Origin of the sequence: Pseudarthrobacter cremeus (genome assembly GCF_051857465.1) — a bacterium.
Classification (GTDB): Bacteria; Actinomycetota; Actinomycetes; order Actinomycetales; family Micrococcaceae; genus Arthrobacter.
Genome location: NZ_JBPZHC010000004.1, coordinates 171,815 through 228,125, shown reverse-complemented (window position 1 = coordinate 228,125; position 56,311 = coordinate 171,815). Strand labels below are relative to the sequence as shown.

Annotated in this window: 52 protein-coding genes and 1 tRNA gene (2 of these 53 cut by a window edge); 37 read left to right on the top strand and 16 right to left on the bottom strand. The window is 65.3% G+C overall.

The genetic code is table 11. The features are described 5' to 3' along the window. Nucleotides 1–57: the end of a tRNA (adenosine(37)-N6)-threonylcarbamoyltransferase complex transferase subunit TsaD gene (gene tsaD / locus ACS5PJ_RS09580; RefSeq protein WP_439434673.1), read on the top strand. Its footprint begins 1,068 nt before the window's first position; 57 of the gene's 1,125 nt are visible here — the last part of the coding sequence; the start codon falls outside the window, past its left edge; it ends in the stop codon at nucleotides 55–57. Nucleotides 58–168: 111 nt separating this feature from the next. Here tsaD and ACS5PJ_RS09575 read toward each other — a convergent pair whose 3' ends face one another. Beyond that, on the bottom strand, nucleotides 169–1,320 hold the full coding sequence (locus ACS5PJ_RS09575) for a glutamate--cysteine ligase (protein WP_439434672.1): 1,152 nt from the start codon (nucleotides 1,318–1,320) through the stop codon (nucleotides 169–171). 368 nt (nucleotides 1,321–1,688) lie between these two features. On the opposite strand from ACS5PJ_RS09575, the gene ACS5PJ_RS09570 reads away from it, so the two are divergent. Then, nucleotides 1,689–3,134 (top strand): glycoside hydrolase family 3 N-terminal domain-containing protein, encoded by a 1,446-nt coding sequence (locus ACS5PJ_RS09570; protein ID WP_439434796.1) that lies wholly within the window; start codon nucleotides 1,689–1,691, stop codon nucleotides 3,132–3,134. 64 nt (nucleotides 3,135–3,198) lie between these two features. Next, nucleotides 3,199–4,017 carry a shikimate 5-dehydrogenase gene (locus ACS5PJ_RS09565; RefSeq protein ID WP_439434671.1) on the top strand — a complete coding sequence of 273 codons (819 nt, stop codon included), beginning with the start codon at nucleotides 3,199–3,201 and terminating at the stop codon, nucleotides 4,015–4,017. A gap of 18 nt (nucleotides 4,018–4,035) precedes the next feature. Here the strand turns inward: ACS5PJ_RS09565 and ACS5PJ_RS09560 are convergent, their stop codons facing one another. Continuing rightward, nucleotides 4,036–5,289, bottom strand: coding sequence for a THUMP-like domain-containing protein (locus ACS5PJ_RS09560; RefSeq protein WP_439434670.1), 1,254 nt, complete (start codon nucleotides 5,287–5,289; stop codon nucleotides 4,036–4,038). 55 nt (nucleotides 5,290–5,344) lie between these two features. On the opposite strand from ACS5PJ_RS09560, the gene ACS5PJ_RS09555 reads away from it, so the two are divergent. The 7 genes from ACS5PJ_RS09555 to ACS5PJ_RS09525 all read left to right on the top strand — a co-directional run bounded on the left by ACS5PJ_RS09555 (nucleotide 5,345) and on the right by ACS5PJ_RS09525 (nucleotide 12,994). Further along, nucleotides 5,345–5,728, top strand: coding sequence for a hypothetical protein (locus ACS5PJ_RS09555; RefSeq protein WP_439434669.1), 384 nt, complete (start codon nucleotides 5,345–5,347; stop codon nucleotides 5,726–5,728). Between the two features lie 219 nt (nucleotides 5,729–5,947). Then, nucleotides 5,948–6,244, top strand: coding sequence for a co-chaperone GroES (gene groES / locus ACS5PJ_RS09550; protein WP_108598130.1), 297 nt, complete (start codon nucleotides 5,948–5,950; stop codon nucleotides 6,242–6,244). A 77-nt stretch (nucleotides 6,245–6,321) separates the two neighbouring features. Continuing rightward, complete coding sequence (gene groL, locus ACS5PJ_RS09545; RefSeq protein ID WP_439434668.1) at nucleotides 6,322–7,932, top strand: chaperonin GroEL; 1,611 nt, start codon at nucleotides 6,322–6,324, stop codon at nucleotides 7,930–7,932. A gap of 185 nt (nucleotides 7,933–8,117) precedes the next feature. Further along, entirely contained in the window at nucleotides 8,118–9,641 is a 1,524-nt protein-coding gene (locus tag ACS5PJ_RS09540; protein WP_439434667.1) for an ATP-dependent DNA ligase, read from the top strand. Between the two features lie 139 nt (nucleotides 9,642–9,780). After that, entirely contained in the window at nucleotides 9,781–11,424 is a 1,644-nt protein-coding gene (locus ACS5PJ_RS09535; protein WP_439434666.1) for a helix-turn-helix transcriptional regulator, read from the top strand. 104 nt (nucleotides 11,425–11,528) lie between these two features. After that, nucleotides 11,529–11,843, top strand: a complete 315-nt coding sequence (locus ACS5PJ_RS09530) for a hypothetical protein (protein WP_439434665.1) — start codon at nucleotides 11,529–11,531, stop codon at nucleotides 11,841–11,843. 29 nt (nucleotides 11,844–11,872) lie between these two features. Next, nucleotides 11,873–12,994 (top strand): flavin-containing monooxygenase, encoded by a 1,122-nt coding sequence (locus ACS5PJ_RS09525; RefSeq protein WP_439434664.1) that lies wholly within the window; start codon nucleotides 11,873–11,875, stop codon nucleotides 12,992–12,994. Here ACS5PJ_RS09525 and ACS5PJ_RS09520 read toward each other — a convergent pair. After that, a complete protein-coding gene (locus ACS5PJ_RS09520; RefSeq protein ID WP_439434663.1) occupies nucleotides 12,963–13,931 on the bottom strand; it encodes a DUF389 domain-containing protein in 969 nt (322 codons plus the stop codon). The two genes, ACS5PJ_RS09525 and ACS5PJ_RS09520, sit on opposite strands and share 32 nt — an antisense overlap. Before the next feature lie 320 nt (nucleotides 13,932–14,251). Here ACS5PJ_RS09520 and guaB point away from each other — a divergent pair, with 320 nt between their 5' ends. Both guaB and ACS5PJ_RS09510 read left to right on the top strand, forming a co-directional pair. Then, a complete protein-coding gene (gene guaB / locus ACS5PJ_RS09515) occupies nucleotides 14,252–15,763 on the top strand; it encodes an IMP dehydrogenase (protein WP_439434662.1) in 1,512 nt (503 codons plus the stop codon). 77 nt (nucleotides 15,764–15,840) lie between these two features. Further along, the gene (locus tag ACS5PJ_RS09510) at nucleotides 15,841–17,667 is read left to right on the top strand and encodes an ABC transporter ATP-binding protein (RefSeq protein ID WP_439434661.1); all 1,827 of its coding nucleotides are present in this window, start codon (nucleotides 15,841–15,843) and stop codon (nucleotides 17,665–17,667) included. Here the strand turns inward: ACS5PJ_RS09510 and ACS5PJ_RS09505 are convergent. Then, on the bottom strand, nucleotides 17,653–18,273 hold the full coding sequence (locus tag ACS5PJ_RS09505) for a hypothetical protein (RefSeq protein WP_439434660.1): 621 nt from the start codon (nucleotides 18,271–18,273) through the stop codon (nucleotides 17,653–17,655). The genes ACS5PJ_RS09510 and ACS5PJ_RS09505 overlap by 15 nt on opposite strands. 56 nt (nucleotides 18,274–18,329) lie before the next feature. Here ACS5PJ_RS09505 and ACS5PJ_RS09500 point away from each other — a divergent pair, with 56 nt between their 5' ends. The 7 genes from ACS5PJ_RS09500 to ACS5PJ_RS09470 all read left to right on the top strand — a co-directional run bounded on the left by ACS5PJ_RS09500 (nucleotide 18,330) and on the right by ACS5PJ_RS09470 (nucleotide 29,238). Continuing rightward, entirely contained in the window at nucleotides 18,330–19,466 is a 1,137-nt protein-coding gene (locus tag ACS5PJ_RS09500) for a GuaB3 family IMP dehydrogenase-related protein (RefSeq protein WP_439434659.1), read from the top strand. Between the two features lie 87 nt (nucleotides 19,467–19,553). After that, nucleotides 19,554–21,293, top strand: a complete 1,740-nt coding sequence (locus tag ACS5PJ_RS09495) for a glycerol-3-phosphate dehydrogenase/oxidase (protein ID WP_439434658.1) — start codon at nucleotides 19,554–19,556, stop codon at nucleotides 21,291–21,293. A gap of 62 nt (nucleotides 21,294–21,355) precedes the next feature. Next, a complete protein-coding gene (locus ACS5PJ_RS09490; protein WP_439434657.1) occupies nucleotides 21,356–21,844 on the top strand; it encodes a PTS sugar transporter subunit IIA in 489 nt (162 codons plus the stop codon). Nucleotides 21,845–21,956: 112 nt separating this feature from the next. Next, nucleotides 21,957–22,808 (top strand): SURF1 family protein, encoded by an 852-nt coding sequence (locus ACS5PJ_RS09485; protein WP_439434656.1) that lies wholly within the window; start codon nucleotides 21,957–21,959, stop codon nucleotides 22,806–22,808. Further along, nucleotides 22,805–23,305: a DUF3817 domain-containing protein gene (locus tag ACS5PJ_RS09480; RefSeq protein ID WP_439434655.1), complete on the top strand. Its 501-nt coding sequence runs from the start codon at nucleotides 22,805–22,807 to the stop codon at nucleotides 23,303–23,305. Before ACS5PJ_RS09485 ends, ACS5PJ_RS09480 begins: the two co-directional genes overlap by 4 nt. 93 nt (nucleotides 23,306–23,398) lie before the next feature. Beyond that, entirely contained in the window at nucleotides 23,399–24,988 is a 1,590-nt protein-coding gene (gene guaA, locus ACS5PJ_RS09475; RefSeq protein WP_439434654.1) for a glutamine-hydrolyzing GMP synthase, read from the top strand. A gap of 128 nt (nucleotides 24,989–25,116) precedes the next feature. Beyond that, nucleotides 25,117–29,238 carry an AAA family ATPase gene (locus tag ACS5PJ_RS09470; protein WP_439434653.1) on the top strand — a complete coding sequence of 1,374 codons (4,122 nt, stop codon included), beginning with the start codon at nucleotides 25,117–25,119 and terminating at the stop codon, nucleotides 29,236–29,238. 108 nt (nucleotides 29,239–29,346) lie between these two features. On the opposite strand, the gene cpaB is transcribed toward ACS5PJ_RS09470, so the two are convergent. The 3 genes from cpaB to ACS5PJ_RS09455 form a co-directional block, all read right to left on the bottom strand. Continuing rightward, nucleotides 29,347–30,090, bottom strand: a complete 744-nt coding sequence (gene cpaB / locus ACS5PJ_RS09465; RefSeq protein WP_439434652.1) for a Flp pilus assembly protein CpaB — start codon at nucleotides 30,088–30,090, stop codon at nucleotides 29,347–29,349. A 112-nt stretch (nucleotides 30,091–30,202) separates the two neighbouring features. Further along, entirely contained in the window at nucleotides 30,203–30,466 is a 264-nt protein-coding gene (locus tag ACS5PJ_RS09460) for an FmdB family zinc ribbon protein (protein ID WP_439434651.1), read from the bottom strand. A 133-nt stretch (nucleotides 30,467–30,599) separates the two neighbouring features. Then, nucleotides 30,600–31,220, bottom strand: a complete 621-nt coding sequence (locus tag ACS5PJ_RS09455; protein ID WP_439434650.1) for a 5-formyltetrahydrofolate cyclo-ligase — start codon at nucleotides 31,218–31,220, stop codon at nucleotides 30,600–30,602. A 48-nt stretch (nucleotides 31,221–31,268) separates the two neighbouring features. Here ACS5PJ_RS09455 and galU point away from each other — a divergent pair, with 48 nt between their 5' ends. The 6 genes from galU to ACS5PJ_RS09425 all read left to right on the top strand — a co-directional run bounded on the left by galU (nucleotide 31,269) and on the right by ACS5PJ_RS09425 (nucleotide 36,422). Next, nucleotides 31,269–32,174 carry a UTP--glucose-1-phosphate uridylyltransferase GalU gene (galU, locus tag ACS5PJ_RS09450; RefSeq protein WP_439434649.1) on the top strand — a complete coding sequence of 302 codons (906 nt, stop codon included), beginning with the start codon at nucleotides 31,269–31,271 and terminating at the stop codon, nucleotides 32,172–32,174. Between the two features lie 5 nt (nucleotides 32,175–32,179). Continuing rightward, nucleotides 32,180–32,797: a GNAT family N-acetyltransferase gene (locus tag ACS5PJ_RS09445; protein ID WP_439434648.1), complete on the top strand. Its 618-nt coding sequence runs from the start codon at nucleotides 32,180–32,182 to the stop codon at nucleotides 32,795–32,797. 105 nt (nucleotides 32,798–32,902) lie between these two features. Continuing rightward, the gene (locus ACS5PJ_RS09440; protein ID WP_439434647.1) at nucleotides 32,903–33,829 is read left to right on the top strand and encodes a hypothetical protein; all 927 of its coding nucleotides are present in this window, start codon (nucleotides 32,903–32,905) and stop codon (nucleotides 33,827–33,829) included. Nucleotides 33,830–33,917: 88 nt separating this feature from the next. Next, nucleotides 33,918–33,990 (top strand) — tRNA-Ala (locus ACS5PJ_RS09435). A gap of 138 nt (nucleotides 33,991–34,128) precedes the next feature. Next, the gene (locus ACS5PJ_RS09430; RefSeq protein ID WP_439434646.1) at nucleotides 34,129–34,575 is read left to right on the top strand and encodes a hypothetical protein; all 447 of its coding nucleotides are present in this window, start codon (nucleotides 34,129–34,131) and stop codon (nucleotides 34,573–34,575) included. Nucleotides 34,576–34,856: 281 nt separating this feature from the next. Further along, nucleotides 34,857–36,422, top strand: a complete 1,566-nt coding sequence (locus ACS5PJ_RS09425) for an ABC-F family ATP-binding cassette domain-containing protein (RefSeq protein WP_439434645.1) — start codon at nucleotides 34,857–34,859, stop codon at nucleotides 36,420–36,422. A gap of 5 nt (nucleotides 36,423–36,427) precedes the next feature. On the opposite strand, the gene corA is transcribed toward ACS5PJ_RS09425, so the two are convergent. From corA to ACS5PJ_RS09410, 3 genes are read right to left on the bottom strand one after another with little or no spacing between them, the layout of a single operon-like run. Then, on the bottom strand, nucleotides 36,428–37,423 hold the full coding sequence (gene corA / locus ACS5PJ_RS09420; protein ID WP_439434644.1) for a magnesium/cobalt transporter CorA: 996 nt from the start codon (nucleotides 37,421–37,423) through the stop codon (nucleotides 36,428–36,430). Nucleotide 37,424: 1 nt separating this feature from the next. Further along, complete coding sequence (locus ACS5PJ_RS09415; RefSeq protein WP_439434643.1) at nucleotides 37,425–37,850, bottom strand: DUF1761 domain-containing protein; 426 nt, start codon at nucleotides 37,848–37,850, stop codon at nucleotides 37,425–37,427. 48 nt (nucleotides 37,851–37,898) lie between these two features. Beyond that, entirely contained in the window at nucleotides 37,899–38,396 is a 498-nt protein-coding gene (locus ACS5PJ_RS09410; RefSeq protein WP_439434642.1) for an Lrp/AsnC family transcriptional regulator, read from the bottom strand. Between the two features lie 169 nt (nucleotides 38,397–38,565). On the opposite strand from ACS5PJ_RS09410, the gene ACS5PJ_RS09405 reads away from it, so the two are divergent. Next, the gene (locus tag ACS5PJ_RS09405) at nucleotides 38,566–39,804 is read left to right on the top strand and encodes an MFS transporter (protein ID WP_439434641.1); all 1,239 of its coding nucleotides are present in this window, start codon (nucleotides 38,566–38,568) and stop codon (nucleotides 39,802–39,804) included. Nucleotides 39,805–39,806: 2 nt separating this feature from the next. On the opposite strand, the gene ACS5PJ_RS09400 is transcribed toward ACS5PJ_RS09405, so the two are convergent. Then, nucleotides 39,807–40,310: an Lrp/AsnC family transcriptional regulator gene (locus ACS5PJ_RS09400; RefSeq protein ID WP_439434640.1), complete on the bottom strand. Its 504-nt coding sequence runs from the start codon at nucleotides 40,308–40,310 to the stop codon at nucleotides 39,807–39,809. A gap of 117 nt (nucleotides 40,311–40,427) precedes the next feature. Continuing rightward, the gene (locus ACS5PJ_RS09395) at nucleotides 40,428–41,666 is read right to left on the bottom strand and encodes an MFS transporter (RefSeq protein WP_439434639.1); all 1,239 of its coding nucleotides are present in this window, start codon (nucleotides 41,664–41,666) and stop codon (nucleotides 40,428–40,430) included. Nucleotides 41,667–41,729: 63 nt separating this feature from the next. Here ACS5PJ_RS09395 and ACS5PJ_RS09390 point away from each other — a divergent pair, with 63 nt between their 5' ends. The 7 genes from ACS5PJ_RS09390 (at nucleotide 41,730) to ACS5PJ_RS09360 (ending at nucleotide 48,613) form a co-directional block, all read left to right on the top strand. After that, nucleotides 41,730–42,677, top strand: coding sequence for an N-acetylglucosamine kinase (locus tag ACS5PJ_RS09390; protein ID WP_439434638.1), 948 nt, complete (start codon nucleotides 41,730–41,732; stop codon nucleotides 42,675–42,677). 172 nt (nucleotides 42,678–42,849) lie between these two features. Beyond that, on the top strand, nucleotides 42,850–43,950 hold the full coding sequence (locus ACS5PJ_RS09385; protein WP_439434637.1) for an ABC transporter ATP-binding protein: 1,101 nt from the start codon (nucleotides 42,850–42,852) through the stop codon (nucleotides 43,948–43,950). Beyond that, nucleotides 43,950–44,660 (top strand): ABC transporter permease, encoded by a 711-nt coding sequence (locus ACS5PJ_RS09380; RefSeq protein ID WP_439434636.1) that lies wholly within the window; start codon nucleotides 43,950–43,952, stop codon nucleotides 44,658–44,660. The genes ACS5PJ_RS09385 and ACS5PJ_RS09380 overlap by 1 nt, the downstream gene beginning before the upstream one ends. Then, the gene (locus tag ACS5PJ_RS09375) at nucleotides 44,657–45,403 is read left to right on the top strand and encodes an ABC transporter permease (RefSeq protein WP_439434635.1); all 747 of its coding nucleotides are present in this window, start codon (nucleotides 44,657–44,659) and stop codon (nucleotides 45,401–45,403) included. The genes ACS5PJ_RS09380 and ACS5PJ_RS09375 overlap by 4 nt, the downstream gene beginning before the upstream one ends. Then, nucleotides 45,400–46,359 (top strand): ABC transporter substrate-binding protein, encoded by a 960-nt coding sequence (locus ACS5PJ_RS09370; RefSeq protein ID WP_439434634.1) that lies wholly within the window; start codon nucleotides 45,400–45,402, stop codon nucleotides 46,357–46,359. Before ACS5PJ_RS09375 ends, ACS5PJ_RS09370 begins: the two co-directional genes overlap by 4 nt. Nucleotides 46,360–46,487: 128 nt before the next feature. Further along, a complete protein-coding gene (locus ACS5PJ_RS09365; RefSeq protein WP_439434633.1) occupies nucleotides 46,488–47,708 on the top strand; it encodes a pyridoxal phosphate-dependent aminotransferase in 1,221 nt (406 codons plus the stop codon). 50 nt (nucleotides 47,709–47,758) lie between these two features. Continuing rightward, on the top strand, nucleotides 47,759–48,613 hold the full coding sequence (locus ACS5PJ_RS09360; protein ID WP_439434632.1) for a PPK2 family polyphosphate kinase: 855 nt from the start codon (nucleotides 47,759–47,761) through the stop codon (nucleotides 48,611–48,613). Between the two features lie 88 nt (nucleotides 48,614–48,701). On the opposite strand, the gene ACS5PJ_RS09355 is transcribed toward ACS5PJ_RS09360, so the two are convergent. Continuing rightward, the gene (locus tag ACS5PJ_RS09355; protein ID WP_354146115.1) at nucleotides 48,702–48,920 is read right to left on the bottom strand and encodes an exodeoxyribonuclease VII small subunit; all 219 of its coding nucleotides are present in this window, start codon (nucleotides 48,918–48,920) and stop codon (nucleotides 48,702–48,704) included. A 1-nt stretch (nucleotide 48,921) separates the two neighbouring features. Continuing rightward, nucleotides 48,922–50,226: an exodeoxyribonuclease VII large subunit gene (xseA, locus tag ACS5PJ_RS09350; protein WP_439434631.1), complete on the bottom strand. Its 1,305-nt coding sequence runs from the start codon at nucleotides 50,224–50,226 to the stop codon at nucleotides 48,922–48,924. Nucleotides 50,227–50,400: 174 nt separating this feature from the next. Here xseA and ACS5PJ_RS09345 point away from each other — a divergent pair, with 174 nt between their 5' ends. Continuing rightward, nucleotides 50,401–51,252, top strand: coding sequence for a hypothetical protein (locus tag ACS5PJ_RS09345; RefSeq protein ID WP_439434630.1), 852 nt, complete (start codon nucleotides 50,401–50,403; stop codon nucleotides 51,250–51,252). A 9-nt stretch (nucleotides 51,253–51,261) separates the two neighbouring features. Continuing rightward, nucleotides 51,262–52,341 (top strand): 4-hydroxy-3-methylbut-2-enyl diphosphate reductase, encoded by a 1,080-nt coding sequence (locus ACS5PJ_RS09340; protein ID WP_439434629.1) that lies wholly within the window; start codon nucleotides 51,262–51,264, stop codon nucleotides 52,339–52,341. Nucleotides 52,342–52,453: 112 nt separating this feature from the next. On the opposite strand, the gene ACS5PJ_RS09335 is transcribed toward ACS5PJ_RS09340, so the two are convergent. Continuing rightward, nucleotides 52,454–53,665, bottom strand: a complete 1,212-nt coding sequence (locus ACS5PJ_RS09335) for a DNA recombination protein RmuC (RefSeq protein WP_439434628.1) — start codon at nucleotides 53,663–53,665, stop codon at nucleotides 52,454–52,456. Between the two features lie 116 nt (nucleotides 53,666–53,781). Between ACS5PJ_RS09335 and ychF the strand changes: the two genes are divergently transcribed. Beyond that, on the top strand, nucleotides 53,782–54,867 hold the full coding sequence (gene ychF, locus ACS5PJ_RS09330) for a redox-regulated ATPase YchF (RefSeq protein ID WP_439434627.1): 1,086 nt from the start codon (nucleotides 53,782–53,784) through the stop codon (nucleotides 54,865–54,867). A 134-nt stretch (nucleotides 54,868–55,001) separates the two neighbouring features. After that, nucleotides 55,002–55,520 carry a hypothetical protein gene (locus ACS5PJ_RS09325; protein ID WP_439434626.1) on the top strand — a complete coding sequence of 173 codons (519 nt, stop codon included), beginning with the start codon at nucleotides 55,002–55,004 and terminating at the stop codon, nucleotides 55,518–55,520. Nucleotides 55,521–55,541: 21 nt separating this feature from the next. On the opposite strand, the gene ACS5PJ_RS09320 is transcribed toward ACS5PJ_RS09325, so the two are convergent. After that, nucleotides 55,542–56,311: the 3' portion of an LLM class flavin-dependent oxidoreductase gene (locus tag ACS5PJ_RS09320; RefSeq protein ID WP_439434625.1), read on the bottom strand. It continues 271 nt past the right edge of the window; the window shows 770 of its 1,041 coding nt (coding positions 272–1,041); the start codon falls outside the window, past its right edge; the stop codon is at nucleotides 55,542–55,544.

Genomic DNA, 56,311 nt, shown 5'->3' with positions numbered 1-56,311 from the left:
ATCCGCTTCGCCCCGGACTCCTCCATGCCGGTCACCGCGGTGTCACTTCCGGCCTGACGGCAATGCGCCCCCGCCAACCTTCGCGGGGCACTTTGGGGGCGCCGCCGTCGTCAATCCCGACGGCGGCCGGCGTGTCCGTGTCGAAGTGCCCCGTTTCGGCCGGGAAAGTTAGCCCGTCGGGCCGTTCCGCATCTGCTTGACCAGGTCCAGCACCACGGCCCGCAGGTCGCCGCCGTGCTCGGCGGCGACGCGGCGCTGGCGCTGGTATCCGGCACCGCGGCGGATGATCTTCTCGACGTCGGCGAGTTCGTCGGGGCAGCCGAGCTTGGCGGCTACCGGCTCAAGCCGGTTCAGGGTCTCCAGCAGGTTGTCGGTGACCAGCTGCTCCTTGCCCGCAGCGTCAAGGATGATGATCGCGTCCATGCCGTAGCGGGCGGCACGCCACTTGTTCTCCTGGACGTGCCAGGGCGGCATGGTGGGGATGGTGCCGCCGTTGTCCAGGGTGGTGGAGAACTCGTCCACGAGGCACTGGGTCAGGGCGGCGATCGCGCCGACCTCCTCCAGTGTTGCCAGGCCGTCGCAGATCCGCATCTCGATGGTGCCGAAGTGCGGCACGGGCCGGATGTCCCAGCGGATTTCGGAGAGTGAGTCGATCACCCCGGTGGTGAACATGTCCTGTGCGTAGGACTCGTACTCCTCCCAGGACCTGAACTGGAAAGGAAGGCCCGCCGTCGGCAGCTGCTGGAACATCAGGGCGCGCTGCGATGCGTAGCCGGTGTCCTCCCCGCCCCAGAACGGACTCGACGCCGAGAGCGCCTGGAAATGCGGGAAGTAGTTGACCAGCCCGTCCAGCACCGGCAGGGCTTTTTCGCGCCGGTCCAGTCCCACGTGCACATGGACGCCGTAGATGACCATTTGCCGGCCCCACCACTGCGTGCGGTCGATCAGTTTGGCGTAGCGCGCCTTGTCCGTCACCGGCTGGAGCTGTGGCGGGCTGAACGGGTGGCTGCCGGCGCAGAAGATTTCCACGCCCATGGGGTCGGTGATTTCGCGGACGGCGGCGAGTGACCGGTTGAGGTCTTCCTTCGCTTCGCCGGCGGTTTCGCAGATGCCCGTGACAAGTTCCACGGTGTTCAGGAGCAGTTCCTGCTTGATGTGCGGGTGTTCGTCATCCTCGTTCAGTTCGGGGTGCTTGGCGGCAACTCCACGGAGAACCTCTTTGGCCACGGATGCCAGTTCTCCGGTCTCACCGTCCACGAGGGCCAGTTCCCATTCCACACCAAGAGTTGATTGCTTCGATGAAGCGAAATCAATCTTCATGCGTTCCCCTAACTGTTCCCGTTGTGCCCGGCGCACGCCGCGTTCAAGTCTAGTGCAGGGGTAGCATGGATTTGATGGCCTTGTTCCTGCGGACGCGTGACTCTTTTCATCAAACCACCCTTATTCTGGCTGCCGCCGCCACCGTGGCCGTGATGGCTGGTTGCTCGGCTGTCCCCGCCGCCGATCCAGTGTCATCGGGATCCGTTCCAGCCTCTCCTGCAGCTTCCGCCTCAGCCTCAGCCACGGGATCACCGAGTCCGACGTCGGCGCCACCACCGGCTTCCCCCTCACCGGACCCGGGGCTGCGTCCCCTGGGCTGGGGTCCTGAACAGCGGGACCAGGACACCGCCGCCGCAGCAGTGACTGCGATGACGGTGGAGCAAAAGGCAGGCCAGGTGCTCATGCCGTTCTACAGCGGCACCGGCGTTGAAGCGCACGCCGCCACCATTGAACGGCTGCACCTCTCAGGCTCCATCATCATGGGCGACAACGTCCCGCTTGATGCGAACGGGCGGGTGGACCCGGTGGCCATGACGGCAATCAACACGCGGCTGGCCCAGGCCGCCCGCGCTGACGGCCGGCCGTGGCCAGGGCTCATCGGGGTGGATCAGGAGGGCGGGATCGTTGCCCGGCTCGGCGCCCCGCTGACTGAATGGCCGACGCCGATGAGCTACGGGGCCGCCAATAACGGGGCGCTCGCCAAGGAGGGTGCACACGGCATGGCCGCCGAGCTGGCACCGCTGGGGTTCAACGTGGACTTCGCCCCGGACACGGACGTGACCGTGGGCCCGGCGGATCCCACCATCGGAGCGAGGTCATTGTCCGGGAACCCGGATGCCGTGGGGGCCCTGGGCGTCCCGTTTTTCCAGGGCATGCTGGCGGCCGGCGTTCTCCCGGCGGTTAAGCACTTCCCGGGACACGGTTCGGTCGCCGTGGACTCGCACCAGGACCTGCCGGTGCAGCCCACCGGCCTGGACGAACTCAAAGCCCGCGACTGGAAGCCGTTCCAGGCCGCCATTGCGGCCGGTGCCCCGATGGTCATGACCGGGCACATCGCCGTACCGGCCCTGGAACCCGGCGTCCCGGCGTCGTTGTCCCGGCCCACCTATGCCGCACTCCGGGGGCTGGGTTTCAACGGCGTAGCCATCACCGATGCACTCAACATGGGAGCGGTGCAGAAGCACTACCCGGGTGGGTCCGCCGCACCGGCAGCGCTGTCCGCCGGGGCGGACCTGCTGCTGATGCCTACTGACGTGGGACTGGCCCACGCCGCCATTGTGCAGGCAGTTGCCGCCGGCAGCCTGCCGGTTGAGCGGCTCACCGAAGCGGCCCAGCGTGTTGCGACCATGATGACCTGGCGCGGGCGGCTTGCCGCACAAACTGCCGCGCAACCTGCCGCGGCGCCGGGCAGCGGTAATGCGCTCTCTGCCAGTGTCTCCGCTGCCGCGCTCACGGTAGTGTCCGGCGCGTGCAGCGGGCCCCTCGTCCCGGGCAGTGTCCAGCTTGCCGGAGGGTCTCCGCAGGACAGGGCGCGGTTCGAGGCGGCCGCCGCGAAAGCCGGGCTCGCCACCGGGAGCGGCCCGCTGGTGACCCTCATCGGCTACAACGGGCGTCCGGCGGGCGGAGACATCGCCGTGGCGCTGGACGCTCCCTGGCCCTTGGGAGCCTCCAGTTCCCCCACGAAAATCGCGCTCTACGGCCGGACCCAGGGGGCCTTCGACGCGCTGGCGAGCGTCCTGGCCGGAAAGGCCGCAGCACCGGGAAAGCTGCCCGCCGCCGTCGGACCCTTCCCCGCCGGGACCGGCTGCCCTTAGATTGCGCCGCGGCTTATCCCCGCGCCCAACCGGCGAAAGGGGCATCCGGCGGTTTAATGGACGGGTGCCCATACTCAATAAAGACATGACCCTGTGTATTTCGCTCTCGGCCCGGCCCAGCAACAACGGGACGCGTTTCCACAACCACCTCTACGACCAGCTCGGCCTGAACTGGATCTACAAGGCATTTGCTCCCACGGACCTGGGCCAGGCCATCGCCGGCGTCCGTGGACTCGGAATCCGGGGCTGCGCGGTGTCCATGCCCTACAAGGAAGATGTGATCGCTCTCGTCGACGAAATGGACCCATCAGCGCAGGCCATCGACTCCGTGAACACGATCGTGAACACCAATGGGCGCCTCAAGGCCTACAACACCGACTACACGGCCATCGAGCAACTCCTGGCACGGAACGCCGTTCCCACCGGTTACTCGGTACTGGTTCAGGGTGCCGGCGGCATGGCCAAAGCAACCGTCGCGGCCCTGCGGGACGCAGGATTCACGGACGTCACGGTGATTGCGCGGAACGAAGCTGCGGGGCGGGCAATCGCGGAGCAGTACGGCTTCCGGTGGCAGGCAGAGCTCGACGGCGGGACAGCCGATCTGATCATCAACGTCACCCCCATCGGCATGCAGGGCGGCCCGGAAAGCAACTCCCTGGCGTTCCCGGAGGATGTTATCGCGGCTGCCAAAGTGGTGTTCGACGTCGTGGCGCTCCCGGCTGAAACACCACTGATCACGGCGGCACGAATCGCCGGAAAACCGGTCATCACGGGCGCTGAGGTGGCCACCATCCAGGCGCTGGAACAGTTTGTGCTCTACACGGGCGTCCGTCCCACCGACGAACAGGTCCGGGCTGCCGAAGAGTTCATGCGCGCGCAGTAAGGCGCGTACAGCAATGGCCTAGACGGGTTCCACTGAGATGGCCACCCGGTCCTCCCCAATACGGGTCAGGACCAGGGTGGCTGTTGCGGTTCCGGTCTTTTTGCCGCCACTCTTGCCTGCGCTTTTGCCTCCGGTTTTGCCTCCGGCCAGGAGCTGTTTGCGCAGTTCCTCCGGCGTGACGGACGTGCCGCGCTTCTTGATGTCCAGTACGCCGATGCCGTTGTCCTTGACCCAGGTTTTGAGCGCCTTGACGTTGTAGGGCATCACTTCCAGGACCTTGTAGGCGCGGGCAAAGGGCGTGTCCACCAGCTCCGGGGCACAGATGTACGCGATGTGCTCGTCCAGCAGATGCCCGCCCAGCTGAAGTGCGACGTCGGCCACCAGGCCCGCGCGGATCACCGCACCGTCGGGCTCGTACAGGTATCCCTCTGGCGGACCCACCGGCGCTACGGGCCCGCCGTCGAAATCCTCCGCACTGGTGAGCTCGGCGGCGCCCTGCGGTCCCAGCAGCAGTGCAGCCCGGCGGATTCCCGGCCGGCGCACCGCGTTGAACCAGAGCGCCACCTCGGTGACGTCGCCGGCCACCGATACCCACTGCGCTTCGCAGTCCGCCGGCACCGATTCGTGCGGCATTCCGGGGCCCATCTTGACCCCGACGGCGCGTCCCGTGGCCGCCAACGATTCCACGAAGGAAAGCGGCGGCGAAAACGCCTCAGGATCCCAGATCCTCTTGGTACCCGACGTGGAGGTGGTCCGGCGGGCGGGATCCAGCCAGACGCCGTCGACCCCTTCAAGGGAAACAGCGGTGGCGTCCGAATGCACCACCGTGGCGTTGGGAAAAGGAATGAGATTCACCGTGGCGCAGGCAGCAGTGGTCTCGTCCATCTCCACCGCGGTGACCGTGATGTCCATCGAGGCCAGCGCCAGGGAGTCTGCGGCGAGGCCGCAGCCGAGGTCGGCCACGTGGCGGATGCCGGCCTGGGCGAAGCGTTCGGCGTGGCGGGCGGCGACGTTGAGCCGGGTGGCCTGTTCCAGGCCGGCCTGGGTGAAGAGCATGCTCCGGGCGAACTCGCCGAACTTGAGCTCGGCCTTGGTGCGCAGCCTGGACTGGGTGAGCACTGCCGAGACCAGTTCGGGGGAGTGGCCGGCCTTACGGAGCGCCGAATTGAGCTCAAAAGCCCTGTCTTCGCTATACGGGCCCAGGGACGCCAGCAACTCCCAGCCTTCGCTGGTGAGGAGTGGGGCGATCTGGTCCTGCGGTGCGTGAGCCATGGGTTCAAGCCTAGTGGAGATGGCCCCGGAGCCCGTTCCCGCTAGGGTTGAAGGCATGACAGACAGTGCAGGCAGCCAGCCGTCCGAGCCTCCCCGATCCGAGCATTCCGGCCTGGTGAAGTTTGCCCGCCCGGCCCTGATCGCCGGATCTGCTGTGGCCGTGGTCTGCATTGCGCTGCTGGTCATCATCTTCTTTCTGGACGCCTTCAACGCCACGGTTTACTCCGTCGGCGGCAAGAACATCCAGGATGAAACAGCCGAGGCGCAGGACATCCGTGGCCTCTACTCGGGGGCCCGCGTTGGCGGGATGATCCTTCTGGTGGTCTCGCTGCTGGCCGCCGTGGGCGGGGCCGTGGTGCTGTACCTGAAACGCGGCGCCATCACTGACGGGAACGACGGCGACGAGGACGTCGATTTCGACGACCTCGCAGGCAGTTGAGGCCGTACCCCGGCTGTCCACCCCGGGCGTAATTCTGGCACTCGCCTTGACCGAGTGCTAACTACTTACATAGAGTCGTCATTGGCACTCTCCCTAGGAGGGTGCCAACACATGAAGAGCTTTCAGCCAGGCTGCTGCCGGCACCGCGACGACGGTCAGCCAGCCACGGCGGAACAGTTTTCCAGTCCATAAATTTGCTGACGAAAAGGAGAGGTCCGAGTGTCGGTCTCTATTAAGCCTCTTGAGGATCGTATTGTTGTCCGCCCGCTCGAAGCCGAGCAGACCACGGCTTCCGGCCTGGTTATCCCGGACTCCGCACAGGAGAAGCCGCAGGAAGGCGAAGTTGTTGCAGTAGGCCCCGGCCGCTTCGACGACAACGGCAACCGCGTTCCCCTCGACGTTGCCATCGGCGACGTTGTTATCTACTCGAAGTACGGCGGAACCGAAGTCAAGCACAGCGGCACCGAGTACCTCGTGCTCTCCGCCCGCGACGTTCTGGCGATCGTCGTAAAGTAACTTTTTGGATCCCCGTGCCGCTGACCATGCATCCCGCTGGTCAGCTGCGCGGGGTTCTGTCTTGAAAGGACAAAACCATGGCAAAGCAGCTTGCGTTTAACGACGCTGCCCGCCGGTCACTTGAAGCCGGCATCGACAAGCTCGCCAACACTGTCAAGGTGACGCTCGGCCCCCGCGGCCGCAACGTTGTTCTCGACAAAAAGTGGGGAGCACCCACCATCACCAACGACGGCGTCACCATTGCCCGTGAAATTGAGCTTGATGACCCGTTCGAGAACCTTGGCGCGCAGCTGGCCAAGGAAGTAGCCACCAAGACCAACGATGTTGCCGGCGACGGCACCACCACCGCCACTGTGCTCGCCCAGGCCCTGGTCAAGGAAGGCCTGCGCAACGTTGCTGCCGGCGCCGCTCCGGGCCAGATCAAGCGCGGCATCGAGGTTTCCGTTGAAGCCGTGGCCGCCCGCCTGCTCGAGAACGCACGCCCGGTTGAAGGCACGCAGGTTGCCAACGTTGCTGCCATCTCGGCTCAGAGCGACGAAATCGGCGAGCTCCTCGCCGAGGCATTCGGCAAGGTCGGCAAGGATGGTGTGATCACCATCGAGGAGTCCTCCACCACGCAGACCGAACTGGTCCTGACCGAGGGCATGCAGTTCGACAAGGGCTACCTGTCCCCGTACTTCGTCACCGACGCAGAGCGCCAGGAAGCCGTCCTCGAGGACGCCCTCATCCTGATCAACCAGGGCAAGATCTCCTCCGTCCAGGAATTCCTGCCGTTGCTGGAAAAGGCGCTGCAGAGCTCCAAGCCGCTCTTCATCATTGCTGAAGACGTTGACGGCGAGGCCCTGTCCACGCTGATCGTCAACCGCATCCGCGGCACCCTGAACGTGGTTGCCGTCAAGGCTCCGGGCTTCGGCGACCGCCGCAAGGCCATGCTGCAGGACATCGCCACCCTCACCGGTGCGCAGGTTGTCTCCCCGGAACTGGGCCTGAGCCTGGACACCGTTGGCCTTGAGGTGCTGGGTACCGCCCGCCGCATCACGGTCACCAAGGACAACACCACCATCGTTGACGGCGCCGGTTCCGCAGAAGACGTCGCAGCCCGGGTTTCCCAGCTGCGCGCCGAACTGACCCGCACCGACTCCGACTGGGACAAGGAAAAGCTCCAGGAACGCCTGGCCAAGCTGGCCGGCGGCATCGGCGTGATCAAGGTCGGCGCAGCCACCGAGGTTGAGCTCAAGGAAAAGAAGCACCGCATCGAAGATGCAGTGTCCTCCACCCGCGCCGCCCTCGAAGAAGGCATCGTGGCCGGCGGCGGTTCCGCGCTGATCCACGCACTGAAGGCCCTCGACGAGGATCCCGCAGTGAAGGCCCTCGAAGGCGACGCCGCCGCAGCTGTGGGCATCGTCCGCCGCGCGCTGGTCCAGCCGCTTCGCTGGATCGCCCAGAACGCCGGCTTTGACGGCTACGTTGTCGCGGCCAAGGTTGCCGAACTCGAAACCAACAACGGCTTCAACGCCAAGTCGGGCGAGTACGAAGACCTGATCGGCGCCGGAGTCATCGACCCCGTCAAGGTCACCCGTGCGGCCCTCCGCAATGCAGCTTCCATCGCCGCGCTGGTTCTCACCACCGAGACCCTCGTGGTGGAAAAGCCCGCTGACGAAGACGAGCACGCAGGCCACAGCCACTAGCCTCCTAAAGCAACGCGGGGTCACTCCCGGCCCGATAATGAACGTTTATCGGGCTTGGAGTGACCCCGCGTTGGTGTTAACGACGGCGGCGGCCCACCCATAAGAAGCCGGTCCAGCATCTGCTGGGCCGGCTTTTTTGTGCTCTCCGCCCGAGGGTTGCAAGGCTGCCGTGGCAGACTGGTGCCATGCTGCTCGACGAGCTCGTGAGAACCTCGGATGCCGTCGCGTCCACCCGCTCCCGGCTCGCCAAGGTCGAGGCACTCGCCGACCTCCTGCGCAGGCTCGAGCCCTCGGACATCGCCACCGCCGTCGGCCTGCTCACCGCCAAGCCGCGGCAGGGCCGGGTAGGTGTCGGGTGGCGCGGCATGGCGGCAGCCATGGGGGAACCGGCGGCCGAGCCGAGCCTGACTGTCACTGAGCTCGACGCTGCACTGGACCGCCTGCTCCTCCCCACCGGGGCCGGATCGGCAGCCGAGCGCGCCGCAACACTTCGGCTGCTCACGGCGGCAGCCACCGAGGGCGAGCAGGCATTCATCGCCGGCGTGCTGCTCGGTGAACTGCGTACAGGCGCCCTTGAAGGAGTGCTGACCGATGCTGTAGCCCGCGCCGCCGACCGTCCCGTTGAGGCCGTTCGCCGCGCGGCGATGCTCTCGGGCGATCTCGGCGGGACCGCCCTGCTGGCGATCACCGGCACCCCGGCCCAGCTTGACGCGGTCGGCCTCGTGGTGGGCCGTCCCGTGCAGCCCATGCTCGCCTCAACCGCGGCCAGCGCCAGCGCCGCGCTGGAAGCCACGGGTGAGGCTTCCGTGGAATACAAGCTCGACGGGGCGCGCATCCAGGTGCACCGGATGGGCGATGAGGTGAGCATTTACACGCGCACCCTGGCCGATGTGACACACCGGCTGCCCGAAGTAGTGCAGGCGGTACGCGGCCTGCCGGTGCGGGATGTGATCCTCGACGGCGAGACCCTCGCCCTGGACGAGGACGGCGGTCCCCGCCCGTTCCAGGACACCATGTCGCGGTTCGGGGCGGATGCAGCGCATGCCACGGTGCTGCATCCGTGGTTCTTCGACGTCCTGCACATCGATGGGCGGGACCTGCTCGATGAACCGCTGTCGACGCGCATCGGTGTGCTCGAACGCATCGCCCCCGGGCTCCGGATCCCGGGGGAGATCACGGCGGATGCGGCGGTGGCCGAGGCAGTGGCTCGCGACGCGCTGGCTGCAGGCCATGAGGGCGTGGTGGTGAAAGCGGTCGGATCTGCGTACGCGGCCGGCCGGCGCGGTTCCAACTGGATCAAGGTGAAGCCGGTGCTCACCTACGACCTGGTGGTGCTCGCCTGTGAGTGGGGGTCGGGACGTCGCACCGGGCTCCTCTCGAACCTGCACCTGGGAGCCTTGGACCCGGCCGGCGAGTTCGGCGAACCCGGCGGCTACGTGATGGTGGGCAAAACATTCAAGGGGCTCACTGACGAGCTTCTGCGCTGGCAAACCGGGCGGTTCCAGGAGATTGAGGTGAGGCGCACAGCCGGCACAGTCTGGGTTGAGCCCGTCACCGTCGTCGAAATCGCGATCGACGGGGTGCAGCGCTCCACCCGCTATCCCGGCGGAATCGCCCTGCGGTTCGCACGCGTCAAGCGCTACCGCGACGACAAGACGACGGCGGAGGCCGACACCATCCAGACGCTGCGCGCGCTGCTGCGTTCGTAACCGATTGCCGCGCAATTCCGTCGGGTCGGCCGCTTGTGGACGGCATGTGGCGGGCGTACCGTGACGCTTAAGTACCGTAACGGCCAGCGCGTGACGGCGACGAAGCCGGCCGGGCAGGCCGTCTGGCGAGGAGGCCGGTATGTCCACTGATGCGGGCATTGATGAAGGCAGGGCCGCGTTCCGGGAACACCGCTGGACCGACGCCTACAAAAGCTACACCGACGCCGACAGGCTCGGCGGCATTCCCCCTGCCGACCTGGAGCAGCTGGCCACAGCCGAGATCCTGACCGGCAACACCCAAGCGGGCGTGGATACCCTGACACGGGCCCACGAGGAATACCTTGTGGTTGGCGACGTCGCGGGCGCGGCCAGGTGTGCCGGTTGGATCGGGATGCAGTTGATGAACCTCGGCGACGCGGCTCCGGCCGGAGGCTGGTTTGCCCGTGGGCAGAGGCTCGCGGATGAACTGCCCGAACCCGACGCCGTGCAGGGATTCCTGCTGGTCCCGGCAGGGCTGGGCAAACTCTTTGGCGGGGATCCTGCCGGCGCCAGGGAGGTCTTCTCCCAGGCTGCCGAGTTTGGCCGTAGATTCCAGGACAAAGACCTTTCCGCACTGTCCCTTCTCGGCACCGGCCAGGCGACCCTCATGTTGGGGAGCGCGGATGAGGCGCTGCGTATGTTCGACGAGGCCATGGTGGCCGTCACGTCGGGGGAAGTGTCCCCGATCCCGTCCGGCATCATCTACTGCGCGGTCATAGGCAATTGCCACCTGGCCTTCGACCTGCAAAGGGCGCTGGAATGGACGGTAGCCCTTGACCGCTGGTGCACGGCCCGTCCCGATATGGTGTCGTTCAGTGGCCAGTGCCAGCACCATCGCGCTGAGCTCTTCCGGCTCCACGGCGCCTGGACCGAAGCCTTGGGGGCAGCGGCCGTGGCCCAGGCACTTTTCGCCAAGGGCGATCCGCAGGCGGGATACGGCGGATACTACGAGCAGGGTGAAATCCAGCGGCTCACCGGCAGGCTGGATGAAGCGGAGTCCTCCTACCGCCAGGCTGCCCGAAGCGGCTACGATCCGCAGCCGGGGCTTGCGCTCCTTTTGCTGGCCCGTGGAGAGGCCACGCAGGCCCAATCCATGATCCGCAGGGCGGCCAGCGAAGAAGACGGGGCCACCCGCAGGCATCTGCTGCCGGCGCTGGTGGAAATTGAACTGGCCGCAAATGATCTGACGGCGGCCGTCAGGGGTGCCGCCGAGCTCGAAAGCTTTGCCAGGGAGAATCCCAAGCCCATGGTCCGGGCGGAAGCCGGCCAGGCTGATGGTGCGGTCCGGCTGGCCGAGGATGATCCTGCCGCAGCTTCGCAGTCGCTGCGGCAGGCCTGGAGGCTGTGGCAGCAGCTGGGCGTTCCGTACGAAGCCGCACGGTGCCGGGTGCTGATCGGGCTCGCCTGCCGTGCCCTGGGGGACGAGGCCTCTGCCCTGATGGATTTCGAGGCAGCACACTCCGTGTTCCTCGAACTTGGAGCGGCACCGGCTGCGGCCTGGGCGGCATCCCTCATGCAGGCCGGCGCCGACGACGCCGGTCCCGCGGCGGGACCCCTGACCCCCCGGGAAACGGAAGTGCTCCGGCTGGTGGCATCCGGGAAAGGAAACCGTGCCATCGCCGCTGAGCTCTACCTCAGTGAAAAGACCGTGGCGCGCCACCTCAGCAATATCTTCCTCAAGCTCGGTCTGTCCTCCAGGGCAGCTGCTACCAGCTACGCCTATCAGCACGGGCTCGCCGGGTAGACGCTGTGCACGTCGGGGCTGCATAAAAATACCCACGCAACCCCGGGCAGAGTTACATGTTTTGGCCGACGCGGAGCCTGGCACCGCGCCCGTAGCCTCAAAACATGAACCTTCCACTGCTTGCCGGAACCCTCTCGACAGTCCTCTTTGCCCTGGGCATGCTGCCGATGCTTCTCAAAGCTGCACGCACCAAGGACCTGGCGTCCTACAGCCTGGGCAACCTGGTGCTGAGCAACGTGGCCAACGCCGTGCACTCCATCTATGTCTTCAACCTTCCCGCCGGTCCCATCTGGGCCCTCCACCTGGCCTACGTCCTGGCTTCCGGGCTGATGCTGGCCTGGTGGGTGCGCTACCACGACGCAGGGCGGACGCAGGGCAAGGATGTGCCCACGGCCAGCCTGGAAAGTTCAGTCAGGTAATCGCAACAAAGCCACGAAGGAGAGCAGTCATGAGCAAGGAAAACGGAAGCACAGACAGGTCCGGCGCTGTGCTGGACACGCTGGTCATTGGTGGAGGACAGGCCGGTTTGGCCATCGGCTTTTACCTCAAACAGCAGGAGCGCAGCTTCCTGATCCTGGACGAGAACCAGCGGGTGGGGGACGCGTGGCGGAAGCGGTGGGACTCCCTCCGGCTCTTCACGCCCGCCAAATATGACGGACTGCCCGGCATGGCCTTCCCCGGGGATCCGTTGGCTTTCCCTTCAAAGGACGAGCTGGCTGAATTCTTTGAAGGATATGTTGCCCGCTTTGACCTGCCGGTACAGACAGGAGTGCGGGTGGAGCGCCTGTGGCGTGAAGGGGACCGCTACATCGCCGCCTCCAACGACCACCGCTGGGAAGCCCATAATGTGGTGGTGGCCAACGGCTCGGAACGCTGCGCAAAGGTCCCCCTCTTCGCGGCGGAATTGGCGTCATCCATCGTGCAGTTCCATTCCAGCGCCTACAACAACGCCGGGCAGCTCCAGGAAGGCCCGGTCCTGGTGGTCGGGCTGGGAAACTCGGGCGCTGAAATCGCCCTGGAAGTAAGCCGCACCCACCCCACCCTGGTCGCCGGGAAACCCGCGGGCGAAATCCCCGTGAAGCATGGACGGGCGGCTGCCCTCTTTGTCCTGCCGCTGATCCGGTTCGCCGGGCTGTACGTCTTGAACCTCGGTACGCCCGTAGGCCGGAAGGCGGCCCCGGCTCTCACAGCCCACGGGTCGCCCCTGATCAGGACCAGGGCGAAGGACCTCACCGGTGCCGGAGTGGAGTTCGTCCCACGGGTCACAGGCGTGGAGAGCGGCCTGCCGGTGCTGGAGGACGGTACCCGGGCTGAGGTGGCCAACGTGATCTGGTGCACCGGGTTCCAATCGGAGTTTGGCTGGATCGATGCGGCACTGCAAGCCGGCGGCGGGATGCCACGGCAGTACCGGGGCGTAGCGCTTGATTCGCCCGGACTGTTTTTCCTGGGGCAGAAGTTCCAGTATGCGGCCGCCTCCGCAACCCTGCCGGGAGCGTGCCGCGATGCCCGTTACCTCGCATCGAAGATTCCGGCACCGGTCAGCGCCGGCTCCGCCGTAGCTGCCACCTGAGCTGCCGTGCGGTGGCCTCGGGCAGCCGTTTGGAGACCACCCGGTAGAAGAGGAGGACAGCCACGGCGGCCACCACGATCCCGACGAGGTTCAGCAACAGCTGGAAGGCCGATCCGGCCGCCTTTTGGAACTCGCCCAACACCAGCGCCACCGCAACGAATCCGGCCGCCGGGACCGTGGTGACCGAAATGAAGACGCCGATGAGCGCCGCCGAACGACGGCTGATGACCGAAAGCATCCCGGCGGCGCCGGCCAGGACCGCGACGATCAGCGAATACGGTCCGGGATGGTAGATGAACTCGACGGCGGAACCGGTGCCCAGGACGTCGGCGGGAAAGAGCCCTAGGGGGACGGACAGCCAGGCAGTCAGGGCCGCCAGCAGCATAGCCACGGGGAAGCCGACACCCAGCGCGACGGCGGCCCTGCGCCCGAGCGTCCAGTCGCCCCGGGCCAGAGCCACTGCCAGTGCGGCCAGGGGGCCGAACTCGGGCCCCACGGCCATCGCCCCTACGATGGCGATCGTGGAGTTGGTCACGATGCCGATGGCGGCCAGCTGCGTGGCGAGGACCAGGAAGGCCAGATAACTCCACGTCAGCCGGGAGTCCTCGCCGGTCTGGCTCGTGACCTCGTCCCAGATCAGCGCGTCTGCGCCGTCTCCGGGGGCAGAAGACTCGGCCTTGTCCGCACGCCGCGACAACACGAGTTCGGGCATCGAAATGACGATGGACCCTGCATCCTGGACCTTCAGGACATCGAGCTTTTCGAGAAGGGTCTCCACCGATTCCCTCGCGATGTGGATCTCGATGACATCGCCGGGCGGCTGCACGGACGCGCCGGAAAAGAACGCTGCTTCGGCCGTTCCCGTGTGGTCCTGGCAAGTCTTCAGCGTCACGGCTGACAGCTCTTCGGGCACACAAATCCGCAACTGGACAATCACGCCGGCTCCCTTCCCTGGTTGTGGCCAGCTTAGTTTGTGCATGTGGCGGGCATGAGTCCCCGTGGTTGATGGCGGCCGGCGGCGGCTCCGACGGATCTGACGCCGCAGAGCCTGAGAGGGCGTGCCATTGCTCACACCGGCCTCCCGGAATAGGGGGATCGGCCGTGAGGTTCTAATATTTACTCAACGCTTTCCACATGGATCCCGTGTGTCGAGCGACCGACTTGATAAGGCCCTGCACGGACCAGTCCCGTAATGACGGGCTGGTCATTAGCTGCAACCCCTACCCGTGACCAGTAACCAAGGTAAGAGGCGCACTCATGACCCAGCCCGAACACAATCCTTTCGGCTTCATCGGCCTGACCTACGACGACGTCCTGCTCCTCCCGGGCCACACGGACGTCATCCCGTCCGACGCCGACACGTCCTCGCGGATCTCCAAGCGCATCACGGTCCACACCCCGCTGCTGTCCGCGGCCATGGACACCGTCACCGAGTCACGGATGGCCATCGCGATGGCCCGCCAGGGCGGTCTTGGTGTGATCCACCGCAACCTGTCCATCCAGGACCAGGCCGACCAGGTGGACCGGGTCAAGCGCAGTGAATCGGGAATGATCACCAACCCGCTGACCATCGGCCCCGAGGCCACACTGGCGGAACTGGACGAGATCTGTTCGCAATACCGCGTGTCCGGCCTTCCCGTCGTGGACGAAGGCATGCGGCTCCTGGGCATCGTCACCAACAGGGACACCCGCTTTGTCCCGGAAGCCGACTTCCCGCTGCGGCTGGTCAGCGACGTCATGACCAAGATGCCGCTGGTGACCGGCCACGTCGGCATCAGCCGCGAGGAAGCCTCCCACAAGCTGGCTACGAACAAGATCGAAAAGCTCCCGCTTGTTGACGAGCAGGGCCGGCTCAAGGGCCTCATCACCACCAAGGACTTCACCAAGGCGGAGCAGTACCCGCTGGCCACCAAGGACGACGAAGGCCGGCTCCGCGTGGGGGCCGCGATCGGTTTCTTCGGTGACGGCTGGGAACGCGCCATGGCTTTGATCGACGCCGGCGTCGACGCCCTGTTCGTCGACACCGCCAACGGCCACTCGCAGGGCGTGCTGGACATGATCCGCCGCCTGAAGTCCGATCCCCGGGCGGCCCACGTTGACATCATCGGCGGCCAGGCCGCCACCCGCGAAGGCGCACAGGCACTGATCGACGCCGGCGCCGACGGCATCAAAGTGGGCGTCGGCCCGGGCTCCATCTGCACCACCCGCGTGGTGGCCGGCGTGGGCGTCCCGCAGATCACCGCCATTTACGAGTCCGCCAAGGCAGCCATCCCGGCCGGGGTCCCGCTGATCGCCGACGGCGGCCTCCAGTACTCCGGCGACATCGGCAAGGCGCTGGTTGCCGGCGCCGACACCGTAATGCTGGGCTCCCTGCTGGCAGGCTGCGATGAGTCCCCGGGCGAGCTGATCTTCGTGAACGGCAAGCAGTTCAAGAGCTACCGCGGCATGGGCTCGCTGGGCGCCATGCAGTCCCGCGGCAAGAACACGTCCTACTCCAAGGACCGCTACTTCCAGGCCGACGTGTCCGGCGATGACAAGCTCATCCCCGAGGGCATCGAAGGCCGTGTCGCCTACCGCGGCCCGTTGGCATCGGTGGCTTACCAGCTCGTGGGCGGCCTCCGCCAGACCATGTTCTACACCGGCGCGCCCACCATTCCGGAGCTCAAGGCCCGTGGAAAGTTCGTCCGGATCACGCCGGCGGGGCTCAAGGAGTCCCACCCGCATGACATCCAGATGACGGTGGAGGCGCCGAACTACGGTTCACGTTAATCCCCACTCAACAGACAGGCCGCAGGGAACACTCCCCGCGGCCTGTTTGCTTCTGTCCCCGGGACTAGGCTGAATCCATGTCCGAACCACGCCACCCCGCCGAGCTAGGCCCCAAGCGGGACGCTCAACGGCGTTTGGCCCTGAGGCCCTACGCCCGGGCCGTGGCGCAGGTACTGCGTGTCAGCTTCCGGGCCTCTCCGGCCGCCGTCGTGATGAAGGTTGTGGGCTCGCTGATTTCGGCGCTCCTGCCGCTCGTCACCACCTACTTCGCCGCCCTGACGACGACGGCCCTCGCGGCCGCCTACTCGGGCAACGCCGCGGCGGGTCAGCAGGCGATCGTCTACGTTGTCATCACGGCGGCGCTGGGCCTGTTCTGGGGCGCCTTCAGCAGCGTGGACCGCTACATCCAGCAGCTGATGAGCTTCCGGGTGGGCGCGATCGTGGGCGACCTCATGTACGAGCGGTTTTTGGCCTTGGAGTTCTGGCGCTATGACGACAAGGAAACGGTGGACCTTTATGACCGGGCCAAGCGTTTCTCCGATTCCTATGCCAGGGTCCTGGACCGGATCGCGGCCATCTTCACCCAGCTGGTTTCGGTAATCCTGGCGATCGGCGCACTGCTGCTGGTCAGCTGGTGGATCGCGGTGATTGTGCTCGTGGCGATCGTGCCCAGCGTCTACCTTCAGTTCAAGCTCTCCCGCGAACAGATCGCGCACTGGAACACCCAGGTGGACTCGCGCCGGCAGCGCCGGTTGATCGAAACGAACCTGCTCCGCCCGCAGCACATCGCCGAAATGCGCCTCTACGGGATCGTGGGTTATCTGATGGACTTCCGGTCCCGGCTGCGGGACGCTGACGAGCGCCGGCGCCTGGACTTCCAGAAGCGCTATATCCCCAAACAGCTGGCCGCCGACGCGCTGCAGTACGGCGCTGAAGTGGTCTCGCTGATCTGGGTGGTGGGGCAGATCATTGCCCGGGCGCAGCCGGTCGGCCAGTTCCTGTACGTCCAGCAGATCGTCAGCCGCGCCCTGTCCACAGCCAACAACCTGGTGTCCTCGCTGAGTTCCATCGATGAGGATCTGGCGAACCTCAAGGACTACGAAGTGTTCATGGCGCTGCCCGTCCACTCCCGCCACGCCCCGCCGTTGCTGCAGTCGCCCAGGACTGTGGAGCTCAGGGACATCCGCTTCACCTATACCGGCAGCGACGTCGAGGTGATCCGGGGCATCAGCATGACCATCCGCGAAGGGCAGCACATCGCCATCGTGGGGGAGAACGGTGCAGGGAAGTCCACGCTGATCAGGATTCTGGCCGGGTTGTACGCCCCGGACTCCGGGCAGTATGAGTTCGCTACCGCCGCGGACAACATCCGCTTCGGCGACGTTGATTCGCCACGGGACGATGACCGGATCCGGAAGGCCGCAGCCGATGCCGAGGCCCTGGACTTCATCAACAAGCTCCCCAACGGCCTGGACAACCACGTCAGCAACTGGATGGAGGACCCGCGCGGACGCAAAGGGAGCGGGCTGTCCGGCGGCCAATGGCAGCGCCTGGCCATGGCCCGGAACTTCTACCGGAACGCCGAATTCATGGTGATGGACGAGCCAACGTCCGCAATCGATGCACTCGCCGAGCACCGGATCTTCACCCGGCTCTTCGCCGACCGCAGCAGCACCATCATCGCCATCAGCCACCGGCTGGCCACCATCGAAAAGGCGGACACGGTCTACATGCTTGAGGACGGGCAGATCGTGGAACAGGGCAGCCACAAGGAACTCGTCGCCCTCCGTGGCCGCTACTTCCGGATGTTCGAGTCCCAGCTCACAGTCCCCACCAGCCCCCTGACCTCGCAGGCTCGGCCAGGGAACCCTGCTGGCGTGGTCCCAGAGTCAGAGGGGGTCTGACGCCGGTTCCACCACGGTGGTGCGGACCCTGGCAAGGCTGGGCCGCGGCGGAACGCTGCTGAACCCGAAAGTCACCCCTGGCCGGATGTGGGCCAGCACTCCAGCGTCCACCCCGTCCCAACTGACGACGGCGGAGCTGATGTGGCGCAGATCGCTCACCCCGTAATACTCGAGCCTGCCGCTGCCGGCGGTTCCCGATGTGCGGGCGCCCGGGCTCAGCACGGAGGCCACCGGACTGATTGCGCGCAGCCAGGCGGTGTGCACCGCAAGGCGCCGCGGCACTGCCCTCAGCGCGCTCCCCAGGAGGGTCCGGCCGCCTATCCCGGCCCGCAGTCTCAAGGGTCCGGCGTCGAGCGTTAACTGCCCATCTGCCAGCAGCGCGTCCACGTCCACCACGGTGACCTCGTCAAAACTGTATGTGGCGGAAATAAAGCCAGCCACCTCCTCCGTCGGGGCGAGCAGCAGCCGGTGGCCTGAGGGAAGCTGGACCATGACGTCGGCAAAGGGCCCGAAGGGGGATCGCTGCCACACGCCCACCACCGCCCGCAGTCCTGTCGCGGTGCCGATGCCCGCGATGTGCCCGTCGAAGATCCACCGTGTATCCATTGAGCCACTGTAGCGACGGTCCCGGGGGACAGTCGCCGCTGGGATAACCTAGAGCAGTGACTTACGAGATCGAGATCGGCCGTGGCAAGCGTGGGCGTCGTGCCTACTCCCTGGATGACATTGCGATTGTCCCCAACCGTCGTACCCGCGACCCCAAGGACGTATCTGTCTCGTGGCAGATCGACGCCTACAAGTTCGACATGCCGGTGATTGCCGCGCCGATGGACTCGGCCATGTCCCCGGAGACGGCCATCTCCCTGGGGCGCCTCGGCGGCCTTGGCGTGCTGGACCTGGAAGGCCTTTGGACCCGGTACGAGGATCCGCAGCCCGTCCTCGACGAAATCGGCGCCCTCAAGGATGAGACCAACAGCCCTGCAGTGACCGGGCGCATGCAGGAGCTCTACCGAGCCCCCATCCAGCCGGAACTCATCACCTCCCGCCTGGCGGAAATCCGTGCCGCCGGAGTAACCGTTGCGGGCTCACTGACGCCCCAGCGCACGCAGGAACACTACAAGACCGTGGTGGCCGCCGGCGTCGACATCTTTGTCATCCGCGGGACCACCGTCTCGGCCGAGCACGTCTCGAAGGACCACGAACCGCTGAACCTCAAGCAGTTCATCTACGAACTGGACGTGCCCGTGATTGTGGGCGGCGCGGCCGGCTACACCCCGGCGCTGCACCTGATGCGGACAGGCGCCGCCGGCGTCCTGGTCGGCTTCGGCGGTGGAGCCACCGCCACCACGCGGAGGGCCCTGGGGATCCACTCGCCCATGGCTTCGGCAATCTCCGACGTCGCCGCCGCCCGCCGGGACTACATGGATGAATCCGGCGGACGGTACGTCCACGTCATCGCCGACGGCGGGATGGGAACCTCCGGCGACATCGTCAAGGCAATCGCCATGGGCGCCGACGCCGTCATGCTGGGCAGTGCCCTCGCCAGGGCTGAAGAGGCGCCGGGCAAAGGCTGGCACTGGGGCCAGGAGGCGCATCACCTGGAACTGCCCCGCGGAGACAGGGCCAACGTCGGCACGGTCGGGCCTCTGGAAGAGGTGCTTTTCGGCCCGGGCCACCACACCAACGGCACGTCCAACCTGATCGGGGCCCTTCGCCGGTCAATGGCCACCACCGGGTACTCGGACCTCAAGGAATTCCAGCGCGTTGACGTGGTGGTCTCGCCCTATTCGGGTAACTGACACTCCACGGCGCAGCCGCATGCTCAACCGTGCGGCAACGAAGTAGGGTGGTTTTACGACCGGTAGCAGCGGCAACGGAGGCGTTCGATGAGCAGTGTTCCAAACCAGCGCGGGGCCCTGGGCCCAGAGGCGCGGCAAGCATCCATTGCCCGGCTCAAGGCAACCGCCCTGCCCGGCAAGGAACTGGACATCCTCATCGTGGGCGGCGGAATTGTCGGCACCGGCGCGGCCCTGGATGCTGTGACCCGCGGCCTCAGCGTGGGAATCGTGGAGGCAAGCGACTGGGCGGCAGGCACCTCGTCCCGGTCGTCCAAACTGATCCACGGCGGGCTCCGCTACCTTGAAATGCTGGATTTCGGGCTGGTCAAGGAGGCGCTGCACGAGCGCGGACTGCTGCTCTCCGAACTGGCCCCGCACCTGGCCCGTCCAGTGCCGTTCCTGTATCCCCTCACCAAACCTTTCCTCGAGCGGCCCTATGTAGGGGCCGGCATCGCGCTCTATGACCTGCTGTCCATCTCAGGCGGCCACAGCCGTGGCGTGCCGTTCCACAAGCACCTCAGCCGGCGGGGCACGCTCAGGGCTGCCCCCAGCCTGAAAAAGGACGCCTTCGTGGGCTCCATCCGGTACTACGACGGCCAGGTGGACGACGCCAAGTACGTGGCCAACCTGATCCGGACAGCGGCCCACTACGGTGCCCATGCGGTGAACCAGATGGCAGTGGTGAGTTTCCTCCGTGAAGGCGAGCGGGTGGTCGGGGCCAAAGTGGTCGACCATGAGGACGGCTCGCAGTTCAACATCAGGGCCAAGCAGGTCATCAACGCCACCGGGGTGTGGACGGATGAAACCCAGGCCATGGTCACTGACCGTGGCCAGCTGAAGGTCCGGGCGTCCAAGGGCATCCACCTCGTGGTGCCCCGCGACCGGTTCCAGTCAACCGTGGGGCTTATCCTCCGCACCGAAAAGTCTGTGCTGTTTGTGATCCCGTGGGGACGCCACTGGATCATCGGCACCACCGACACCGATTGGAGCCTGGACAAGGCGCACCCGGCGGCCTCCAGCAAGGACATCGACTACATCCTTGACCACGTCAACCAGGTCCTCAAGCGTCCGCTGACCAGGGAGGACGTTGAAGGCGTTTACGCAGGCCTGCGTCCGCTGCTTGCCGGCGAGAACGACTCCACGGCCAAGCTCTCCCGCGAACACATCGTGGCCCACCCGGTACCGGGCCTGGTGGTAGTGGCCGGCGGCAAATGGACCACCTACCGGGTCATGGCCAAGGACGCCGTTGACGAGGCAACCAGGACCATGGACGAGCGTGTCCCGCCGAGCTGCACGGAGACCATTCCGCTGCTCGGCGCCAGTGGCTTCAAGGCTGCGTGGAACCGCAGGAACCGGACCGCCGAAGAGTCCGGAGTGCATGTGGCAAGGATCGAGCACCTGCTCAACCGCTACGGCTCCATGACGCCGGAGGTGCTGGAAATCATCGCCCGCGATCCCGCCCTGGCAGAGCCGCTGCCCGGTGCCGACGACTACCTGCAGGCTGAGGCTGTCTATGCCGCAACCCACGAAGGCGCCAGGCATGTCTCTGATGTAATGACCCGCAGGACACGCATCTCCATCGAATCCTGGGACCGCGGTGTCACTGCGGTGCCGGTGGTCGCTAAACTGATGGGTGAAGTCCTTGGCTGGAGCGACGAACAGCGCGAACGCGAAATAACCCACTACATTGCACGGGTTGAAGCCGAACGGCTGAGCCAGCAGCAGCCGGACGACGAATCAGCTGACGCCGCGCGCCTCGGCGTGGATGACATCGTTCCCCTGCGCTGAAGGGCTGCCCGGCTGAAGGGCTGCGCGCACCAGCACTTCTCTCCTGACTGAAGGGACTCGCCTTGGCGGAACCACTTGACCGGTACGATGCCGATCTCACCACCCCCGAGATGGTGATCCTGGAGCTGGAGGCATCGGACAAGGCGGACGCTGCCACGCAGCTCGCGGAACGTCTCTACGCCGCCGGCCGGGTCACCGACCTGCCCGGCTTCCTGGCCCACGTCAACGCGCGCGAACACCAGCTGGCCACCGGCCTCCCGGGAGGCATCGGACTTCCCCACGCCCGCAGCGAATTCGTCTCAAGGACCTCTATCGCTGTTGGGATCACCAAGTACGGGCACGCACTGGACTTTGGTGCCACCGACGGCCCTGCCACAGTCATCCTGCTCATCGCCACCCCCGCGAGCTCGTTTTCCGACCACCTGGAAGTGCTTGCCACACTGGCCCGCTCGCTGTCCAAGGAGTCTTTCCGGGAGTCGCTGCGGCGGGCCTACGATGCTGAAGTCATCGCGGAGCTCATTAACTCCAGCCTGGTGTTCTTCGACCATTAGAGATCGGGGCAGGCCCTTTCGTGTCGACTCCGTCGCCACGTAGGGACCCGGCTGCCCCGCTCTACTGCGGCCTGTTTAGTTGTTCTACAGCGGAACGAAGTACGGTTAAGACGTGTGGAAAACTGCCCTTAAGCCCCGATGGATCGCAGGCCTGCTCTTCGCGATCCTCATCTCCGGGGTGTTTGTCCTGCTCAGCCAGTGGCAGTTCGGCCGGTCCACACAACCCGAACTCCCGGCCAACCCCGCCACCGAGCAGGCCAAGGCACTCACGGACACTCTCCAGCCGGGCGCCTTCTTCCCCGGTTCGGTGGCCGACCAGATGATCACTGCAGAGGGATCCTACGACCCCGCCAGGCAGGTTCTGGTGCCGGACCGGCTGAAAAACGGCAAAAGCGGCTACTGGGTGGTTTCGGCCTTTGCCGTGTCCGGCGCGCCCGCGCTCAGCGGCGTCGCCGCATCGCCCCGGACCTGGATCCCCGTGGCGCGCGGCTGGGTGTCCGATCCCGCCGACGCCGGCACGCCGCCGTCGGGTGCGGTGAAACTCACCGGACGGCTGCTGCCCTCAGAGTCGCCGCTGCCGGCCACTTCACCGGAGCCCGGGCGTGCCACCGCCGTATCGGTCGCCGAACTGATCAACTACTGGGACGTCAGCAGCTACCCGGGTTTCGTAGCTGCCACCGCCGAACTGGTGGAGGGCTCGGACGTGAGTGCGGCAGCGGTCCCCGGGGCCCTGTTGCCGCTGGAGATCGGACCGCAGCCGCCGGCCCAGCAGGTCAACTGGCTCAACCTCTTTTACTCGCTGGAGTGGGTGGTCTTCGCCGGCTTCGCACTGTTCATCTGGTGGCGGCTGGTGAAGGATGACTACCGGCGGGACCTGGAAGAGGAACTCGACGACGAAGCCCACCACGAGCCGCAGCCCCACCAAACAACTTCTGAATCGCCCCAACAAAAGGTAACGCCATGATTGAACCGAAACCGGCCATCCAGCAGGGTCCTGCGCAGGGAAAACCGAAGAAGCGTCGCTTCGGCGGCACAGAGCCGCAGATCCGTTCGGCCCTGAAGTTCTACAAGGTGATGGCCTACCTCACCGGCGGCATGCTGCTGCTGCTGTGCGCAGAGCTGATTGCCCGCTATGGCTTCGGCCAGTACCTCTTCGCCGGCGGCACCAACGCCGTTACCGGCCAGCCGTTTGGCCTGGGGTTCGCCGACGCCGAGCCGCAGGGTGTGATCGGCGGCGCGAACATCTCGGTGGGCGTGCTGATTGTCCACGGCTGGATGTACGTGGTCTACCTGGTCTCCAACTTCCGGCTGTGGACGCTGATGCGGTGGCCGTTCCTGAAGCTCATCCTGCTGGCACTGGGCGGCGTGGTGCCGTTCCTGTCCTTCATTGTGGAGAAGAAGTTCCACGCCGAGGTCGAGGCTGAACTCGCTGCCCACCCGCAGGCTGCGCAGCGGTACTGAGGCAAGCAGCGGCACCCGGGAAATGGAGTCTGCTCCGTCACAGGGGCGGTCCGGAATGTGCGGCCTCGCTGTGCGGCCAAGTAGGCTAGTACGGTGACTACTCCCACTGCATCCCAGACTTCCCAGAAGCCGGTGCTGGTTGTTGACTACGGTGCCCAGTACGCGCAGCTGATTGCCCGCCGCGTCCGGGAAGCGAATGTGTATTCGGAAGTGGTTCCGCATACCTATTCCACCGAGCAGCTCCTGGCCAAAAACCCTGCCGCCATTATCCTTTCCGGCGGCCCTGCCAGCGTCTACGCTGACGGCGCGCCTTCCGTCGGGGCCGACCTCTTCGAGGCCGGCGTCCCGGTCTTCGGCATCTGCTACGGCTTCCAGGCGATGGCCAACGCGCTGGGCGGGAAGGTCGACAGGACCGGCCTGCGCGAGTACGGCTCCACCCTGACCACCGTCCTGGGCGACGGCCGCTCGGTCCTGGAGGGGATGCCGCAGCACCAGAACACGTGGATGAGCCACGGCGACTCCGTACACGAGGCCCCCGAAGGCTTCGAAGTGCTCGCCACGACGGCCGGCGCTGAAGTTGCCGCCTTCGCCAACGAAGAGAAGTCCCTCTACGGCGTGCAGTGGCACCCGGAGGTCAAGCACTCCGCCTACGGGCAGCAGGTGCTGGAAAACTTCCTGTTCAAGGGCGCCAAGCTGGAGCCCAACTGGACCACGGGAAACATCCTCGAGGAGCAGGTGGACCGGATCCGCAAGCAGATCGGCGATGCCCGGGTTATCTGCGGCCTCTCCGGCGGCGTTGACTCCGCTGTTGCCGCGGCGTTGGTCCAGCGGGCCGTCGGCGACCAGCTGACCTGTGTGTTCGTTGACCACGGTCTGCTCCGCGAAGGCGAGGCAGAGCAGGTGGAACGCGACTTCGTCGCCGCCACGGGCGTCAAGCTTTACGTGGCCAACGAACAGGAGCGCTTCCTGTCGGCGCTGGCCGGTGTCAGCGATCCCGAAACCAAGCGCAAGATCATCGGCCGTGAGTTCATCCGCGCGTTCGAAGAGGCAGAGCTCGCCATCATCGCCGAGGCCGCGGCCCATGGCGAGAAGATCAAGTTCCTGGTCCAGGGCACCCTGTACCCGGACGTCGTCGAATCCGGCGGCGGCGAAGGTGCGGCGAACATCAAGAGCCACCACAACGTGGGCGGCCTGCCCGAGGACCTGCAGTTCGAGCTGGTGGAACCCCTGCGTGCACTGTTCAAGGACGAGGTCCGGGCCGTGGGCGCACAGCTTGGCCTGCCGCAGGAAATCGTTGGCCGCCAGCCTTTCCCCGGCCCCGGCCTGGGAATCCGGATTGTCGGCGACATCACCCAGGAACGGCTTGACCTGCTCCGGAAGGCCGACGCCATTGCCCGTGCCGAGCTGACCGCGGCCGGTCTGGACAACGAGGTCTGGCAGATGCCGGTGGTCCTGCTGGCCGATGTCCGCAGTGTGGGCGTCCAGGGCGACGGGCGGACGTACGGCCATCCGATCGTGCTCCGTCCTGTCTCCTCCGAGGACGCCATGACAGCGGACTGGTCCAGGCTCCCTTATGATCTGCTGGCCCGCATTTCCAACCGCATCACCAACGAGGTGGACGGCGTGAACAGGGTTGTGCTGGACGTGACCAGCAAGCCGCCGGGCACCATCGAGTGGGAATAGCAGCGTGAGTGGCCGGTCTCCGTCAGCGGAGACCGGCCACTGTTTTTTATCCTTTGAAATCCCCCTATTTGCCGCGCACCAGTGTTGCGGTCGCTCATCCCGGCGTCTTTGCGGCTACTCTCGAAAGCATGCCGGTATGGTCCAGGGCGTCACGTGCAAACGCAGAAAAGAAGGCAGTAGTGTCAGTTGGTCAAGGCCACCCGGAGGGTTCTGAGGAATTTGGAAAGTGGCTGTCCGGGCTCAAACCCGTCACCGGGGCGGACACTATGCTTCGCTTCACCAAAACCCCCGAAGGTTCCATTGACCTGACCCATGCCCACCCGTCGGGCCTGGCCCAGCTGATGGCCGGCCGCCGCACACGGCTGTCCACCCTGGTCCGCGACCACCAGCAGTATGTGGTCGCCGCGCGGGCATCGCGGAACATCCGATCGAAGATCTTCGAACTGTCGAATGACCGAGGCATTGATGCCGGGTACCTTTCCGCCGGCACCGTCGTCTGGACTTCCGCAGTCGGCGGCAAGCCCCAGCGGGTTTCCTCTCCGGTCATGCTCACCGCCATCTCCCTGACCGTCCGGCCGGGTGAAGACGACTACGAACTGCAGCTCACCGAGCAGGCCCACATCAACCCTGCCCTGGTCCGCCACCTGAAAAACGTTCACGGCATTGTCTTCGACGTCAACGCCGTCACCCGCCTGGCATACAGCACTGCCCGCTTCGACCCCCAGCCCGTCCTGGACCGGCTCGCCACCCTCATCAGGCCCATCCACGGCGCCGAAGCGCAGCACAACCTGCTGGTGTCGACCTTCGCTGACCTCTCCGGCAACCTGGATGATCCCTGGATCAACGAGTCCAACCCGCTGGTTGCCGCGCTGGCCAGAAGCGGAAACGGGGAAGTCCTTGACGTGGACGAGCCGGACGCTTCCCGTTTTCCCGGCGTGGACAAGCGCCACCCGGCCGATGAACTCCTCCTGCTCGATGCCGACCCGGACCAGCAGTATGTCATTGATGCCGCCAGTGCGGGTGAGTCCCTGGTGGTCAGCAGCCCTCCGGGCACGGGGCAGACGCAGACCGCCATCAACACCATTGGCGCACTGGTGGACGCAGGCCGGTCGGTGCTGGTGGTCGGTGACCGCCGGGCCAGCCTCAACGAGGTTTCCGCGCAACTGGAATCACTTGGCCTGGAATCCATCCTGTTCCAGCTGTCCGGCACCGCGACACCGCAGCAGCTCAAGGCCCAGCTGGTCCGGGCCATCGTGCGGAACGAGAAATCCCTCGAACCGCAGCTGGGCAACCTCCACAAGACCCTCACAGAGCACCGCCACGCCCTCGTGGACCACGTGGCTTCGCTGCACAACGTCCGCCAGCGCTGGGGATGCTCGCCCTACCAGGCCATGCAGTCACTGGCTGAGCTGACCTCCATCCATCCTTCGCCCGCCACCACGGTGCGGCTCAAGCGAAGTGTCCTGGACAGCATCCGTGACCGCAATGAACTCGCTGGCCGGCTCAAACGTGCCGCCGAGCTTGGCAGCTTCAGCCGGGCGTCCACCACCAGCCCGTGGCACGGAGCCAGGCTCCTCACCCGGAAGGAGACCGAGGAGGCCCAGGAGCTGTCCCGCTCGGTCGCGAAGAACCTGCCGGCCCTGCGCGAGAAGATGAACAGCGTGGCCGAACACGCGGAGATCCGGCTGGGGACCTCCTTCGCCGAGTGGGGCGAGCAGCTTGAACTCCTGATGGCCGTCCGCGAAAGCCTTGACAAGTTCACGCCGGACATCTTCGACAGGCCGGTCCACGACCTCATTTCGGCCACGGCATCCTCTGCGTGGCGGCGGGAGCGGAACGTGGATATGGCCTCCATGCAGCGCTCCCGGCTGCGCCGGGTAGCCAAGGAGTACGTCCGCCCGGGCGTGCACATCGCGGACCTCCACAGCTCCCTGGTGCTGGTCCAGGAGCAGCGTGCCCTCTGGTCCGGCTACGCCACCTCCCAGCGCCACCCTGCTGTTCCTTCGGGCCTGGCTGAATTGAACGCGATGCACCGGTCGCTGGACCGCGAGCTGAGCCAGCTGGGTGACGCCCTTCGGCACACCGCGGCAGGCGGGTCGCTGGCAACCGCCCGGTATGAGGACCTCATGGAGCGGCTTGAGCGGCTGGTGGCAGACACCCACACCCTGAAGACCCTCCCTGAGCGCACGCTCCTGGTGGAGAATATGCGTGAGCACGGGTTGGGGGAACTCCTCGCTGATCTTGCTGACCGTGAGGTTCCCGCCGGGTCCGTGGCTGCTGAACTTGAGCTTGCCTGGTGGCAGTCGGCGCTGGAAGCCATGATCAGCGGCGACGACTACCTGGCCATGTCCGACGGCGATGCCCTCCGGCAACTGGAGGCCGAATACCGCCTTGCGGACAACGCCCACATTGCCAGCGGCGCGGCACGCCTTCGCTGGGACCTCGCCGGGCGGTGGCAGGCTGCCCTGGCCGAACACCCGCGCCAGGCCCAGTTACTGCGGAGCCTGCTCAAGGACGGCAGGGTTACGCTCGCCGCGTTGACTGCCCAGGCTCCGGAGCTTGTCCCCAAACTGGTTCCGGTATGGTCCGTGAGCCCTTACCTCATGACAGGGCTGCTGCCGGCGGAACAGCGCTTCGATGCAGTGGTCATCCTGGATGCCGAGGCTACGTCCCTGCAGGCCGTACTGCCCTCCATCGCCCGCGCAAAACAGGTCATCGCCTTCGGTGACGCCAAGATTGCCAGCCCCCGGACCTTCACGGTGGGCGTAGAGCGCCTTGCGGCCGGAGAACCGGCCCACCAGCGCGTCGAGAGCGCCTTCTCGGCCCTTGCTTCGGTGCTGCCCGTCTGGCGGCTCAATTTCGTCTACCGCGCCGTGGACGAGGACCTGGTCCTGCAGCTCAGCAAGAACCATTACGACGGCGGCCTCCGCCGCCTCCCGGAAGGGCAGTCGGCCACGGGGCTGGACCGTGCCCTGCTGGTGGAATACCTGCCCGACGGGACAGGCCTGCCCAGCGCTGACCATGAAGGCGTCGAATCCGTGGTGGCCGAGGTCAACAAGGTTGTGCAGCTTGTCTTTGAGCACGCGCGGATGCGTTCCCGCACCTCGCTGGCCGTGGTCACAGCCAGCCTGCGGCATGCTGCCCGGATCGGTGAGGCCATCCGGCTTCAGCTGCCGAACCACCCGAATCTGGCAAGTTTCTTCAGTGCAGGACCTGAATCGTTCAGGGTGGTTGACCTCGAACGGGCTCAGGGTCTGGTCCGCGACCACGTGATTTTTTCCCCCGGCTTCGGACGCACCCCGCACGGCCGTGCCCTGCACAACTTCGGCCCGCTCTCTGCCGAGGGTGGGCGGGAGAAATTTGCGCTGGCCATGACACGGGCCCGGCGCTCCCTCCACGTTCTGACCTGCTTCCAGCCTGAAGACCTGGATCACACCCGACTCTCTCACGGTGCCGTTGATTTCTATGAGCTCCTGAACCGGGAGATTGCCGGCAAGACCGATCTCGGAACGCCGGCCTCCCGGGCGGCGGCCAGCGAGCAGGCGCTCGGCGCAGACCCGCTTGTTGCGGACCTGGGCGACCGGCTGCGGGCCCGGGGTGCACGCGTTTGGCACCAGTACGACGGCGTTATCGATGTGGTGGCGGCGGCAGACCCGCTGAGCACCATGGGCCAGGACGACGCTGACATCCCGCGGCCGGTGGCGATCGAATCGGATGGTACAGAGGAGTATCGGACCATGAGCGTCCGCGAGCGGAGCCGCCTCCGCCCCCAGCTCCTGGAACGGCTGGGGTGGCGGTATATGCCGCTGTGGACCATCGAAGTCTTCACGGACCCGTCCGCATGCGCCGACAGGATCGGCGCCTACCTGGGGCTTGAGAACGTTCTGCTGCCCGGACGGACGGCAGCAGCCGGTTTCTTCGACGAGGACGTGGACCCGCAGGCGCTGGGGACCGCTGGACCCGAAGACACGGTAAGCCAGACGGCTAGGAACAGGAACGAGTACCGGGCTGGAGGCCCGGACAGCAAGGAGGCGGTTGTTGTGAACCCACAGAACGCAGGTCAGGCCGACCAGCGGGATGAGGAGCCGGAGCTCCCGGAGCAGGAGGCTGCGCCGGGTCCGCAGCAAGCGGGTGCCGCGGGCATCCTGCCGAACAAGGCTGCCGAGGATGACCCGAGGCGCTGGGGCGATGCCCCGGACAACGATCACGATGAGTGGTTGAAGGAAAACAAGCCGCCGCACTGGGGCTGAGCGCCGGCCCAGCTGGCCAAAGCCCAGCCGGCTAAAGGCCCAGCCGGCTAAAGGCCAGCCCGCCAAAGGCCCAGCTGGGCGACGGCACACCGTTGATGCGGCCGCATCTCAAGGCCCCACCAGCACGAAGAACAGTTTTCCGTGGGTTGAGGCGCCCGCCAGGCGGGCGGACTGCTCCGGCGAAGCAGCCACCACAATCAGCCCTTCAGTTTCGCCGGTGCCGAGCCATTCCCCCGTTTTCCCGCCATGACCCGATGTCCACAGGACCGGAATGGCCGAGGCCAGTACCTCGGGAGGGGATTGTTGGTCGTAATTATTGGAGCCGGTCAGCACCACGTTGATCAACTGTCCCGGGGATAGCAGCTGGATGGAGGACGGGTCCGCCATCCGCAGGGGCACGGCGGCGGAGCCCGGGGGAGTTCCCGCCAGGAGTCCCGGCCCCAGCAGCTGCGAGTCGGCCAGCAGCTGGCCCTTACGCAACGGGGCTGCAAGCTGTTTGCCGGTCGCCTGGGTGCTTTCGGCGAGGGACCCGGCTGTCAACAGGCGCTCGGGGATCGGCGTTGCCACCAGATCGGCGGCTGCCAGCGCCGTGCCCGCGGGAAGATCACGTGCTGCGGCGAGGGCGGTCACGGTATCTGCAGGCGGGGGAGTGAGCTGGTGGACGGTTATTCCGGCGGCAAGGCAGAGCAGGAGAGCGATAGCCAGACGCCGGTTCCGGCTTAGCCAGGAGGAGAGCCGATGGCCACGCTGACGGCCTGCCCGGATCGACGGCGTCGGGCGCCGGGGCTGGCGCGGGGGCTGGCGCCCGTGCGGGGCTGATCCGCGGCTTCGATGGAAGAGGGTAACTGGCATGGAAACCACGCTACGTAGGCAGGACTAAGCCCAACAGACGCAAGGGTTCCTATGTGGACAACGGGGCTGCCGGGGTCGAACGCTGCATGGTGAAGAGCAGGAACGCGGGCTGTCAGCTCGCGGCAGCGGCGGCGGGTGCCGGTGCAGCTGCGGGCGCGGCCGGAGCAGCGGGTGCGGCAGAAACGGTGCTTCCCTTGGCATCCCGGGAGTCCGTGCGGTAGAAACCGGAGCCCTTGAACACCACGCCTACACTGTTGAACTTCTTGCGCAACGCTCCCTGGCACTCAGGGCAGGACGTCAGGGTGCTGTCCGTGAAGGACTGGAAAATATCGAAGGCATGGCCGCAATCCTTGCAGGCGTACGCATATGTGGGCACTGGTGATCCTCCTCTTGGACAAACGAGAGGTCCCGTGCTGCGTGGAGCGGAATCAACCGATCATTAGCAGTCGCAGGGCCTGACTGCTAATTCTAGCATCCCCGTCGTGGGCTTCCCGAAGGCAACCGCTATGTCAGGAGAGCGGAGCCAGGCGAACAAATCCTGACGGGGTCAGGGCAGCCGGAACCCGCTGGTCAAAGCCCTCCGCGGGAATGCTTCCGGCCGGCAACAGTTCTGAATCGAAGACGATGGCTGCCCTCGGGATTTCCAGCCCTTCAGCGGCCAGGGCGGCCAGCAGGACGTCGTAGTAACCTCCGCCCTGGCCTATCCGGTTGCCGCTTCGGTCCACCGCCGTTGCGGGAATGAAGAGCGCGGACACCGAGCCCATGACGTCCAGGCTGTGGCGCGGACCCGCGGGTTCCAGGACCGGCGCGAAACGGCTGCGGACAAACTCGACGGCGGGCGTCCAGTTCGCCCAACTGAGTCGCCTTGCCGGCTCGCAGACCGGCAGTAGAACGCTGTGGCCCTGCTGGTGGAGCGCCTGCAGCAATGACAACGTTGGCGGCTCCGGGACAACGCCCAGGTAGGCGCAGAACGTCGACGGCTTACCCTCCGTGAGCGTTGCCGCCCATACAGAGCCGTGGACGGCGAGGGCGGTGCCCGCCTCGTCGCGTTGGCCCGGGTCCATGGCGGCCCGGCGCTCGCGATGGCGTGCGCGGATGGCTTCCTTGGTTACGTTGCTGCCCTCGGACATACCGCTCCTAATTACTGAATGAATGGCCCCTGACGCTAGATTAGTCCAGTGACTACCACTCAGCAGACAGTACGCAAGGCCGTTATTCCTGCCGCCGGACTTGGCACCAGGTTCCTGCCTGCGACGAAGGCGATGCCCAAGGAAATGCTTCCGGTGGTGGACAAGCCTGCTATCCAGTACGTCGTCGAAGAGGCCGTCAAAGTCGGCCTGAACGACATCCTGATGATCACGGGCCGCAACAAGCGTGCCCTTGAGGACCACTTCGACCGCGTTCCCTCGCTGGAGGACACGCTGTCCGCCAAGGGGGACACGGCAAAGCTCGAGTCCATCCAGGCAGCCAGCAACCTCGGCGATATCCACTACGTTCGCCAGGGCGATCCCCATGGCCTCGGCCATGCGGTACTCCGCGCCAGGCAGCACGTCGGCCAGGAACCTTTTGCAGTGCTTCTCGGCGACGACCTCATCGACGCCCGGGACGAGCTCCTGAGCACCATGATCGAAGTCCAGGCCAAGACCGGCGGATCCGTGGTCGCCCTGATCGAGGTGGAGCCCGCCCAGATCAGCGCCTATGGCTGTGCCGACGTCGAGCAGATCGACGGCGAAGATTACGTCAGGATCAACAAACTAGTCGAAAAGCCCGAGGTGGACGAGGCGCCGTCGAACCTTGCGGTCATTGGCCGTTATGTGCTGCACCCGGCCGTTTTCGATGTCCTGGAACGGACCGGCCCAGGCCGCGGCGGAGAGATCCAGCTGACCGACGCGCTGCAGGAACTCGCCGCCGGCGACGGTGAAGGCTACGGCGTCTACGGTGTGGTCTTCCGAGGCCGCCGGTACGATACCGGTGACAAACTCAGCTACCTCAAGGCCTGCGTCCAGCTCGCCATTGACAGCGATGACCTCGGCCCCGGACTGCGGGAGTGGCTGCCGGGCTTCACCGCCGGCCTCACTAAGTAACTGCCGTGCGTCCCGGACCCATCTGGCCGGTAACGCTGGAGTGCGGCGACCTGTTCCTGCGCCCCATCCGGTACCGGGATAAAAAGGAATGGACGCAGGTGCGGGCGCGCAACAACGAATGGCTGGCGCCCTGGGAGGCCTCGAATCCGATACCCGGCGGCGGCCTGCCCGATTACCGGCAAATGGTGCGGTCCCTGAAGGCCCAGGCAGCGCAAGGGACTGCCCTGCCCTTCCTCATCACAGAACGTACACCTACCTTGGCTGCACCGGTCATCGTGGGCCAGCTGACGGTGTCCTCGATTGTTTGGGGCTCGGCCATGATGGCAACGCTGGGTTACTGGGTTGACCAGGGGCGGGCAGGCCATGGCATCGCGCCAACGGCCGTGGCGATGGCCACGGACCATTGCTTCCAGGCCCTCGGTCTCCACCGGATGGAGATCAACATCCGTCCCGAGAACGGCCCCAGCCTGCGGGTTGTGGAGAAACTCGGTTTCCGCGACGAGGGATATCGGCCGCGTTATCTTCATATCAACGGTGAGTGGGCCGACCACCGGTCGTTTGCCCTGACGGCGGAGGAAGTTCCGGAAGGCCTGCTGACCCGGTGGCTTGCGTCCCGGACCTGAGACCACGGGCTGCTGCGGACATATCTCCATTCATTTACCACGTTACTGGCGACACACCGGGGCTAATGCGGGAGCGGCCTACGTAATGCTCATACGGTTTTAAATGTGGACTTTCCCCTCAGCAGCTCAGTGATCCTTGTGGTTGCCGTCGTGCTCTGGATTGTGTGGGTCGCACCGTACATCCTTCGTACCCGCCGGCAGCCGGTCCAGGCCGCTGCCGACTACCTGGCGGAAGTGCCAGCCTTTGAATCGGACCCGCGAGCCGGGAAGGTACTCAACGTCACCGCCCAGCAGGAGAACGCCATGGAGATCAGGAAGACCCCCGAAACGGCAACGGAACCGTCCGGCAATGCGAAGCCGGGTGAGTTCCGGATCCGCTATGGCAGAACAGGCATTGCGCTCGTCGCCGTCGCTGCGCTGTTGACTGCATTCGTTTCCGGCCTTCTCCTGATCTTTGGACTCGGTTCGGCCATACTTCCGCTCTCCTGCGTCGCGATCACAGTTTCAGCCCTGGTCCTCCTGCGGTTTTTGGCTGTTCGGGACCGCAAGGCCAGGCTGAATGCCGCATTTCGTGCGGCCATGAGTGCTCCCCAGCGCCGTCAGGGTCCCGCCTCACCGGCCGCCGCAGTCCAGGGCCCGGCTGCGGTACAGCGGGAGAGCCGGCTTTTCGACGCAGAGGCACACCAACCGGCTCCGAAGCCGTTGACGGCGGTAGAGCTTCGCGCAGCTGCTCTTGCCGTGGCGGTCGCAGCCGGTGACACAAGCGCCACGGCCGCACCCCAGACGGCGCCCGCTGACACTACCTGGGAACCGGTGGACGTTCCGAAGCCCGTGTACGTTGAGGCGGCAAAGGCGGAGCGTCCCGCTCCTGCGCCCCTTGACCTTCCCGAGGCGCCCAAGGCAGCCGGCAAGCCGTCCCTGAAGCAGGGGACCCCCGTTGCGGCTCCTGAGGCTGCTCCGGCGAGGCCACTCACCAAGGCCCAGAGCGCGTTGAGCAATCTCGACGACGTCCTGCAGCGCCGCCGCGCCTGATTGGCAATACGCCTGATTGGCAATGCGCCGGGAAAATTTGTAGCCTAAGGACACCGGTGCCGCAGTCTTCGTAAATGCAGACTGTTCCGGGGCTATAGCTCAGTTGGTAGAGCGCTTCGTTCGCATCGAAGAGGTCAGGAGTTCGAATCTCCTTAGCTCCACAGATTTTGGGGTTTGACGCTTACGGGACCCACCGTATGGACACTTCGGGCCCTCCCGATCAACGGCTACTTCGCCGCGTCAGGCATGGAAATCACCTTTGATGCCTCCCAGTCCATCGGCGCTGTCAGCAAGTACGAGTGGGACCTCGACGGCGACGGCACCTACAACACGAGCACCTCCGGCCGGTCCTCAAGCACATCTATACCACCGAGTTCGATGGGGAAATGGTCCTGCGGGTCTCCAACCCGATCGGAAACACCCATGTGCTCAAAACCCCTGTCCACATCAGCACAACCCCCTTCCGCCAGCAGCTGGCGCCCCCTGCCAACGTCCAGGCAGCGGCCCTCTCCACAGTGAACGGGATCAGCGAAATCAAGGTGACCTGGGAATCCGATGACCCGGCAGCCGACTCCTGGGCGATCGCCGTCAACGGCTTTCCGATCGGCCGGACAGAAAAGGCGGCCCGCTCCATCACCGTCACCGACATCCAGCGGAAAGAGGACGTCCTGGTGGAGGTCTTCGGAGTCACCGCAGACATGTCCGTTGGCCTGCGGGCCGGGACCACGCTGCCGGCCGCGAGGTAGCAGGGCAACAGAAAACCTGCCGGCACAAATGGCGGCCCGGTTGCGTGATCTGCAGCCAGGATCCCGCCGCGGACTTCCCCAGCCGGGCCCGTCTTTTGCGCGGCTCTTTCCCGAAGCTCTGGTCCGGTAAAAACGGCGGCCACGCGTTTCATGAGAGAGTATGAAGCGGCCGTACCCTGGCTTCGCCTCAACGCGGTCAGCGGTCATTCCACAAACCTCCTCAAGCGTTACCACTGGATTGGACAGTATCAATGAGTTTGATCCGGCTGAATGACGTGAGCATGAGCTTCGACAAAACACAGGTACTCCGTGAAGCTTTCTTCAAGCTGGAAGCCGGAGACCGGGTGGGCCTGATCGGGAAAAACGGGTCGGGCAAGTCGACCATCCTCGAACTGATCCAGGGCAGGGTGGTTCCTGACACGGGGAGCGTGGCCGTGGAGCTGGGGACCAAAACCGCCTACTTCTCCCAGTTTTCAGAGCTGAACGGCGCATCCAGCATCTCCGAGGTCCTGACAGGGCTCTTCGCTCACGTCCAGGAGATCGAAGCCGAACTGGCCGGGATCGATGAAGAGATAGCAGCCGATTCCGCCAACGCAACCCGCCTGGATGAGCTGATCCACCGCCAGTCCGAGCTCTTCGAAGCCATGGACAGGCTCGACGGCTGGGACTACCCGCGCACCATCGACAAAGTGCTGACCACCCTGGGATTCAGCGGCCACCACCGCACCTGCGCCATTGACGAACTCTCGGGCGGCTGGCGGAACCGGGCGGCCCTGGCGAAGATCCTCCTCGAAGCCCCGGACGTCCTGCTGCTTGATGAGCCCACGAACTACCTTGACGTGGCCGGCGTCGAATGGCTCGAAGGCTGGTTCCGGACGTTCAAGGGTGCCGCGATCATCGTCTCCCACGACCGGAAGTTCCTGGACGCCGTCGTCACCCGGATCATCGAGGTGGAAAACTTCCACCTGCATGAGTATCCGGGCAACTTCGCCGAGTACGTGGTGGCGAAGCAGTTCAGGCTCAAGAGCCTGGAGAGCCAGTTTGTGCACGAGTCGGAGCTCCTCGCCTTCGAGGCCGAGGGCATCTCTGACCGCCGCGAGGCTGCCAAAGCGGCCGGTAAGGGGCTCGCCAACCAGCTGGCCAGGATCAAGAAATCACGGGCGCCCCGGCCGGTGGACCAGATCATCACCGAGATCTACGGCGGTCTGTACGTCAAGGATGTTCTGTGCCGGGTCGAATCACTGACCAAGGCCTACGGCGGCCGGACGCTGTTCAGCGGCCTCAGCTTTGAGATCGGCAGAGGCAACAGGATCGCGGTCATCGGTGCCAACGGCAGCGGTAAGACCACGCTGCTCCGTGCGCTCACGGGTGAGGAGCCGGCTGATTCCGGCACGGTTGCCTGGGCGAAGGGGGCGCGAATGGTCTCCTACAACCAGGTCCTTGAAGAACTGGACGACGACGATACTGTCACCCATGCGGTCAATGCGATGCCGGACAGCCTGGCACTGACTGCGACGAAGAAATCGGTCAACAGGTTCCTGGCGATGTTCCAGTTCTCCGAGGCTGATCTCAAGCAGCGGATCGGCAACCTCTCCGGGGGCCAGCGCTCCCGGGTGGCCATGGCGCAGTGCCTGCTTTCGGGCGCCTCGGTGCTCCTGCTGGATGAACCGACCAACCATCTTGACCTCTCCAGCACCCAGGTCATGGAACGGGCCCTGCTGCATTTCCCGGGGGCGGTGGTGGTGGTCAGCCACGACCGCTTCTTCACAGACAAGATCGCCAACCGCCGGCTCGTATTCACCCCTGAGGACCCCGCCCGGGGCAACGTCGAGCTCCTGGTCGCCTGAGCGCCCTACAGCCAGTCCTTCCTTCTGAAGATGGCGTGCATCAGGGCCGCCGTGGCTGCCATCAGCGCAATGGCCATGGGGTAGCCCAGGGCCCAGTGAAGTTCGGGCATATGGTCAAAGTTCATTCCGTAAACCCCTGCCACGAACGAGGGGGCAAAGAAGATCGCGGCCCATGAGGAGATCTTCTTGACCTGTTCGTTCTGCTCGGCGCTGGCCTCATTCTGCCGGTTGGCGGTCAGTGTGCCGTCGAGCGTCAGGGCGTTCTGCAGGAGATCCCGGAACGAATCGGCGCGCGAAATCACCCGCTCCACGTGATCCTCCACGTCCCGCAGGTTGTGCTGCAGCTCGGTGCTCACGCCGTACTTCTCGAAGCCCCTCCGCAGCTGCTGCATCATTTCGGGCAGCGGATGGATGGCGCGCTGGAACTGGATGACTTCACGGGCGAGTTCGTAGATGCGGCGGGACACAGTCGTGTCGCCGCTGAACAGCTGGTCCTCGATCTCGTCGATGTCGTTCTCGAGGCCTGCCACCACCGGGGCGTAGTCGTCCACCACAAGATCCAGCAGGGCGTACAGGACGGCTTCGGGGCCGTGCCGGAGCAGCTCAGGGCGGTCCTCGAGGCGGCGCCTGACGCGCCCGACCCCGGACATTTCCGCATGCCGGATAGTGATGACGAAGTTCCGGCCGGTGAAGATGTGCAGCTCGCCGAACTCCACGGTCTCAGTGACATCCAGGTAGCGCGCGGGGCGGAGCACCGTGAAAAGGTGCTCCTCGTAGCGCTCAAGCTTCGGGCGCTGGTGCGCCGAGATGGCGTCCTCGACGGCCAGGTTGTGAAGCCCGAATTCGCTGGCGACGGCGGCCATTTCCGCGTGCGTGGGCCGGTACAGTCCAATCCAGGCCATGCCCCCGTGGTGGGCAAGGGTTTCGAACGTCTGTTCCAGGTTCTGCGGTTCCGCCGTGCGGACGCCGTCCACATAGACGGCATTATCGATGATCGTCACGTCAGGACATTGCCCCGATGATGGCGCCGGACACCGTCATCGCCAGAAGGTCATGGCCGGAGTCGATCAGTGTGACGGCTGCGGGACGTCCTGCGAAACCGTTGTGGATGACGTGGCCGCCAGCACGGAACACCAGTCCCAGCACCAGAGCGAACCAGCCACCTGCCACCGCGTTGTCCAGGCCCAGCTTGCTGATCAGGACCGCCAGCAGGACGGCCGTCAGGGCGGCAGCTACCATCATGGGCACCCAGATTCCGGCGCCGCCACTGATGTTCTTGAGGTCCTCCTGGGTTTTTCCGATGGCGGCCATCCACCGGTTGCCCAGAACGGCGGGCATGTACCAGGCAAAGCCGATGGCCATGCTGGCAATAAATGCCAGCGCCACGGCCAGCCAGTTGATCTGAGAAATGTGTGAAAGCCAGTCCATCTTCGAATCCTAACCGGCTCCCGACGGTGCCCGGCCGTGCCCCGGACTTTACCGGGGCCGTGTTGCGTTGCCGGCACCGGCCTGCGCGAGACGGCTGATCAGGGGTTCGGTCCGGTAGGGAATATGGGTGTGCAGGGCCAGCACTGTTTCGGTCCGGATGACCCCCTTGATCCTCAGGACCTGGCGGAGGGCTGACTGCAGATTGTGGGTGTCGGTGGCGGCCACGCGGCACCAGACGTCGCCGCGGCCGGAAATTTCGTGGACCTCCAGGACCTGGGGGAGCAGCCGCAGTGCCCCCACTACCCCGTCCAGTTCGCGATGGGTCACCTCGATGGTGACGAAGGCGACGACGTCGAACCCCACCGAGGCAAGATCAACTTCGCGCCCGCCGTTTTGGAGCACCCCGGCGCGGAGCAGGCGGCGGACACGGGACTGCGCCGTGTTTCGCGCGATCCCCAGATGCTCGCTGAGCTCACCGATCTGGACACGGGGATCCCGGATGAGTTCGAGCAGGATCTTCAGGTCGGTGGGGTCAAGATTATTCAAACTGTCACTTTCAGTTACTGATGGCGTGCGGGATTGAGTATTTTGCTCAATTATGCCATCAACAGCCGCCGGATAAGGCAGTAACGGGTCATTCTTTAGGTATCCACGTTCAACCCCGGGGCGGCTCCCACAAGGACCTCCCGCCCCGATCAGCACCGAGGCAGCGCCAATGACAGTCTTCAGCGAGCTCCGCATGCGTCCGGCCGCCGTGCGCCGGGGCTGGGACGCCTCCACCACTGCCCGGCTGGTGATGGCGGGCACTGTCATTTTCACGCTGCTGGTGGGGGCGAACCTGGCAACGCCCCTGTATCCGCTGCTCCAGGCGAACCTGGGCCTCTCCGCGCTCGGCGTCACGGCAGCCTTTGCCAGCTACGTCCTGGCTTTGGTGGCCACGCTGATGCTTGCCGGCCACTGGTCGGACCACATCGGCCGGCGGGCGGCGCTTATTCTTGCCGTCCTCGCCGGGCTGGTGGGTGGGTGGATTTTTTCGCAGGCGGATAACCTGGTGTCGCTTTCAGCCGGCCGTGCGCTGCAGGGGGTGGCCGTGGCGCTTGCCACCGGCGCAAGCGCGGCGGCGCTGCGCGAACTGCTGCCGTCCCGCCCGGAGTGGGCCTCACGTTTCACCCTGCTGGCGACGTCGGGAGGCGTGGCCGCCGGCCCGTTTATCGGCGGCGTGCTGTCCATGCTGCCGGGCCCCACCACCGCTCCCTATTACCTGCACTCACTGGTGCTGGCGGGGCTGCTTGTTCCCCTTTATCTGCTCCAGGCGCGACCTGCCATCAAGCCGCCCGCCGAAGGGCGGCCGCTTCGGGTCCTGGCTCCGCGCCGGCCTTCAGTCTCTGCCTCGGCGAGGGGTGCCTTCTGGCTGGCGGCCGCCGTCGGGTTCCTCAGCTTCGCAGTGTTTGGATTTTGCCTGTCCCTTGCCCCGGGGTACTTCGCCCAGATAATCCAGACGGACTCCCGCCCGCTGATCGGAGCCTTGGCGGGGATGACGCTTGGCGCTTCGGCCATGAGTCAGTTGCTCTCTGTCCGCGGCCGCTTTGTGGTCCCGGCCGGGCTGGCCGTGCTGGGAGTCTCCGTGCTGCTTCTGGCAGCCGCGGCTGCCTGGAGCAGTCTGCTGTTGCTGGCCCTCGCCAGCGTGTGCGCGGGGCTGGGCCAGGGTGTCGCATTCAGGATGGTTTTCAATGATGTGGCCGCAAAAGTCGAATCGCCGCAGCACGCCCAGATTGTCAGCACCGTCTACGTCATCACCTACCTGGGAAGCGCCGTACCGGTAATCGGGCTGGGCTGGGCAACGGCGGCCTTCGGCCTGGGTACGGCGGTAACCGGGTTCGTGATCCTGTGCAGCGCGGCCGCCATGGTGCTGGCGGCCTTGACGCTCAGGACGGCTCTGCGCCCTGCCCGGTAGCCTTAGTCCGGCAGCGGACCGTGGTTCCCCTGGATGTGGTCAAAGACCAGGGTGGTTTCGGTGTGCCCTACCACCGGGTCCGTCGCGAGGTTATCCAGCACCCAGTCCCTCAGGTCCTCAGTGGTCGCGACAGCAATATGCAGCAGGTAGTCCACGGAACCGGAAGTGTGGAACGTGGACAGGACCGCGGGCAGGTGCGGGACGCGGGCCGTGAACCGGTCGATTTGATCCCGGTCATGGGCCCGCAGCCGGACGGCGACCAGCGCCTGGACAGAACGGCCTATTGCGGACAGGCTGAGTTTCGCCTCGAAACCCTGGACGATGCCACGTTCGGATAAGGCGCGGGTCCGCATGAGTGCCGTTGACGGAGCGATGCCCACCAGTTCCGCCAACTGCTTGTTGGAGATCCGGGCGTCGTCCACCAACGCTGCGAGGAGCCTCTCATCAATGGCATCCAGCGGTTCGAATTGGCTGCCCGGCCTGATGTTTTTGGCGTTGCTGCTCACAGAATCTCCTCATACGTCTTTCAGTTCATCCTAGACTCCAGTTTCCGGTCCATCACGCCCTAATTCGGGGGTTCCCCGAATAATCAGCTGTCAACCGCGGATTGGGTGTCGGAAAGTTCAATGCTCCGGCTGCCGGTGTACGACGGCGACTGTAGCCGCCGTGAGGGCGGCCAGGACCATGATTGACACGGCGAGCGCCGTCCACCCCAACGACTGGAACACCAGGCCGCCCGCCCAACCGATGACACTCGAGCCGAGGTAATACGCCAGGTTGTAGAGCGAGGATGCCTGGGCGCGGCCGGTGGTGGCAATGCTGCCCGTCCAGCCGGCGCCGATGCTGTGCGCTGCGAAGAAGCCACCCGTGAACACCACGAGGCCGGCCAGAATCATGGTCAGTACCTGAGTCAGCGTCAGTGCCAGCCCCGCGATCATGAGCACGATGCCCGCCAGCAGGATGTTCCGACGGCCAAAACGCACTGTCAGCCCGCCGGCCCAGCGGGAAGAGAAGGTACCCGAAAGGTACGCGAGGAAGATCAGGCTGATCAGGGTGCCTGGCAGCGTAAAAGGCTCCGCAGACAACCGGAAACCCAGGTAGTTGTAGACCGCCACAAAGCCGCCCATCATCAGGAACGCCTGCACGTAGAGTGCCAGCAGCCGGGCGTTGCGTACGTGCCCGCCCAGGGTAACGAGCGCGCCGCGCAGGCCCGCGGCCTGGGCGGGAGTGAACCCCTTTGCCCTGGGTATCAGGACCAGGAAGAGCACTGCGGCCAGAGTTGCCAGCAGCGACACGCTGAGGGCGGCCGCCCGCCAGCCCCACAGTTCTCCGACCGGCCCCGCCACCAGCCGGCCGGCCAGTCCGCCCAGCGTTGTGCCGGCGACGTAGCTGCCGGCAGCCATCGCTGCGTGGGCCCTGTTCACTTCCTCGTTCAGGTAGGCGATCGCGATCGCCGGTATCCCGCCCAGTGCCATGCCCTCCAGGAGCCGAAGGGCGAGCAGCATGCCGAAGCTCGTGGCCAGAGGCACCAGGAGGCCCAGAAAGGTTGCGGCGCAGATGCCGATTGCCATGGCCCTGACCCGGCCGATCCTGTCGGCCAGGAACGACCAGGGGATCACCGTGATGGCCAGGCCCACGGTGGCCAGCGAAATGGTCAGCGCCGCGTCCGCCGCGCTGACGTGCTGGTCGGCGGCCATGATGGGCAGCACGGCCTGGGTGGAGTAGAGCTGGGCAAACGTGGCTACGCCGGCGAAAGCCAGCCCCGCCAGGATCTTGCCGTAGGCGGCAGAGCCCTTGGGATGCCCGTCCCAGGCCGTCCGGCTCGGCGCGGGGCGGACTGGCGGCGTGGCATCTTGTGGCATGGTTCCAGCCTAGACTTTCCAAATGTTCCCGCCGTTCGCGCGCCGCTTCAGTAGGCTGGGTCGGTGACTGACTCCGAGCACCCCCAGACCCCACGTCCCACTGCTGCTCCCGGCCCGCTTGCCGGTGTCATTATCGGCCTGGACATTGGCGGCACGAAGACCCGCGGCGTTCGCTTCGAGGACGGAGTTGCGGTGGCTGACCAGTCGGCCGGCAGCTCCAATGTCCAGAACGTCAGTCGCGAAGAGGCTGCGCTTAACCTTGCGGACCTGTTTGCCCGGATCGGCGGAGGCCAGGTGTCCCACGTTTACGCGGGTGCCGGTGGAATAGATACCGACGACGACGCCGCCGCCCTCGCGGCGCTGATCGAACCCCATGTTCCCGGGGCGAAGATTACTGTGGTCCACGATTCCCGGTTGTTGCTCGCCGCGGGGGGTGCCGCCACCGGCGTCGCCGTCATTGCCGGAACGGGCTCTGCGGCCTGGGGCAGGAATTCAGCGGGCGAAGAGGCCCGGGCCGGTGGCTGGGGATACCTGCTGGGGGATGAAGGCAGCGGATACTGGCTGGGGCGTGAGGCAGTCCGGCACAGCCTGCGCCGGATGAACCAGGGACTCCCCGTCGATGATCTGACCACGGCCCTGCTGGCCTCTTGCGGAGTAGACCATCCGAACCGGCTGATTGCGCTTTTCCACTCCCCGGAGACCGGCCGCCGGTACTGGGCCCAGCAGGCCCGACTGGTGGTTGACGCTGCCGCGGCCGGCCACGCCGTGAGCCGGGAGCTTCTCGATCAGGCCGGCAAGGACCTCGCAGACCTGGCCGGGCAGTCTCTCCGGAGGCTCGGAATCGACGGACCCGTGATTCTGGGCAGCGGGCTGGGCATGAACGTCGTCCCGCTCCAGGAGGCGTTCCGGAGGTACTTGGCGGCCGCCGGCATCACCGATGTCCGGGTCCTGGACCGGGATCCCGTATTTGGCGTCCTGAAGCTTGTGGCGGACCGGCCCGAGTCCGGGTGACCCATCCGGACGGTCCGGGCTGACGAATGATTACAGTAGGGCTTCTCTTGCCCGGATTGCCTTCAGTACTGGTTACGCTGGGAACGGATTGCGTTACCGTAAATATCAGTGTGCTGATGACCAGCTTTCCCCACTGTCCGATGCCATCCAACAGAACGGGTAAGTCCGCAGAATGGACCAGGCCATGATTGAGTTCCAGAGCGTCACCAAGCAGTACCAAGGCGGGCATCCGGCCGTGGACCAGCTCACCATGTCCGTTGACAAGGGATCGATCACCGTCTTCGTGGGGCCTTCCGGGTGTGGAAAGACCACCTCGCTGCGGATGATCAACCGGATGGTGGAACCCACATCGGGCGTAATTACGGTGGACGGGCGGGACGTGACCAGCGTTCCCGCTGCGGAACTGCGACGTTCCATGGGGTACGTGATGCAGTCCTCAGGCCTGATGCCGCACCGCTCCGTGCTGGACAACATCGCCACGGTCCCGCGCCTCAACGGCGTGTCCAGGACCGAAGCCCGTAAGCGTGCCGAAGAACTGCTCGACGTCGTCGGGCTGGCATCGGCGCTGGGCAAGCGCTACCCCGCCCAACTCTCGGGCGGTCAGCAGCAGCGAGTAGGTGTTGCCCGGGCGCTCGCAGCCGATCCGCCCATTCTGCTGATGGATGAGCCGTTCAGCGCCGTGGATCCGGTAGTCCGCGACGAACTGCAGCAGGAGCTGCTGAGGCTGCAGAAAGACCTCGCGAAAACCATAGTTTTCGTCACCCATGATATTGACGAAGCCACTGTGCTGGGGGACAAGGTGGCCGTATTTGCCGTGGGCGGCAAACTGGCCCAGTACGCCACTCCCGAGGAGATCCTGCGCGCCCCGGCCAACGACTTTGTGGCAGCCTTTGTTGGACGGGACCGAGGGTTCCGCCATCTGGGATTCACGGCTTCCGAGGGCGTGACGATCCACCCGGTGCCCTCGCTTGTTTTTGATGGTGGACAGTTCGCCGGGGACCCCGCGGCCGTGACGGGCTGGCAGCTTGTTGTCGATCCGGACATGCACCCGCTGGGCTGGGCAAGGCCTGGGACGGACACCGAACTGATCCCCGGGGGCTCGCTGTTCCGCCAGGGCGAGAGCCTGCGGCGGGCACTTGATGCAGCTCTGTCCTCGCCTTCCGGCCAGGGCGTGGCCATTGACGGTGAAGGCCGGGTTCTGGGCACCGTCAGGTCGCAGGAAGTCCTTGCCGTTATTGAGGATGCCCGCCAGGTACGGCAGGCTGCCCTCTGATGGATTGGTTCCTGTCCAACAGCGGGACGGTCCTTGAGCGGGCCGGGCAGCATCTGGTGCTGGCCCTTATCCCCATGGTGCTGGGGCTCCTGATTTCCCTGCCGCTGGCCCAGTTCGCGCGGATGAACGGGACACTGCGTTCGGTGGTGCTGACGGCAAGCTCGCTGCTCTACACCGTCCCGTCGCTGGCACTCTTCATCATCCTTCCGCCGCTCCTCGGTACCCGGATCCTTGATCCGCTGAACGTTATTGTGGCCCTGACGCTCTACGCTGTCGCCCTCCTGGTGCGGGCCGCGCTGGATGCTTTCGACTCCGTTGACGAAGACCTGCGCCAGGCCGCAGTGGCCATGGGCTACAAACCGTGGCGCCGCTTTTTCGACATCGACCTGCCGCTGTCGCTGCCGGTGATGTTCGCCGGACTCCGGGTTGTCTCCGTCAGCAACATCTCCCTCGTCAGCGTCGCGGCCCTCCTTGGGGTCGGCAACCTCGGGATGCTGTTCACGGACGGGCTCCAGCGCAACTTCGTCACGGAAGTGGTGGTGGGGATCGTCGCCATCCTGGTGCTCGCGCTGGTCATGGACGGGGTCCTGGTCCTGCTCGAAAGGCTGCTGACCCCGTGGACACGTGCCGTCAAGGCATCCGGCCCGTCAGCGTCTGCCGCTGCCGGCTACGTAGCTGATGCCCGTGTACATGCAGGGGCCGGCCCATGAGCAATATCTTCGTGGACACCTTCTCCTGGATCGCCGATCCCCTCCATTGGACCGGCAGTTCCGGCATCCCTGCCCGGCTGTTGGAGCACATCCAGTACAGCGGACTGGTGCTGGTCATTGCAGCTGCCATCGCAGTACCCGTGGGGCTCTACATCGGGCACACAGGGCGCGGGCGCGTCGTAGCTGTTGCTGTGGCGGGTGCGCTGCGTGCCCTTCCCACCCTTGGCCTGCTGGTCCTCTTTGCCCTGCTGGCGGGGAGCGGGCTCATGCCGCCGGTGTGGGCGCTGGTGATCCTCACGGTCCCGCCCCTCCTGGCCGGAACATATGCCGGGATCTCCAGCGTGGACCGGACAGTGGTGGACGCTGCCCGCGCCATGGGAATGACTGAGCTGCAGATTCTGTTCCAGGTGGAGTTGCCCAACGGGCTCCAGGTGATGTTCGGCGGCATCCGGACGGCCGTGCTCCAGGTGATTGCCACCGTGTCAGTAGTTGCTTATCTTCCGCTGGGTGGGTTGGGCCGCTATCTGTTCGATGGTCTGGTCCTCCAGGACTTCCCCCGCATGCTTGCCGGTTCAGTGCTTATCGCCGGACTGGCCATCGTTGTTGACCTCGTCCTTGCCGGAGCGCAAAGAGTCCTTCTTTCGCCCGGCTTATCAACTGATTCCCGCGGTGGCCAGCAGGCCGCCGCTGATCTCCCAGCTGCCGCGCCTGCGCCAGCTGCTGTTCAAGGAGGTACCCCATGAAAGAAAACGTCCGCAACAACCTCACCCGCCGGGGACTGGCCGGCCTGGCTGCCGGCGTCGGCCTGGCCGTGGCGCTCACCGCGTGCGCGGGCGGCAATCCGCTGTCGACGGCCACCACCAGCGCCGGAGGTGGGGGCACGGCCGGCGGTTCGCTGGTGGTGGGCTCGGCTGACTTCCCCGAGAGCCAGATCGTGGCTGAAATCTATGCCGGTGCCCTGACGGCCGCCGGCGTCACCGCCACCACCAAGCCGAACATCGGTGCCCGCGAGATCTACTTCAAGGCCGTACAGGACGGTTCCGTGGATCTGGTTCCGGATTACTCTGGCAATCTGCTCTCGCACGTGGACAAGGAAGCCGCCGAGGTCTCGGCCGAGGACATCTACAAGGCACTGCCGGGGAAACTGCCCCAGGGCGTGGCGGTCCTGGAGGCGTCGAAGGCCGAATCCAAGGACGCCATGGTGGTCACCAAGGCCACTGCGGAGAAGTACAAGCTGAAGTCCATTGAGGACCTCGCCAAGGTCTGCAAGGACCTGACCATGGCGGCGCCGGCGACGTTCGAAACCCGCGCTTACGGTTTCCCGGGCCTGAAGGCGAACTACGGTTGCGAACTGAAGGCCCTGAAGCCGTTCAGCGACGGCGGCGGCAACCTGACGCTGCAGGCACTCCTCACGGACGAGGTGCAGGTGGCGGACATCTACACCACCACCCCGTCGATCGCGGACAATGACCTTGTGGTGCTGGAGGACCCCAAGAACAACTTCAAGGCCCAGCAGGTCCTGCCGTTGTACAACACGGCGAAAATGACCGACAAGGCCAAAGAGGCTCTGAATAACGTCTCGCGGATGCTCACCACAGAGGACCTCGTGAACCTGAACCGCGCGGTGAGCGGCAGCCAGAAGCAAAACGCCAAAGACGCCGCGGCGTCGTGGCTGAAGGACAAGGGCATCGTCAAGTAGGACGCGCCTGCGGGCTGAAACATGACTACGACGGCGGCTGCCGCACCCACGCAGGGTGCGGCAGCCGCCGTCGTTCGTGTGTCTCACGTCTCAACGGAAGTACATCCTTCCTGTGGCATATTTGATGGATGGCAGAATTCAGGCAGTCCACCAAGCTCCACAACGTCCTTTACGACATCCGTGGACCGATTCTTCAGGCCGCCCAGCAGATGGAGGCTGAGGGTCATCGCATCCTCAAACTGAACATCGGAAACCCCGCACCGTTCGGATTTGAAGCGCCTGACGCCATCCTCGTGGACATGATCCGCCACCTGCCCCACGCCCAGGGCTACAGCGACTCCCGCGGCATTTTCTCCGCGCGCACCGCCGTCTCGCAGTACTACCAGACCCGTGGGATCCAGAACATCCACGTTGACGATATTTATCTCGGCAACGGTGTCAGCGAACTCATCACCATGTCCCTCATGGCATTGCTGAACGACGGCGACGAAGTGCTGATCCCGACCCCCGACTACCCGCTGTGGACCGCGTCGGTGGCACTCGCGAGCGGCAAGCCGGTCCACTACCTGTGCGATGAGGAATCCGGTTGGCAGCCGGACCTTGAAGACCTCGAAGCCAAGATCACGCCCCGGACCAAGGGCATCGTGGTCATTAATCCGAACAACCCCACGGGAGCTGTGTACCCGGAGGACACGCTGCGGAAGATTGTGGCACTGGCCGAGAAGCACGGGCTGGTGATCTTTGCCGACGAGATCTACGAGAAGATCCTGTATGAAGACGCGGTGCACATCAACCTGGCTGCCCTGACCGGTGACGACGTCCTGTGCCTCACCTTCAGCGGGCTGTCGAAGGCCTACCGGGTCTGCGGCTACCGGGCGGGGTGGATGGCCATTTCGGGGCCCAAAAAAGACGCCGCTGACTACCTTGAGGGCATCAGCCTGCTGGCAAACATGCGGTTGTGCGCAAACGTCCCTGCCCAGCACGCAATCCAGACGGCGCTCGGCGGCTACCAGAGCATCAACGATCTCATCCTGCCCGGAGGCCGTCTGCTCGAGCAGCGCAACAAGGCCTACGACATGCTCAACGCCATCCCCGGTGTCAGCACACAGCAGGCCCGGGGCGCCATGTACCTCTTCCCGAAACTTGATCCCGAGGTGTTCCACATCCGCGACGACGAAAAGTTCGTCCTGGACCTGCTGCGGGAGCAAAAGATCCTGGTCTCGCATGGCCGGGCCTTCAACTGGGTCCGCCCCGACCACTTCCGGATGGTCACCCTGCCCTTGGTCAAGGACCTCGAAGAGGCAATCAACCGCATGGCGGACTTCCTGAGCAGGTACAAAGGGAACTAGCCTAGGTTCCACGTGTCCATAGGCACGTGGAACCTTGGGAAAGGACCGTCATGGACGGCGTCGTCGAGTTCGATCAGCACCCAGCCGAAACACTGAGGATCGGAAAGGACTTTTCCCTCGCCGACTCAGACCCCGACGCCACCCCGGGGTACCCGGGGAACAAATCCGACGGCCAGACCATACTTGCTGAGCTGGACGGGGCAGTGGCCGAATTCCAGGAAAAGCTGTTCGCGGAGTCCCGCTTCGGCGGGAAGAAAAGGGTGCTCCTGATCCTGCAGGCCATGGACACGGCCGGCAAGGGCGGAATCGTCAACCATGTTATTGCTGCCATGGACCCGCAGGGAGTGCAGTTCAAGGCCTTCAAGGCACCCACAGACCAGGAGAAATCCTACGACTTCCTCTGGCGGATCGAAAGGGAGGTGCCGGCCGCGGGGATGGTGGGCATCTTTGACCGGTCCCATTATGAGGACGTCCTGATCCACCGGGTCCATAACTGGGCAACGCCCGAGGAAATCAAGCGCCGCTACCGGGCCATTAACGAATTCGAGGCGCGTCAGACTGACGCAGGCACCAAAGTCGTCAAGGTGATGCTCAACATCAGCAAGGATGAACAGAAGGCCAGACTCCTCGCCAGGCTGGACAACCCCGCCAAACACTGGAAATACAGCAGCGGGGACCTCAAGGAGCGGGCGTTCTGGAACGACTACATGGACGCCTACCAGGCCGCCTTCGACGCGACCAACACCGAGGCGGCCCCGTGGCACGTGGTTCCGGCCAACAAAAAGTGGTACGCCAGGATCGCCGTGCAGCAGCTGGTGCTCGGAGCATTGTCAGACCTGAAGCTCGACTGGCCCAAGGCCGAGTTCGATGTTCCCATCGAACGCGAGCTGGTCGAAAGGTCCTGAACTGTTCGGGGGCCGGCATGGTCCCGGAGGCCGGTCGGCCCCCCGCAGGCGGTATGCTCCCGCATGCGGTCAGCTTCCCGCAGGCCGGTCAGAGCGGTTGGTCGCGTGCGGCGGCCAGCCGTTTCCTTGCCCCCTCGAGCCACTCCTCACAGCGTTTGGCCAAGGCTTCGCCGCGTTCCCACAGCGCCAGCGACTCCTCAAGGCTGGCACCGCCCGCTTCGAGCCTGCCTACCACCTGCACCAGCTGTTCGCGGGCTTCCTCGTAGCTCAATGCCTCGATGTCAGAACCGGTTTTTGCCTCAGTCATCTCATTCTCCTTCTTCAAGTTCGCCGGTGGAGGCCGCGCCGAAGCGGCCCAGTGCCACCCGGACCGTCAACGGTGTTCCTGCCGGTGCCTGGGTGGGGTCGCGGACCACAGCGTGCCCCGAGGGTTCATCCGGCCGGGCCGCACGGCCGGTGATGAGCTCCACCACGGCGTAGCCCCGGTCAAGGGTTTTTTGGGGTGAGAGGGCCCGCACCTGGGCCTGCAGGTGAACCAGTTGGTCGGCCGCGCGTACCACGGTGGAGCTCACGGCCGCAGATGACCTCCGCAGGAGCCGTTCGATCTCCTCTGAGCGGACGGTGACCATGCCCTCCGGGGTGGCAAGGACCGGCCTGGAATGGAGGGCGGAGAGCCGCTCAGATTCCCGTTCCACCAGCCTGCCGATGAAACGGCGAAGGTGTTCCCGCGTCTGGCGCACGCTGGCCAATTCCTCGGCTACATCAGGGACGATCCTTTTGGCGGCATCGGTGGGCGTCGAGGCGCGAAGATCCGCGACGTCGTCGAGCAGGGGGCGGTCTGCCTCATGGCCGATGGCGCTGACCACCGGGGTGGCCGCAGCCGCCACGGCACGGATCAGTTCCTCGCTGTTGAAGGGCAGCAGGTCCTCGAGGGCGCCTCCGCCGCGGGCTATGACGATGACGTCCACATCCGGACGGCCGTCCAGCTCGTTGAGCGCGCGGATGATCTGGGAGACTGCGGTGTTGCCTTGGACAGCGACCTCGCGGATCTCGAATTCCACCGCGGGCCAGCGCAACGCGGCGTTTTGGAGGACGTCTTTTTTGGCGTCCGAGTCCCGGCCGGTGATCAGGCCGATGCGGTGGGGGAGGAGGGGCAGGGGCTTCTTCCTTGAGTCAGCAAACAGGCCTTCCGCGGACAGTGCCTGGCGCAGCCGTTCGATGCGTGCCAGGAGGTCGCCCAGGCCAACAGGCCTGATGTCCCGGACCTGCATGTTGATTCGTCCGGTCTTCAGCCAGAATTCCGGCTTGAGCAGGGCGACCACGCGGGAACCACGCTCAAGGGGCAGATTCTGGCGCTCCAGGATCTTGGACCAGACCGAAGCCGGAAGGGACACCTCGGCGTCGACGTCGCGGAGGGTCAGGTAGGCGTTGGTGCCGCGCCGGTTAAGTTCGATTACCTGGCCTTCGACCCAGGCGGCCGGTGCCCGGTCTATGTGCAGCTTCAGTTTCTGCGACAGCAGCTGAAGGGGCCAGGGATTGTCCGGGCTCGTATCAGCAGCGGTGGCAGGCAGGGTTGAGGGTGCCGTGCCGGGCAGTGCAGCCTGTTCAGACATGCGCCGGCCCTCGGAAAGGTGTGGCTGGTGGCATGGGCGGTCCTCTGTCTGAAGAGTCGTGTTTCCGGGGTTGTGTCTCAACCTTATCCATAACCTGTATCACCCCGGACTGACATTGTTCCTCCATGTGGCCCCTCTAAGATGGCACTGCCGCCCGAAGATTAAGGACCTGCTGTGCGTACTGTTGTTTCTGCCGTTGCCGTCATTCTGGGCGTCGTGCTCGCCGCACTGGCCGTCCCGGCGATCTGGCTTGACCGCAACGTGGTGCAGGAGGACGGCTTCGTGGCATTGGCTGCGCCGCTGGGCAGTGATGATGAGTTCCAGCAACGGCTGGCCGCGGCTGCCGTTGCAACCATTGACACCAGCGCCGTCCCTCAGTCCCTGACCGGCCTCCTCGAGCCGGTGCTGAAGTCGGCAGCCGGGTCCCTGACCGGGCTGCCGGGTTACCCCGCCGCCTGGGAAGAGACACTCCGAAGGAGCCACCGCCTGAGCTTCGCGGACCCCGAAAGCCTCCCGGCCGAGGTGGATTCCACCACTGCGCTGACCCTTGACGTCGCCCCGCTCGTTTCCCTGGGCGTGGAGGAGTTGAGCCGGACTTCGGGGCTGCCACTGGATCCGCCCGGCCAGACGCTGATCAACGTCGGCCAATCCAACCAGCGTCAGCTGATCGAACAAGCCGCCGCCTACGCGCCACTGGGGTACAGCGTCGCCATCGGTGCCGGCATCGCATTCCTTCTGGCACTGGTTGCCGCCCGTCGTCGCTGGGTGGTGGTTTTCAGCGTCGGAATTGCTGCACTCCTTCTCGCCGGGATGTGGACTGCCGGATCCCAACTCGCCGGAGACGCTGTGCTCGCGACGGCGAGTGGAAGTGAGATCGCAGACATGTTCAAAAACGAATTCGTCGCTGCGGCTGCCGGGAGCTTCCGGACGTGGACTTTGGCGGCCGCGGTTGCAGGCGGAGCCCTGGCCTTGGTTGGCATTGTGGTGCGCATCGCTTCTCCGGCACGTAAGGGTTCAACCCGGTAGCATGGTGCCATGACCTCCACCGCTGTGCCCCTTTCGATGCCAACCGTCCCGCGCAGGCGGCGCACGCCAGAGGAAGTGTCCGCGGCTGCTCCCGTAGCGGGCCCCAAGAAAGTCCTCCTCGCAGCCCCCCGCGGTTACTGCGCCGGCGTGGACAGGGCAGTCATCGCCGTGGAAAAGGCGCTGGAGCACTACGGTCCGCCCGTCTATGTCCGGAAGCAGATCGTGCACAACGTCCACGTGGTCAGTTCCCTTGAAGCCCAGGGCGCAATCTTTGTCGATGAGACGGACGAGGTCCCTGAAGGCGCGCTGGTGATTTTCTCCGCCCACGGTGTGTCACCGGCCGTCGTCCAGTCAGCCGAGGACCGCGGGCTGCGCACCATTGACGCCACCTGCCCGCTGGTCACCAAGGTGCACAAGGAAGCCGTGCGCTTCGCCAAGGACGACTTCGACATCCTGCTGATCGGCCACGACGGTCATGAAGAGGTTGAGGGAACGGCGGGCGAAGCCCCCGAGCACATCCAGATCATCAACGGCCCCCACGAAGTGGACAAGGTCACTGTCAGGGATCCCGAGAAGGTCATCTGGCTGTCCCAGACCACGCTTAGCGTTGATGAGACCATGGAGACAGTCCGGCTGCTGAAACAACGTTTCCCCACACTGCAGGACCCGCCCAGCGACGACATCTGTTACGCCACCACCAACCGCCAGGTGGCCATCAAGAAGATCTCGCCGCAGGCCGAACTGGTGATTGTGGTGGGATCAGCCAACTCCTCAAACTCGGTGCGCCTGGTGGAGGTAGCCCTGGAATACGGGGCCAAGGCCTCCTACCGCGTGGACTTCGCCAATGAGGTGGACGAAGCCTGGTTCGAAGGCGTGGCAACAGTCGGTGTCACCTCCGGAGCGTCAGTGCCCGAGGTTCTGGTCAAGGACGTGCTGCGGTTGTTGGCCGATTACGGCTACGGCTCGGTGGAAGAAGTGGTCACGGCCGAGGAAGACCTCCTCTTCTCTCTGCCCAAGGAGCTCCGGGCAACCCTCAAGGAAGCCGGCGACGTCAGCCGGGCCCTGGGCGGCCGCCGGTCCCGCAGTTAGCCGGCCCCGGCTAACGCGCGCAGGTAGCGCGCCCACAGCGGACGGTCCCGCAACTGACTGGTGACCGTCCAAACTGAAACCCCCGGTTTGTCGTCAGGCGGCAAAGCCGGCATCAGGCGGCGGTGTCATCCTCCTGGAGCTCGGGGGCAGCCAGTGAACGGGGGGTCACCTCCAGGGCCGCCGGCGTTACCAGGCCCGCTTCGTCCAAAGCATTGAGCTTGCGTGCCGTCGGCAGGATCCGCGCTTCCAGGGTGCCGACCATCGAGTTGTAGCGGTCGACTGAAGACTTCAGGGACGTGCCCAGCTTGCTCACGTTCTCGCCCAGCGTTCCCATGCGCTCATACAGCTGCCGGGCGAGGTCAAACAGCTCCCTCGCACTGTCCGTCAGCACATCCTGCCGCCAGGTGAAAGCCACCGACTTCAGCACTGCCAGCAGGGTGCTTGGTGAGGCGAGGACCACATTCCTGGACAATGCATGGTCCAGGAGGGTCGCATCTGCAGTCAAGGCGGCCGCCAGGATGGATTCGGCAGGCAGGAAGCAGATGACCAGCTCGGGGGAGTTCCCCGGAATGTCCCAGTACTTCTTGCTGCTCAGGGAGTCCACATGGGCGCGCAGGGCCTTCGCGTGGGCAGCCAGCAGGGACTGCTGGCTGCCGGGGTTCCTTGCCGGGGCGCCCGGCACGTGCTGCATACCCAGTTCCTGGGCCTCCAGGTAGGAAGACAGCGGCACCTTGGCGTCCACCACCAGCTGCTTCTGGCCGGGCAGCTGGACCACCAGGTCAGGCCGGAGCGCAGAGTCAGAGCCAGTGCTGTGGACCTGCTCAAGGAAGTCCACGTGCCGTAACATGCCTGAGGCCTCAACCACCCTGCGGAGCTGCACCTCACCCCACTGCCCGCGCGCACTGTTGGACCGAAGCGCCGACTCCAGGGCATGGGTGGTGCGGATGAGCTGGGCGTCGGACAGCCTTGCTTCCTGAAGCTGCTGGGCGAGCTGGCCGTACTGTTCCAAGCGGTCGCGTTCCAGGAGCGCTACCTGCTGCTGGACCGCGCTGAGTTTCTCAGCGACGGGTGCCAGTGCCCTCAGCACACTACCGTCCTGGTTCCGGGCCTCACCCAGTTCCCGGTTCTGGAGGGATAGGAGCCGGCGCTCCGCGTCAGCGGCCGCAAGCTGGGCGCTCACGCCCGAAAGGCGGGATGAGACGGCGTCGAAGTCCTCCTCCAGCGCGCGGGTGCGCCTTCGCAGGAGGAAGTAGGCGGCCGCGGCGCCGATAACGGCACCCACCAGCAGCATCAACAGGGCGAGAATCAGGGCTAAAGCATCCATAGCCTCACTGTGGCACGAGGCTGTGACAATTTGCGGAACCGACATATTCCACCAGCGCGGTCACCTGCGCCGGCCCCGCGGGCCATTGCTTCCCGCAACCGGTAGAATCAATGCTCGTGGCTCTTACTATCGGCATCGTCGGACTGCCCAACGTCGGCAAATCAACTCTCTTCAACGCACTGACCCGCAACCAGGTGCTGGCAGCGAACTATCCGTTCGCCACCATCGAACCCAATGTCGGCGTCGTGAACCTGCCGGATCCCCGGCTCAAGCAGCTCGCGGAGATCTTCGGCTCCCAGCGCCTGCTGCCCGCACCGGTATCCTTTGTGGACATCGCGGGCATCGTGAAGGGTGCATCCGAGGGCGAGGGCCTCGGCAACAAGTTCCTGGCCAACATCCGTGAGGCCGAAGCCATCGCCCAGGTGGTCCGCGTGTTCGATGACCCGGATGTGATCCACGTGGACGGCAAAGTGGATCCCCGCTCGGACATGGAGACCATCAACACCGAGCTGATCCTGGCCGACCTCCAGACCATCGAAAACGCCATCCCCCGGATCGAAAAAGAAGTCAAGATCAAGAAGCGGGACGCGGCCGAGCTGGCAGCCATCCAGGCAGCCCGGAAGGTGCTGGAACGCGGTGACACCATCTTCGCCTCGATCAAGAGCGACAAGCTTGAAATGGAGCACCTCAAAGAACTCAGCCTGCTGACCGCCAAGCCGTTCATCTACGTGTTCAACGCCGACGAAGGCATCCTGGGCAGCCCGGAGAAGCAGGACGAGCTGCGTGCCATGGTGGCTCCCGCTGATGCCATCTTCCTCGACGCCAAGCTCGAGTCCGACCTCGTTGAGCTGGACGAGGAGGAAGCCCGGGAAATGCTGGAAATGAACGGCCAGGATGAGTCCGGCCTTGACCAGCTGGCCCGCGTCGGTTTCCACACCCTCGGCCTGCAGACCTACCTGACGGCAGGGCCCAAGGAAACGCGGGCCTGGACCATCCATCGCGGGGACACCGCGCCGCAGGCCGCCGGCGTCATCCACACCGACTTTCAGCGTGGTTTCATCAAGGCTGAAGTCGTTTCCTTCGACGATCTCATTGATGCCGGCTCAATGGCGGAAGCCAAGTCGCGTGGCAAGGTCCGTATCGAAGGCAAGGAATACGTGATGGCCGACGGCGACGTGGTGGAGTTCCGCTTCAACGTATAGTTACGGCCAGAAAAATCGCGTCCAGGTGCAGCCGGGGCGCGATTTTCCATACCCGGCCGGAGTCCATCACAAGGGTTATCCACATGCCCGAATATGGCGTTTACGTGCGGCCGCGGTCCGGCGATGCTTGGCCAATGGGAATCCGATATTACGCGTACGCATTCGACGGCAACCTGACAGATCAAGCGCTTGCCGATCCTTTCAGCTTTCTCTCCGATGATCCACTCGCCGATGCATGGGGATTCGACCACGGTGCCACGATTGCCACGCCGACGTTTGAGCAAACCGTGCCTCATCGGGACATGCTGTACCTCGACAAAGCCTGGCGGCAGCTGCAGTGCCTCACTGCACCAGCGGAACCAGGCCTGATCGCCCGTCGTGCCTATCGGATGTTCGAGGGCTCGGTGGATATGAACGGCATGGGGTGGGACCCTTGGGTGCGGACATTGACCCCACCGGAGGTCTTGGCTGTCGCGGGGGACCTGGAGCATATCTCCGACGAGGACGTGGAGTTGCGGCTGCGGGAATTGCGTTTCTTCGGTCGGGACTTTGATGATGAGTTCGGCGTTGTCGTGAACTACCTTCGGCAGGCGCGGACCTTTACGGCGAACCTCGCTGCCGAGGGACGCGGCATGGTCTACATGATCGGATGATGGCCGCAGGCAGTCGGGGAACTACCCGGCCGGAGTCCAGCCCAGGGCGGGCCCCAGTCTGGTGGCAATGTCCGTGAGGATCTGGACGTAATCCTCATGATCGAAGCTGAAGGGCAGCGCGAACGCCGCTTCGTCCACCTCTTGGAATCCCTCGTGTGCGTACAGCTGTTCGGCGATCTGATCGCTGGTCCCGATGAGGTCGGGAGCGAACAGCATCCCCTTTGGCCCCTGCGGCGCCCGGGTACGGGGGGTGCGTTCATCCACGTATCGCTGGTACTTCTCCCGCTGCTTTGCTGTAGCCGAATCGGTCGGAATCACCACGAGGCCCTGTGAGACCCGGGCCGGTCGGTGCGCCGGACCTGATGCCGCGGCGGCCTCACGGTAGGCGCGGATTTGTGATTGCTGGATCCGGGCAAACGACGGTTCCTGATTGGTGTCGGCGAAGATCACACTGCTGGATAGCAGATTGAATCCGTTTGCCCCGGCCCAGATAGCCGACTTCTTGCTTGCCGCCCCATACCAAAGACGTTCGCGCAGTCCGGAAGAGTGCGGCTCGACGCGGTTGGAGAATTCCTCCACAACACCCTGCCTGCCGGAAAATTCCCGGACCGGTTCGCCTGCGATCAAGCGGGCAAGCCGCTCAAGGCGTGCGTAGCTGAAGTCCTCCAGCCCGGCCGAATCCGGGTACAACTCGTGCTTCACCGTGTCGTAGTGCATTGGTTCACCCACGCTCAGGCCCGGATTGATCCGTCCGCGCGCGAGCAGATCCACGGTGGCCAGGTCTTCGGCCA

Excerpts from the sequence above, each read along its gene's own strand:
- ACS5PJ_RS09325 (WP_439434626.1), top strand. The coding sequence starts at position 55,002 with ATGGGAATCCGATATTACGCGTACGCATTCGACGGCAACCTGACAGAT.
- ACS5PJ_RS09375 (WP_439434635.1), top strand. The coding sequence starts at position 44,657 with ATGAGCAATATCTTCGTGGACACCTTCTCCTGGATCGCCGATCCCCTC.
- ACS5PJ_RS09405 (WP_439434641.1), top strand. The coding sequence starts at position 38,566 with ATGACAGTCTTCAGCGAGCTCCGCATGCGTCCGGCCGCCGTGCGCCGG.
- ACS5PJ_RS09380 (WP_439434636.1), top strand. The coding sequence starts at position 43,950 with ATGGATTGGTTCCTGTCCAACAGCGGGACGGTCCTTGAGCGGGCCGGG.
- ACS5PJ_RS09385 (WP_439434637.1), top strand. The coding sequence starts at position 42,850 with ATGGACCAGGCCATGATTGAGTTCCAGAGCGTCACCAAGCAGTACCAA.
- ACS5PJ_RS09505 (WP_439434660.1), bottom strand. The coding sequence starts at position 18,273 with ATGGATACACGGTGGATCTTCGACGGGCACATCGCGGGCATCGGCACC.
- ACS5PJ_RS09360 (WP_439434632.1), top strand. The coding sequence starts at position 47,759 with ATGGACGGCGTCGTCGAGTTCGATCAGCACCCAGCCGAAACACTGAGG.
- ACS5PJ_RS09555 (WP_439434669.1), top strand. The coding sequence starts at position 5,345 with ATGACAGACAGTGCAGGCAGCCAGCCGTCCGAGCCTCCCCGATCCGAG.
- guaB (WP_439434662.1), top strand. The coding sequence starts at position 14,252 with ATGACCCAGCCCGAACACAATCCTTTCGGCTTCATCGGCCTGACCTAC.
- ACS5PJ_RS09525 (WP_439434664.1), top strand. The coding sequence starts at position 11,873 with ATGAGCAAGGAAAACGGAAGCACAGACAGGTCCGGCGCTGTGCTGGAC.
- ACS5PJ_RS09540 (WP_439434667.1), top strand. The coding sequence starts at position 8,118 with ATGCTGCTCGACGAGCTCGTGAGAACCTCGGATGCCGTCGCGTCCACC.
- ACS5PJ_RS09535 (WP_439434666.1), top strand. The coding sequence starts at position 9,781 with ATGTCCACTGATGCGGGCATTGATGAAGGCAGGGCCGCGTTCCGGGAA.
- ACS5PJ_RS09365 (WP_439434633.1), top strand. The coding sequence starts at position 46,488 with ATGGCAGAATTCAGGCAGTCCACCAAGCTCCACAACGTCCTTTACGAC.
- ACS5PJ_RS09495 (WP_439434658.1), top strand. The coding sequence starts at position 19,554 with ATGAGCAGTGTTCCAAACCAGCGCGGGGCCCTGGGCCCAGAGGCGCGG.
- ACS5PJ_RS09570 (WP_439434796.1), top strand. The coding sequence starts at position 1,689 with ATGACGGTGGAGCAAAAGGCAGGCCAGGTGCTCATGCCGTTCTACAGC.
- ACS5PJ_RS09425 (WP_439434645.1), top strand. The coding sequence starts at position 34,857 with ATGAGCTTCGACAAAACACAGGTACTCCGTGAAGCTTTCTTCAAGCTG.
- ACS5PJ_RS09370 (WP_439434634.1), top strand. The coding sequence starts at position 45,400 with ATGAAAGAAAACGTCCGCAACAACCTCACCCGCCGGGGACTGGCCGGC.
- ACS5PJ_RS09510 (WP_439434661.1), top strand. The coding sequence starts at position 15,841 with ATGTCCGAACCACGCCACCCCGCCGAGCTAGGCCCCAAGCGGGACGCT.
- ACS5PJ_RS09480 (WP_439434655.1), top strand. The coding sequence starts at position 22,805 with ATGATTGAACCGAAACCGGCCATCCAGCAGGGTCCTGCGCAGGGAAAA.
- ACS5PJ_RS09335 (WP_439434628.1), bottom strand. The coding sequence starts at position 53,665 with ATGGATGCTTTAGCCCTGATTCTCGCCCTGTTGATGCTGCTGGTGGGT.
- ACS5PJ_RS09415 (WP_439434643.1), bottom strand. The coding sequence starts at position 37,850 with ATGGACTGGCTTTCACACATTTCTCAGATCAACTGGCTGGCCGTGGCG.
- ACS5PJ_RS09455 (WP_439434650.1), bottom strand. The coding sequence starts at position 31,220 with ATGTCCGAGGGCAGCAACGTAACCAAGGAAGCCATCCGCGCACGCCAT.
- xseA (WP_439434631.1), bottom strand. The coding sequence starts at position 50,226 with ATGTCTGAACAGGCTGCACTGCCCGGCACGGCACCCTCAACCCTGCCT.
- cpaB (WP_439434652.1), bottom strand. The coding sequence starts at position 30,090 with ATGCCAGTTACCCTCTTCCATCGAAGCCGCGGATCAGCCCCGCACGGG.
- groL (WP_439434668.1), top strand. The coding sequence starts at position 6,322 with ATGGCAAAGCAGCTTGCGTTTAACGACGCTGCCCGCCGGTCACTTGAA.
- ACS5PJ_RS09560 (WP_439434670.1), bottom strand. The coding sequence starts at position 5,289 with ATGGCTCACGCACCGCAGGACCAGATCGCCCCACTCCTCACCAGCGAA.
- ACS5PJ_RS09355 (WP_354146115.1), bottom strand. The coding sequence starts at position 48,920 with ATGACTGAGGCAAAAACCGGTTCTGACATCGAGGCATTGAGCTACGAG.
- ACS5PJ_RS09395 (WP_439434639.1), bottom strand. The coding sequence starts at position 41,666 with ATGCCACAAGATGCCACGCCGCCAGTCCGCCCCGCGCCGAGCCGGACG.
- ACS5PJ_RS09340 (WP_439434629.1), top strand. The coding sequence starts at position 51,262 with ATGACCTCCACCGCTGTGCCCCTTTCGATGCCAACCGTCCCGCGCAGG.
- ACS5PJ_RS09575 (WP_439434672.1), bottom strand. The coding sequence starts at position 1,320 with ATGAAGATTGATTTCGCTTCATCGAAGCAATCAACTCTTGGTGTGGAA.
- ACS5PJ_RS09530 (WP_439434665.1), top strand. The coding sequence starts at position 11,529 with ATGAACCTTCCACTGCTTGCCGGAACCCTCTCGACAGTCCTCTTTGCC.
- ACS5PJ_RS09470 (WP_439434653.1), top strand. The coding sequence starts at position 25,117 with ATGCCGGTATGGTCCAGGGCGTCACGTGCAAACGCAGAAAAGAAGGCA.